The sequence below is a fragment of the Sinomicrobium pectinilyticum genome, from assembly GCF_003725735.1.
Lineage (GTDB): Bacteria > Bacteroidota > Bacteroidia > Flavobacteriales > Flavobacteriaceae > Sinomicrobium > Sinomicrobium pectinilyticum.
Genome location: NZ_RJTM01000109.1, coordinates 1 through 57671, shown reverse-complemented (window position 1 = coordinate 57671; position 57671 = coordinate 1). Strand labels below are relative to the sequence as shown.

The 57671-nt window shown below is 45.1% G+C and carries 51 protein-coding genes and 2 tRNA genes (1 of these 53 running past the window's edge); 38 read left to right on the top strand and 15 right to left on the bottom strand.

The annotated features are described in order from the left end of the window. From ED312_RS16565 to rlmN, 12 genes are all read left to right on the top strand, one after another. Nucleotides 1–89, top strand: the 3' portion of a protein-coding gene (locus ED312_RS16565; protein WP_123217132.1) for a pyridoxal phosphate-dependent aminotransferase. It extends 1057 nt beyond the left edge of the window; the window shows 89 of its 1146 coding nt (coding positions 1058–1146); the start codon falls outside the window, past its left edge; it ends in the stop codon at nucleotides 87–89. Between the two features lie 39 nt (nucleotides 90–128). Further along, on the top strand, nucleotides 129–992 hold the full coding sequence (locus ED312_RS16560) for a prephenate dehydrogenase (protein ID WP_123217131.1): 864 nt from the start codon (nucleotides 129–131) through the stop codon (nucleotides 990–992). Nucleotides 993–1107: 115 nt separating this feature from the next. Further along, a complete protein-coding gene (locus tag ED312_RS16555) occupies nucleotides 1108–2190 on the top strand; it encodes a bifunctional 3-deoxy-7-phosphoheptulonate synthase/chorismate mutase type II (RefSeq protein ID WP_123217130.1) in 1083 nt (360 codons plus the stop codon). A gap of 162 nt (nucleotides 2191–2352) precedes the next feature. Beyond that, nucleotides 2353–3327, top strand: a complete 975-nt coding sequence (gene rsgA / locus ED312_RS16550; RefSeq protein ID WP_123217129.1) for a ribosome small subunit-dependent GTPase A — start codon at nucleotides 2353–2355, stop codon at nucleotides 3325–3327. Between the two features lie 314 nt (nucleotides 3328–3641). Further along, on the top strand, nucleotides 3642–4094 hold the full coding sequence (dtd, locus tag ED312_RS16545) for a D-aminoacyl-tRNA deacylase (protein ID WP_123217128.1): 453 nt from the start codon (nucleotides 3642–3644) through the stop codon (nucleotides 4092–4094). Between the two features lie 184 nt (nucleotides 4095–4278). Then, a complete protein-coding gene (locus tag ED312_RS16540; protein ID WP_123217127.1) occupies nucleotides 4279–6192 on the top strand; it encodes a DUF3857 domain-containing protein in 1914 nt (637 codons plus the stop codon). A 30-nt stretch (nucleotides 6193–6222) separates the two neighbouring features. Beyond that, nucleotides 6223–8247, top strand: coding sequence for a DUF3857 and transglutaminase domain-containing protein (locus ED312_RS16535; protein ID WP_123217126.1), 2025 nt, complete (start codon nucleotides 6223–6225; stop codon nucleotides 8245–8247). Nucleotides 8248–8249: 2 nt separating this feature from the next. Next, nucleotides 8250–8576 (top strand): nucleotide pyrophosphohydrolase, encoded by a 327-nt coding sequence (locus tag ED312_RS16530; protein ID WP_123217175.1) that lies wholly within the window; start codon nucleotides 8250–8252, stop codon nucleotides 8574–8576. A 60-nt stretch (nucleotides 8577–8636) separates the two neighbouring features. After that, complete coding sequence (locus ED312_RS16525; RefSeq protein ID WP_123217125.1) at nucleotides 8637–9863, top strand: 3-phosphoshikimate 1-carboxyvinyltransferase; 1227 nt, start codon at nucleotides 8637–8639, stop codon at nucleotides 9861–9863. A 58-nt stretch (nucleotides 9864–9921) separates the two neighbouring features. Then, nucleotides 9922–10770: a fructosamine kinase family protein gene (locus ED312_RS16520; RefSeq protein WP_123217124.1), complete on the top strand. Its 849-nt coding sequence runs from the start codon at nucleotides 9922–9924 to the stop codon at nucleotides 10768–10770. Between the two features lie 180 nt (nucleotides 10771–10950). After that, nucleotides 10951–12000, top strand: a complete 1050-nt coding sequence (queA, locus tag ED312_RS16515) for a tRNA preQ1(34) S-adenosylmethionine ribosyltransferase-isomerase QueA (protein WP_123217174.1) — start codon at nucleotides 10951–10953, stop codon at nucleotides 11998–12000. Between the two features lie 221 nt (nucleotides 12001–12221). Further along, on the top strand, nucleotides 12222–13262 hold the full coding sequence (gene rlmN, locus ED312_RS16510) for a 23S rRNA (adenine(2503)-C(2))-methyltransferase RlmN (RefSeq protein WP_123217123.1): 1041 nt from the start codon (nucleotides 12222–12224) through the stop codon (nucleotides 13260–13262). 16 nt (nucleotides 13263–13278) lie between these two features. Here rlmN and ED312_RS16505 read toward each other — a convergent pair whose 3' ends face one another. Then, entirely contained in the window at nucleotides 13279–14193 is a 915-nt protein-coding gene (locus ED312_RS16505) for an arginase family protein (RefSeq protein WP_123217173.1), read from the bottom strand. A 225-nt stretch (nucleotides 14194–14418) separates the two neighbouring features. Between ED312_RS16505 and ED312_RS16500 the strand changes: the two genes are divergently transcribed. From ED312_RS16500 to aroQ, 6 genes are all read left to right on the top strand, one after another. Further along, nucleotides 14419–14949, top strand: coding sequence for a porin family protein (locus ED312_RS16500; protein WP_123217122.1), 531 nt, complete (start codon nucleotides 14419–14421; stop codon nucleotides 14947–14949). A 120-nt stretch (nucleotides 14950–15069) separates the two neighbouring features. Further along, nucleotides 15070–15633, top strand: a complete 564-nt coding sequence (locus tag ED312_RS16495) for a porin family protein (RefSeq protein ID WP_123217121.1) — start codon at nucleotides 15070–15072, stop codon at nucleotides 15631–15633. A gap of 396 nt (nucleotides 15634–16029) precedes the next feature. After that, on the top strand, nucleotides 16030–16851 hold the full coding sequence (proC, locus tag ED312_RS16490) for a pyrroline-5-carboxylate reductase (RefSeq protein WP_123217120.1): 822 nt from the start codon (nucleotides 16030–16032) through the stop codon (nucleotides 16849–16851). Then, nucleotides 16844–17614, top strand: a complete 771-nt coding sequence (gene proB, locus ED312_RS16485) for a glutamate 5-kinase (protein WP_123217119.1) — start codon at nucleotides 16844–16846, stop codon at nucleotides 17612–17614. Before proC ends, proB begins: the two co-directional genes overlap by 8 nt. Nucleotides 17615–17717: 103 nt before the next feature. Next, on the top strand, nucleotides 17718–18920 hold the full coding sequence (locus ED312_RS16480; protein ID WP_123217118.1) for a glutamate-5-semialdehyde dehydrogenase: 1203 nt from the start codon (nucleotides 17718–17720) through the stop codon (nucleotides 18918–18920). Between the two features lie 135 nt (nucleotides 18921–19055). Continuing rightward, complete coding sequence (gene aroQ, locus ED312_RS16475) at nucleotides 19056–19472, top strand: type II 3-dehydroquinate dehydratase (protein ID WP_123217172.1); 417 nt, start codon at nucleotides 19056–19058, stop codon at nucleotides 19470–19472. 69 nt (nucleotides 19473–19541) lie between these two features. Here the strand turns inward: aroQ and ED312_RS16470 are convergent, their stop codons facing one another. After that, nucleotides 19542–22628, bottom strand: a complete 3087-nt coding sequence (locus tag ED312_RS16470) for a glycoside hydrolase family 2 TIM barrel-domain containing protein (RefSeq protein ID WP_123217117.1) — start codon at nucleotides 22626–22628, stop codon at nucleotides 19542–19544. 76 nt (nucleotides 22629–22704) lie between these two features. Between ED312_RS16470 and ED312_RS16465 the strand changes: the two genes are divergently transcribed. Both ED312_RS16465 and ED312_RS16460 read left to right on the top strand, forming a co-directional pair. After that, complete coding sequence (locus ED312_RS16465) at nucleotides 22705–23406, top strand: Dph6-related ATP pyrophosphatase (RefSeq protein WP_123217171.1); 702 nt, start codon at nucleotides 22705–22707, stop codon at nucleotides 23404–23406. A gap of 184 nt (nucleotides 23407–23590) precedes the next feature. Further along, a complete protein-coding gene (locus tag ED312_RS16460; RefSeq protein ID WP_123217170.1) occupies nucleotides 23591–24514 on the top strand; it encodes a TIGR01777 family oxidoreductase in 924 nt (307 codons plus the stop codon). A 114-nt stretch (nucleotides 24515–24628) separates the two neighbouring features. Here ED312_RS16460 and typA read toward each other — a convergent pair whose 3' ends face one another. After that, nucleotides 24629–26428, bottom strand: a complete 1800-nt coding sequence (gene typA, locus ED312_RS16455; RefSeq protein ID WP_123217116.1) for a translational GTPase TypA — start codon at nucleotides 26426–26428, stop codon at nucleotides 24629–24631. A gap of 296 nt (nucleotides 26429–26724) precedes the next feature. Here typA and ED312_RS16450 point away from each other — a divergent pair, with 296 nt between their 5' ends. From ED312_RS16450 to rpsT, 16 genes are all read left to right on the top strand, one after another. Beyond that, complete coding sequence (locus ED312_RS16450) at nucleotides 26725–27663, top strand: ABC transporter ATP-binding protein (protein WP_206363273.1); 939 nt, start codon at nucleotides 26725–26727, stop codon at nucleotides 27661–27663. Beyond that, a complete protein-coding gene (locus tag ED312_RS16445) occupies nucleotides 27656–28996 on the top strand; it encodes an ABC transporter permease (RefSeq protein ID WP_123217115.1) in 1341 nt (446 codons plus the stop codon). The genes ED312_RS16450 and ED312_RS16445 overlap by 8 nt, the downstream gene beginning before the upstream one ends. 20 nt (nucleotides 28997–29016) lie before the next feature. Further along, on the top strand, nucleotides 29017–29865 hold the full coding sequence (locus ED312_RS16440; protein ID WP_123217114.1) for a mechanosensitive ion channel family protein: 849 nt from the start codon (nucleotides 29017–29019) through the stop codon (nucleotides 29863–29865). Between the two features lie 198 nt (nucleotides 29866–30063). After that, nucleotides 30064–31227, top strand: coding sequence for a sigma-54-dependent transcriptional regulator (locus ED312_RS16435; protein WP_123217113.1), 1164 nt, complete (start codon nucleotides 30064–30066; stop codon nucleotides 31225–31227). A 381-nt stretch (nucleotides 31228–31608) separates the two neighbouring features. Continuing rightward, nucleotides 31609–32370 (top strand): peroxide stress protein YaaA, encoded by a 762-nt coding sequence (gene yaaA / locus ED312_RS16430; RefSeq protein ID WP_123217112.1) that lies wholly within the window; start codon nucleotides 31609–31611, stop codon nucleotides 32368–32370. A 118-nt stretch (nucleotides 32371–32488) separates the two neighbouring features. Further along, nucleotides 32489–33202 carry a uracil-DNA glycosylase family protein gene (locus tag ED312_RS16425; RefSeq protein ID WP_123217111.1) on the top strand — a complete coding sequence of 238 codons (714 nt, stop codon included), beginning with the start codon at nucleotides 32489–32491 and terminating at the stop codon, nucleotides 33200–33202. Nucleotides 33203–33262: 60 nt separating this feature from the next. Continuing rightward, nucleotides 33263–33949: a response regulator transcription factor gene (locus ED312_RS16420; protein ID WP_123217110.1), complete on the top strand. Its 687-nt coding sequence runs from the start codon at nucleotides 33263–33265 to the stop codon at nucleotides 33947–33949. A gap of 22 nt (nucleotides 33950–33971) precedes the next feature. Beyond that, the gene (locus ED312_RS16415; protein WP_123217109.1) at nucleotides 33972–35336 is read left to right on the top strand and encodes a sensor histidine kinase; all 1365 of its coding nucleotides are present in this window, start codon (nucleotides 33972–33974) and stop codon (nucleotides 35334–35336) included. Between the two features lie 72 nt (nucleotides 35337–35408). After that, nucleotides 35409–36725, top strand: coding sequence for a TolC family protein (locus tag ED312_RS16410; RefSeq protein ID WP_123217108.1), 1317 nt, complete (start codon nucleotides 35409–35411; stop codon nucleotides 36723–36725). A gap of 4 nt (nucleotides 36726–36729) precedes the next feature. Continuing rightward, nucleotides 36730–37878 carry an efflux RND transporter periplasmic adaptor subunit gene (locus ED312_RS16405; RefSeq protein WP_123217107.1) on the top strand — a complete coding sequence of 383 codons (1149 nt, stop codon included), beginning with the start codon at nucleotides 36730–36732 and terminating at the stop codon, nucleotides 37876–37878. Nucleotides 37879–37953: 75 nt separating this feature from the next. Next, nucleotides 37954–41076: an efflux RND transporter permease subunit gene (locus ED312_RS16400; RefSeq protein WP_123217106.1), complete on the top strand. Its 3123-nt coding sequence runs from the start codon at nucleotides 37954–37956 to the stop codon at nucleotides 41074–41076. 71 nt (nucleotides 41077–41147) lie between these two features. Then, the gene (locus ED312_RS16395; protein WP_123217105.1) at nucleotides 41148–41726 is read left to right on the top strand and encodes a chromate transporter; all 579 of its coding nucleotides are present in this window, start codon (nucleotides 41148–41150) and stop codon (nucleotides 41724–41726) included. Nucleotides 41727–41732: 6 nt separating this feature from the next. Further along, the gene (locus tag ED312_RS16390) at nucleotides 41733–42278 is read left to right on the top strand and encodes a chromate transporter (protein ID WP_206363272.1); all 546 of its coding nucleotides are present in this window, start codon (nucleotides 41733–41735) and stop codon (nucleotides 42276–42278) included. A 318-nt stretch (nucleotides 42279–42596) separates the two neighbouring features. Beyond that, nucleotides 42597–42668: transfer RNA gene (locus ED312_RS16385), tRNA-Glu, on the top strand. Nucleotides 42669–42776: 108 nt separating this feature from the next. Then, nucleotides 42777–42848: transfer RNA gene (locus ED312_RS16380), tRNA-Glu, on the top strand. A gap of 117 nt (nucleotides 42849–42965) precedes the next feature. Further along, complete coding sequence (rpsT, locus tag ED312_RS16375; protein WP_123217103.1) at nucleotides 42966–43220, top strand: 30S ribosomal protein S20; 255 nt, start codon at nucleotides 42966–42968, stop codon at nucleotides 43218–43220. A 193-nt stretch (nucleotides 43221–43413) separates the two neighbouring features. On the opposite strand, the gene ED312_RS16370 is transcribed toward rpsT, so the two are convergent. From ED312_RS16370 to rho, 7 genes are all read right to left on the bottom strand, one after another. Further along, the gene (locus ED312_RS16370; protein ID WP_123217102.1) at nucleotides 43414–44181 is read right to left on the bottom strand and encodes a YoaK family protein; all 768 of its coding nucleotides are present in this window, start codon (nucleotides 44179–44181) and stop codon (nucleotides 43414–43416) included. Next, on the bottom strand, nucleotides 44162–44668 hold the full coding sequence (locus ED312_RS16365; RefSeq protein ID WP_206363271.1) for a hypothetical protein: 507 nt from the start codon (nucleotides 44666–44668) through the stop codon (nucleotides 44162–44164). Before ED312_RS16365 ends, ED312_RS16370 begins: the two co-directional genes overlap by 20 nt. Nucleotides 44669–44675: 7 nt before the next feature. Then, nucleotides 44676–45155: a hypothetical protein gene (locus ED312_RS16360; RefSeq protein ID WP_123217101.1), complete on the bottom strand. Its 480-nt coding sequence runs from the start codon at nucleotides 45153–45155 to the stop codon at nucleotides 44676–44678. 78 nt (nucleotides 45156–45233) lie between these two features. Then, nucleotides 45234–46598, bottom strand: coding sequence for a HAMP domain-containing sensor histidine kinase (locus ED312_RS16355; RefSeq protein WP_123217100.1), 1365 nt, complete (start codon nucleotides 46596–46598; stop codon nucleotides 45234–45236). Continuing rightward, complete coding sequence (locus ED312_RS16350; RefSeq protein WP_123217099.1) at nucleotides 46582–47298, bottom strand: response regulator transcription factor; 717 nt, start codon at nucleotides 47296–47298, stop codon at nucleotides 46582–46584. Before ED312_RS16350 ends, ED312_RS16355 begins: the two co-directional genes overlap by 17 nt. Nucleotides 47299–47447: 149 nt before the next feature. Next, nucleotides 47448–48005, bottom strand: coding sequence for a GNAT family N-acetyltransferase (locus ED312_RS16345; RefSeq protein ID WP_123217167.1), 558 nt, complete (start codon nucleotides 48003–48005; stop codon nucleotides 47448–47450). 114 nt (nucleotides 48006–48119) lie between these two features. Further along, nucleotides 48120–49796, bottom strand: a complete 1677-nt coding sequence (rho, locus tag ED312_RS16340; RefSeq protein ID WP_123217098.1) for a transcription termination factor Rho — start codon at nucleotides 49794–49796, stop codon at nucleotides 48120–48122. A 219-nt stretch (nucleotides 49797–50015) separates the two neighbouring features. On the opposite strand from rho, the gene ED312_RS16335 reads away from it, so the two are divergent. After that, nucleotides 50016–50426 carry a DUF4293 domain-containing protein gene (locus ED312_RS16335; RefSeq protein ID WP_123217166.1) on the top strand — a complete coding sequence of 137 codons (411 nt, stop codon included), beginning with the start codon at nucleotides 50016–50018 and terminating at the stop codon, nucleotides 50424–50426. A gap of 219 nt (nucleotides 50427–50645) precedes the next feature. Here ED312_RS16335 and ED312_RS16330 read toward each other — a convergent pair whose 3' ends face one another. The 5 genes from ED312_RS16330 to ED312_RS16305 form a co-directional block, all read right to left on the bottom strand. Then, a complete protein-coding gene (locus ED312_RS16330; RefSeq protein WP_123217097.1) occupies nucleotides 50646–51140 on the bottom strand; it encodes a metallophosphoesterase family protein in 495 nt (164 codons plus the stop codon). Between the two features lie 64 nt (nucleotides 51141–51204). Continuing rightward, nucleotides 51205–52974, bottom strand: coding sequence for an ABC transporter ATP-binding protein (locus tag ED312_RS16325; protein WP_123217096.1), 1770 nt, complete (start codon nucleotides 52972–52974; stop codon nucleotides 51205–51207). A gap of 110 nt (nucleotides 52975–53084) precedes the next feature. Further along, nucleotides 53085–53870 (bottom strand): tRNA pseudouridine(38-40) synthase TruA, encoded by a 786-nt coding sequence (truA, locus tag ED312_RS16320; protein WP_123217095.1) that lies wholly within the window; start codon nucleotides 53868–53870, stop codon nucleotides 53085–53087. 101 nt (nucleotides 53871–53971) lie between these two features. Next, nucleotides 53972–54757 (bottom strand): diadenylate cyclase, encoded by a 786-nt coding sequence (locus ED312_RS16315; protein ID WP_123217094.1) that lies wholly within the window; start codon nucleotides 54755–54757, stop codon nucleotides 53972–53974. A gap of 769 nt (nucleotides 54758–55526) precedes the next feature. Next, nucleotides 55527–56243, bottom strand: a complete 717-nt coding sequence (locus tag ED312_RS16305) for a LexA family transcriptional regulator (protein WP_170164540.1) — start codon at nucleotides 56241–56243, stop codon at nucleotides 55527–55529. Between the two features lie 748 nt (nucleotides 56244–56991). On the opposite strand from ED312_RS16305, the gene ED312_RS16300 reads away from it, so the two are divergent. Then, a partial coding sequence (locus ED312_RS16300) for a hypothetical protein (protein ID WP_148044320.1) occupies nucleotides 56992–57671 on the top strand: 680 nt, incomplete at its 3' end.

Below are 57671 nucleotides of genomic sequence, written 5' to 3'. Positions count from 1 at the left end.
CCATTTTCGGGAAAAATGGCGAAGGCTATATTCGTTTTTCCCTGTGTACCCCAAAAGAGAAAATACAGGAAGCAACAGACCGGATATAGAGAAGGTAAGTGCCTTCGGCAAAGATAAAAAAACGTAAAATGACAAATGTATTTGTAATAGGGCTCGGCCTGATAGGAGGGTCTTTCGCACTCGATATCAGATCGGTATACGAAGAGACGGAGATTTACGGTGTCGATACCAACGATAACCACCTGGCGCAGGCCCTGGAACTGGGACTGATCGATAAGAAAGCCCGGCTGGAAGATGTGGAAAAGGCAGATATCGTTATTGTGGCCGTTCCCGTAAATACCAGTCTCAAACTGCTGCCCGAAGTACTCGACCTCGTCCGGGATGATGCCGTGGTGTTCGATGCCGGATCTACCAAATCGCTGATATGTGAAGCTGTAGCCGGGCATCCCAAACGCCGGAATTTTCTTGCGGCCCACCCCATCGCCGGGACCGAATTTTCAGGGCCTTCCGCAGCCCTGACAGGATTGTACACGAACAAGGTGAATATTATATGCGAAGTGGAAAAAACAGCATTCAAACTACAGGAAAAAGCATTGAAACTGTTTACCGATATAGGGATGCGGATCCGCTATATGGACCCGGCGTCGCATGACAGGCATATAGCCTACGTGTCTCATTTGTCACATATCAGTTCTTTTATGTTGGGAAAGACGGTTATTGAAAAAGAAAAGAATGAACGCGATATTTTTGACATGGCCGGAAGCGGATTTGAGAGTACCGTGCGTCTCGCCAAGAGTTCACCGGCCATGTGGGCACCCATTTTCGAGCAGAACAAAGCGAATGTTGTCGAAACCCTCGAAGAATATATTGCCAATTTACAACAGTTCCTGGACCTGGTGAAAAAAGGGGAATTCGAGGCTATTTACAGCGAAATGGAAAATACCAACAGGATAAAGGAGATCCTGAAAGGGATCAACGTTCCCACCCCGTAACGGGATATCCATATCCCGTAGAGACATACGGCTGTATGTCTCAGTAAAAAAATAAGGAATGTTTATAATAAAAAAATAAAGAACCAAAACTGGAATTTACAAATTAAAAAAGATCATGGAAAATTCGAAAGAGATGAGGGGATGGCTGAACGACCTGCAATTGGACCACCCTCTGGTAATTGCCGGCCCCTGTAGTGCCGAAACAGAAGAACAGGTGTTGAAAATAGCGCATGAGCTGAAAGATACCGATGTTACTTATTTTCGTGCCGGAATATGGAAGCCGCGTACACGTCCCGGCAATTTTGAAGGGGTAGGAGCATTAGGGCTAAAATGGTTACAAAAAGCCAAGGAAGAGACCGGGATGCTCACGGCAACGGAAGTGGCCAATGCAGCCCACGTAAAACTGGCCCTGGAGCACGATATCGACCTGTTGTGGATAGGCGCAAGATCTACCGTAAGTCCTTTTATCGTTCAGGAAATAGCCGACGCCCTTAAAGGGACAGATAAGGTAGTGCTGGTAAAAAACCCCGTAAACCCGGACCTGTCTTTGTGGCTCGGAGGTATAGAGCGCCTGTACTCTTCCGATATTAAGAAACTCGGTGTTATCCACAGGGGGTTCTCTACCTACGAAAAAACCAAGTACAGGAATATTCCCGAGTGGCAGCTGGCTATCGAATTACAAAACAGGTTTCCGGATCTTCCCCTTATCTGCGACCCGTCGCATATCACCGGTAAACGAGACATGATCTTTGATGTGGCACAGACCGCCCTGGACCTGAATTATGACGGGTTGATGATAGAAACCCACAACGATCCGGACAATGCATGGAGTGATGCATCGCAACAGGTTACTCCCCAAAGGCTTGTTCAGATCATGCAGGACCTTAAAATAAGAAAAGAAAGTGATGCGGAAGCCGAGTACAACAACAAACTGGGAATGCTCCGCGCACAAATAGATGTTATAGACAATGGCCTTATCGATACGCTCGGGAAGCGAATGAAAATATCCGATGAGATAGGGGCCCTGAAAAAACAGAAGAACGTTGCCGTTCTGCAAAGCAAACGATGGAACGAAATTCTGGGAAGGATGATACTCGAAGGACAGGAAAGAGGATTGAGCGAGGAATTTATCCTGAAAATGTTCAAGGCTATCCACCAGGAGTCTATTAATCACCAGGAAAAGATATTAAAAGCGTAAATTTGTAAACTGTACAGATTTTTGTGATGTACTAAAACAAATTTTTCGCAATTAATATTCCGGGAGTGTCCGGAAGGGAAAATCCGGTTCGCTGTAACCCGATACGATCGTACGGGCGGCAGAAACGGTAATATTGTTTTTCCGGGCACTTCTTTTTAGCCTATGACAGGAACAGTCTACAAATCTACCGGAAGCTGGTACACGGTCAAGACCGACGACGGACAGGTGTTCGATTGCAGGATCAAAGGGAAATTCCGTATCAAGGGAATAAAAAGTACCAATCCCGTTGCCGTGGGCGATGTGGTGGATTTTGAACCGGAAACAGACGGTTCCGATAGTTATCGGGATGCCGGTACGGGGATCATTGCGCATATTCACGACCGGAGGAATTACATTGTGCGTAAATCTGTCAACCTGTCCAAACAAAAACACATCATAGCCGCAAATATCGACCAGGTATTTTTGCTGGTGACCCTGAAAAACCCACTGACATTAACCACTTTTATCGACCGTTTTCTTGTTACGGCCGAGGCATATGACATCGAAGCCATATTGCTTTTCAATAAAGCCGATCAGTACAATGAGGAAGAACTCCTGGAAGTAAAATATCTTGCGGCCATGTACCGCCAGGTAGGTTACGAATGTATAGGCGTATCTGCCCTGAATGGGAAAAACATAGATAAGGTAAAAGAGCGGATGCAGGGAAAAGTAAGCATGTTTTCCGGGCATTCCGGTGTAGGTAAATCCACCCTGGTCAATGCTATTGAACCAAGGCTGAACCTGAAAACCGCCGAAATTTCCGGACAACATAAGCAAGGACAGCATACCACGACGTTTGCCGAAATGTTCGATCTCGGTTTCGATGCCAGGATTATAGACACCCCGGGAATTAAGGGGTTTGGTATCATAGATATGGAAAAAGAAGAGATAGGCGATTATTTTCCCGAGTTTTTTGCCAGAAAAGGAGAGTGCAGGTTTAACAATTGCCTGCATGTAGACGAGCCGCATTGCGCCGTAAAACAAGCCCTGGAAGACGGTGAAATTCCCTGGAGCAGGTATAAAAGCTACCTTCAGATACTGGAAGGAGAAGATGAAAACTACCGTACCGACATTTACGGAGAAGAGGATAAGACCTAAGCAGTTCCTGATCCGGTACAGAAAGCAGCACATCATGCACAGGATCTGAGAATGTGAGAAAGTGAGAATGCGACCATAGGGTAAAAGAATTTTGGGAATGAGAGGATCGGGATTATAAGGATGACCGGGAGATTTCGTGGCCGGTGGCTTCGATACATTCCGGCGGAGCCGGAACACTCAGCCACCTCCGCTTTATTGCAACCTGTAACCTGTAATTTGAAACTTGTGACCTGCAACCTGTAACTATTTATAATTTTATGACGTGTTTGCCCTGATCCGGCACGTAATGAATAACATTTTTTAAGAATATTAATATGCGTGCAGTAATACAACGTGTAAAAGAAGCAAGCGTTACCATAGAAGACAAAATAAAATCATCGGTAAAAGACGGGCTCCTCATCCTGCTGGGTGTGGAAAATGCGGATACCGCAGAAGATGTTATCTGGTTGTCGCGAAAAATAGCCAACCTTCGCATTTTTAACGATGAAAACGGGGTGATGAACAGGTCTGTTCTGGAAACCGGCGGAGATATCATTGTGGTAAGCCAGTTTACACTTCATGCTTCTACCAGAAAGGGCAACCGTCCTTCCTATATCAAAGCTGCCAGACCTGAGATTTCCATTCCCCTGTACGAGAATTTTATAAAGCAGATGAAAGAAGACACCGGTAAGGACATAGGGACCGGAGAATTTGGTGCTGACATGAAAGTGAGCCTTATCAATGACGGCCCGGTTACCATTATCATAGATACCCGGAACAGGGAATAAATTTTTTCCCTCTTGACCGGAAAATACTGAGCAAGGTTAAGAAAAGCAGATAATTTTTCCGGGTGATGAAGGAGGTTTCTGCTTTTTGCCGGAGAGAACCATGCTTTTACGGAAAAACGTATAAATCTCTCCCCCGATTTTTCTATTTTTAGAAAATATTAACAAAACAGGACACCGGGACAATATGAATATCTCTGCTTTTTTTCTTCTTTGTTTTTTCACTTGTTCACTTACCGTAAAAGCACAGGCCGATAAATACCAGGCCCTGTTACTCGACAAAGGACTTACCGAATATGCAGATGCTGTAGTTCGCCTGGATGAATACCAGGTAGAGATCCGGTCGCAGAAGGATATGGTGATCAGGCAGAAACGGATCGTTACCGTACTCAATAAAAAAGGGAATCGCTATGTACGGGCTTCCGTAGGTTATGACAACGGCAGAAAAGTCAAAAGCCTCGGGGCATTGGTTTTCGATGCTTTTGGTAAAGAAATAGCCAAATTCCGTAAAAAGGACTTCAAAGATGTCAGTGCCGTAATCCGTGGGACGCTCTATTCGGACCATAGGGTCCTTTATCTGGATTATGTGCCCGTCACCTATCCCTATACAATGGAATTTACCTATGAAGTGCAAACGCCTAATACCGGGCTTATCCCTTCCTGGTATTTCCTGGACGGTTATAATGTGAGTACCGAAGAAAGCCGTTATAGCTTGCAGTATGACAAAAACCGGTTCCGTCCCAGGTTTAAAGAAAAACACCTGGAAGAATACGGGATCGAAAGGAAAGAAACACAGCAGGGGATCGAATTTCACGGAAAATCCATAAAGGCGGTAAAAGAGGAAAGCCTGAGTCCTGTTTTCGCGGAACTGGCCCCGAAATTAATGGTTGCCATTGATAAATTTCATCTGAACGGTTATGACGGGGAAGCTGAAAACTGGGAGCAGCTGGGCCGTTGGATGTATGAAGATCTCCTGAAGGGCAGGGACAAAATCCCCGAAACTACGGCAGCAAAAATAAAAGCTCTGGTCGCAGGAGTGGAAGATCCGCTGGAACGGGCTGAGATTGTGTATAAATATGTACAGGACAATACCCGCTATATCAGCGTTCAGGTGGGCATAGGCGGTTTGCAGCCCATTATGGCTGCCGAAGTAGATAAGGTAAAGTACGGCGACTGTAAAGGATTATCCAATTATACTAAAGGGCTTCTGGAAGTTGCCGGGGTGAAATCGTATTACACGCATGTAGAGGCCGGAGATGATAAAATAGGATTTGAACCGGATTTTGCCTCCCTGGCACAGGGAAATCATGCCATCCTGGCCATTCCGGACAATGATAAATTTGTCTGGATCGATTGTACAAGCCAGGTTCACCCTTTTGGTTTTACGGGAGACTTTACCGATGACCGGGAGGTCCTGGTAATGAAGCCCGAAGGAGGTGAAGTCGTGAAGACAGCGGCATATATAAATGAGCAGAATTACCAGCATACCCTTGCCGAATACAGCCTGGATACAGAAGGTATGTTACGCGGAGACCTCAGTATTGTTACCGGGGGCATTCAGTACGACCGGAGGGTATACCTGGACAGGCAAACGGACGAAGACATTATCAAGAGATACAAACAGTACTGGAATACAATAAACAATCTCAAAGTCAATAAGTACGGGTTTAAAAACAATAAGAAGAACGTGGAATTTACCGAGGAGGTACAGGTAGAAGCTTCCGGTTATGCATCCGGAAGCGGAGACAGGCTGCTCTTTGTTATCAATGCATTCAACCGTAATGATTTTGTGCCGGACCGTTACCGGAACAGAAAACTGCCTTTTGAGATCAGCAGGGGGTTTTTGGACGAAGACGAATTTAAGGTGAACCTGCCGGAAGGATATGCGGTAGAAGCCATTCCGGAAAAAGTGTCCCTGCAGAGCCCCTTCGGAGAGTATAGTATGGAAGTAGAACAAACGGGCGATAACGTGCTTATATACAGGAGAAAGTTAATGGTCCGCAAAGGGGTATATCCTAAAGAAGAATACGACGCGTACAGGGATTTCCGGAAGGAAGTGGCACATACGGACCGGTCGAAAGTAGTATTGTTAAAACAGTAACCACCGCACAAACACACAAAACTCACCGATATGAAAAGAATTTTACTCTATCTGATTTTACTGGGGATATTCCCTTTGAACCTTACTTTGGCCCAGAATTATAAGTTTGGGAAAGTATCCGAAGCAGAGCTGGAAGAAAAAGTTTACCCGCAGGATTCATCCGCCAATGCCGCCATATTATATAAAAAAATAAGAGTGTATTACCGTTATGACAGCAATAACGGTTTTGTATTGATTACGGATGTACAGGAACGCATAAAACTCTATAACCAGGAAGGGTTTGACCATGCCACGAAAAAAATCATGTATTACACCCCGGGTGGTGGAAATGAAGAAAAAGTAACTTCGCTGAAAGCCGTTACCTATAACCTGAACAACGGAAAGATAGAAGAAACAAAACTGAAAAAGAGTGACATTTTTGATGAAAAAGAATCCCGCTACTGGAGTAGTACCAAATTCACCATGCCGGATATCCGGCCGGGTTCCGTTGTAGAGTATGATTATACCATAACCTCTCCTTACCTGTCCAATATCGATGAAATAGCCCTGCAATATGAGGTCCCGGTACGGAAAATAGAAGTACAGGTGGAAAGCCCGGAATATTTTGTCTTCAAACCGTTGATGAAAGGATACTATCCCTTTCAGATAGCTTCGGAAACCAAGAGGGGGTCCATTAACTTTACGAATAAAGTACGGTCCGGCGGTGGCGGATTTACCTCGACCCAGACAAAATACGAGAACAATAAAGTGGATTATACCACCAATGTCTCCAAAATAGACCTGGAAAATGTGCCTGCACTCAAAGAAGAGCCCTATGTAAACAATATCAATAATTACAGGTCGGCCATAAAATACGAATTGCAATACGTAAAATTCCCTAATTCCCCCATCGACTATTACTCCACAACCTGGACAGATGTAGCCAAAAGCATTTACGATAACCCCGCCTTCGGAAGTGAAGTGAAGAAGACGGGCTATTTTGAAAATGACATCAATTCGCTTCTTGAAGGAGTTTCCGATCCGTTGCAGAAAACCAGCATTATTTTCCGGTATGTGAAGAACAGGATGAACTGGAACGGCTATTTCGGCTATTATTGCGATGATGGCGTGCGAAAAGCGTACAAGGATAAAACGGGCAATGTGGCGGAAATCAATTTGATGCTTACCGCTATGCTTCGTCATGCCGGGCTGGATGCCAATCCCGTTCTGGTGAGTACCCGGTCGCACGGCATCCCGCTCTTTCCCACCCGCGAAGGGTTTAATTATGTAGTCAGTGCAGTTTCCCTGGACAACGGGACCGTACTGCTCGACGGTACTGCCAAGTTCAGTACCCCCGGTATGCTGCCTCCCAGGGCACATAACTGGATGGGAAGACTGATACAAAAAGACGGCTCCTCCGAAGAGATCGACCTTACCCCGAAAGAGATGTCCAAAGAACTCGTATCCGTAAATTATGATATTACCGAAGATGGCATTGCAGAAGGGAGGATCAGAAAGCAGTTTACCGATCATCACGCATTGTCATTTCGCCAAAAATACTATACTGCAAACGAAGAAGAATATCTCGAGAATCTCGAAAATACGTATAACGGCATGGAAATATCCGGGTACAAACTGGAAAATAAAGACGATATAACCAAACCCATAGTAGAAACTTTTAGCTTTTCCAAAGAAAATGCCTGTGACCGTATAGCAGATAAAGTGTATCTTTCGCCTATGTTATTCTTTGCTACGGAAGAAAATCCGTTTAAGCTGGATAACCGGGAGTACCCCATAGATTTTTCATATCCCTGGGCGGATAAATACATTATCAATATCCGTATCCCTTCCGGGTATAAAACAGAAATACTCCCCGAGCCATCCAGGGTGATGTTACCCGATGATCTCGGTTCCTTTCTGTTTAATATAAACGAGACGGGAGATATCATACAGGTTATGGTACAGACAGAAATGAACTCCGCCATAGTATCGTCGGTATATTACGGAGCCGTCAAAGAATTTTTTAAACAGCTTGTGGAAAAAGAAACAGAAAAAATAGTGTTAACCAAAATATGATCATGGATATAAAGAACGCCCAACAGGAAGTAAATACATGGATAAAAGAGCATGGAGTACGTTATTTTAATGAATTGACCAATATGGCCCAGCTTACCGAAGAAGTGGGAGAAGTGGCCCGCATTATAGCCAGGAGGTACGGAGAGCAGAGCGAGAAAGAAAGCGATAAGGAGAAAGACCTGGGAGAAGAACTCGCCGATGTGGTCTTTGTGGTCCTTTGCCTGGCCAACCAGACCGGTATAGACCTGCAGGCGGCCTTTGACAAAAAGATGGACAAAAAGACCAGACGCGACCACGACCGCCATCACAACAATGAAAAATTAAAATAAATTATAATCCAGGTAAAAACGCACGGCCGTGCGTTTCCGAAAAGATAGTCGAAAAATCTAATGAACATCAAAATTTCCAATCCCCGGACCAGGATCAATGGCGACATACGGATCACCGGGTCCAAAAGCGAATCCAACCGCTTATTACTGTTACAGGCCCTGTATCCGCAGATAAAAATCGAGAACCTTTCCAATTCGGACGACTCCGGTGTCATGCAGAAAGCGCTGGCTTCCGGTGCTGAAGTAGCAGATATACATCATGCCGGTACCGCCATGCGGTTCCTCACCGCTTTTTTTGCAACCCGCGAAGGCCGGGAAGTAACCCTTACCGGGTCTAAGAGAATGACAGAGCGACCGATAAAAATACTCGTAGATGCCCTGAAACAACTCGGTGCGGAAATAACATACGTGGCGGAAGAAGGTTACCCGCCCCTGAAAATAAAGGGAAAGCGGCTGGAAAAAAACAAGGTGTCTTTACAGGCCAATGTGAGCAGCCAGTATATTTCCGCACTTTTACTGATCGCACCTACACTGAAGAACGGACTCGAACTTACCCTGGAAGGAAAAATCACCTCTGTACCTTACATAAAAATGACCCTCGCCCTGCTGGGTGAGATCGGGGTAACATATTCTTTCGAAGGAAACACAATCAGGGTCTTTCCGAAAGAAGAGGTTGCCCCCATTACTCTTACGGTAGAGTCGGACTGGAGTTCGGCATCCTATTTTTACAGTATTGTAGCCATGTGCGAGGAAGGAACGGAAATATCCCTTTCCGCCTACAAGAAAGCCAGTCTCCAGGGCGATAGTGTACTCGCAGAACTCTATAAGAGTTTTGGTGTAGAAACCACCTTTAAGGCAAATACGGTAACCTTGCGGAAAAAGGGGCGCCATACCGCAGGAGATATCCGTTTTGACCTCGCCAATGCCCCCGATATCGCCCAAACCATAGCAGTTACCTGTTTCGGTATGGGACTGGGGTGCCATTTGACAGGGCTGCATACCCTGAAAATCAAAGAAACAGACAGGCTCGAAGCCCTGAAGACCGAGTTGTCCAAACTGGGCGCATCCATAAAAGTAACGGATGCCGAATTGTTCCTTGAACCTTCCGGGGCCATTAACAAAAATGTAGCTATTCCTACATATAACGACCACCGTATGGCTATGGCCTTTGCCCCGCTGGGACTGAAAGTGCCGCTTGTCATTGAAGAGGCTGAAGTGGTGAGTAAATCCTACCCGGACTTCTGGAAAGATCTGGAAAAACTACACTTTCAGGCAGAAACCGTATAAAATTCTGTAAAGGCAGGCTCCCGTCTGCCTTTGCACACATCCTAAAACACCCCGAGTAATGATTACCGATACCGTCAGAAATTCGCTTAACCGGGTTCTTCAGACCGAAATACGCAATACTACCCCGCTTTCCGGGGGAGATATCAATGAAGTATACCTGCTGGATACCGCTTCCGGAAAATTTGTTTTGAAACTCAACAGTGCCTCCCGCTATCCGGGGATGTTCCCTGCCGAGGCGAAAGGACTGGGAACGCTGAGCAGGTCCGGGGCCATGCACACCCCGGCGGTTATAGCACACGGAGAGGAAGGAGATGAAGCCTATCTGATACTCGAACATATGGAAGCCGGGACCCCGGCGCCTGATTTCTGGCATGTGTTCGGGAGACAACTGGCCGCATTGCACGGGAATACCTCAGACAGTTTCGGTTTTGAAAACTCCAATTACATAGGCAGCCTGCCCCAGTATAACGAACGGTGTAAAAACGCCGTGGAGTTCTATATCAGCCAGCGGTTGCAACCCCAGTTCCGTATGGCATACGACCAGGGATACCGTTTTCAGACCGATGCCCTGTATAAAAACATGCAGGAAGTAATTCCGGACGAGCGCCCGGCATTGGTGCACGGAGACCTGTGGAATGGCAATTACCTGGTGTGCAGGGACGGCAATCCCTGCCTGATAGACCCTGCCGTGGCCTACGGTCACCGTGAGACCGATATCGCCATGATGCACCTTTTCGGAGGGTTTCCGCAAACGGTTACGGATGCCTATAACGAGGTTTTTCCGCTCAGTGAAGGATGGGGTGACCGCCTCGATATATGGCAATTGTATTATTTGCTGGTGCATCTCAATCTGTTCGGTTCCGGGTACCAGCTGGGGGTGCGGCGGATCATAGATAAATATTCCTGAAGTTTTCCGGTGTTTTACAGGGGAAGTGCCTGTCTTCCAAATAAATTTGACCATTTCCTTGACAACCCCTGTCCGGGGGTCGTATATTTGCAGCTTCGTAAAAAAATCCAGAACAAACGAATCCCGGGCAAGGCGGGAGGAGAATGCGCCGGCGATACCGGTGTAAAAAAAATCAAGCACATGAAGTTATCTCATTTTAATTTTGATCTTCCGAAAGAATTACTGGCAGAATACCCCTCCGAAAACAGGGACGAAGCCAGGCTGATGGTGGTAAACCGCAAAGACGGCACTATAGAGCACAAGATGTTCAAGGATCTTATCGACTACTTTGATGAAGGCGATGTGATGGTATTGAACAACACCAAGGTGTTCCCGGCCCGTTTGTACGGTAACAAGGAAAAGACCGGGGCCAGGATAGAAGTATTCCTGCTTCGCGAACTCAATGAAGAGCAGCGTTTGTGGGATGTTCTTGTGGACCCCGCAAGGAAGATCCGTATAGGAAATAAACTCTATTTCGGCGATGACGAAAGCCTTGTGGCCGAAGTTATAGATAATACGACATCCCGGGGACGTACACTGCGTTTCCTGTATGACGGTTCATACGAGGATTTCAGGCAGAAACTGAAAGAACTCGGGGAGACCCCGCTTCCGAAATACATCAAAAGAGAAGTAGAGCCCGAGGATGAAGAACGTTACCAGACTATTTATGCCAAGTACGAAGGGGCGGTGGCAGCGCCTACCGCAGGGCTGCATTTTTCCAAGCACCTGTTAAAACGCCTAGAGATCAAAGGAGCCCGGTTTGCCGAAGTTACCCTCCACGTAGGACTCGGAACCTTTAACCCGGTAGAAGTGGAAGACCTTTCCAAGCACAAAATGGACAGTGAGGAATTGCTTATCCCGGAAGAAGCGACCAGAATAGTCAACGAGGCCAAACGGAATAAAAAGAAAGTTTGCGCCATTGGAACAACGGTTATGCGTGCACTGGAAAGTTCCGTGTCTTCCGAAAAACTGCTGAACCCTTACGAAGGGTGGACGAATAAATTTATTTTCCCCCCGTATGATTTCAGTATCGCAGACTGTATGGTAACCAATTTCCACACACCGAAATCCACCTTGCTGATGATGGTTTCTGCCTTTGCAGGTCACGATCTCATCAAGAAGGCCTATGAAGAAGCGGTGAAAGAAAAATATAAATTCTATTCCTACGGGGATGCCATGCTTATACTGTAAGCGTCTTTAGTAGGTACCATATCGGAATCCCGGGTTTCGGAACATATTCAAAATGTACGGAACCCGGGATTTGTGGTTTACAGCCGCCTCCGGTGGCTTCGGTACACTTCGCCGGAAGGGCGAAAGCACTCAGCCACCTCGCCTGCTCAAACCCGCAACCCGCAACCTGTAACCTGCAACCTGTAACCTGTAACCTATAAGTTCACTACCTTTGCACACATATGCAGACAACAAAAAGAGACATACGGGCCCTTAGCAAAGAACAGCTCCGCGATTTTTTTACCAGCCGGGGCGATAAGGCCTTTAGGGGCAACCAGGTCTACGAATGGCTCTGGAACAAGGGCGTACATTCTTTTGAAGGAATGACAAACCTTTCCAAAGACACCAGGCAAATGCTGGAAGACCACTTTGTGATCAATCACATAGAGGTAGACCGTATGCAGCGCAGTAACGACGGGACTATCAAAAATGCCGTACGCCTGCACGACGGCCTCATCGTGGAATCTGTACTGATACCTACGGATACCCGTACTACCGCCTGTGTGTCCAGCCAGGTAGGGTGTAGCCTGGACTGCAAGTTCTGTGCTACGGCACGCCTGAAACGCATGCGTAACCTGAATCCTGATGAGATTTATGACCAGGTGGTGGCCATAGATAACGAAAGCCGTTTGTATTACGGCAGGCCATTGAGCAATATCGTTTTTATGGGGATGGGCGAACCGCTCATGAATTACAATAACGTATTAAAAGCCATTGAAAAGATCACTTCTCCCGAAGGTCTTGGCATGTCCCCGAGACGAATTATCGTTTCCACCTCCGGGGTGCCGAAAATGATCAGGAAACTGGCGGACGATGAGGTGAAATTCAAACTTGCCGTTTCCCTGCACTCGGCCTTAGATGAGGTGCGTACCTCCATCATGCCTTTTAACGAACACTTTCCCTTACAGGAACTCCGGGAAGCCCTGGAATACTGGTATCAGAAAACCAGAAGCAGGATCACCTACGAATACGTGGTATGGAAAGACATTAACGACAAGAGAAAAGATGCCGAAGCACTGGCGCGCTTTTGCCGTTTCGCACCCTCCAAGGTAAATATTATAGAATATAACCCCATTGGTGACGAACATTTCGCCCAGGCAGATCCTGCGGCGCTGGAGCTTTACCGCGAAGTGCTGGAAGAGAACGGTATAACCGTTACCATTCGTCGTTCACGCGGAAAAGATATAGATGCTGCCTGCGGGCAACTGGCCAACAAATCCTGAACGGAATACCCCCGGGTTACATATCCGGATATTTGCGGGCATCCAGGATACACTTCCCCAGGTTAGCGATAAATTCTTTCGTGTACTCTGCAGTAGGATCCAGGTCCGGATCGAGGATAGTAATTTCAATACCGACTGCTTTTTCGCTGGCCAGTAGTTTCTCCAGGATGTGGTTCAGTTCCGCATAAGTGAGGCCGTCCTTGGCCCGGCTGTCTACGGCCGGCATAATAATATCGTCCAGCACATCCGCATCTACATGAATAAAAAAACCGTCAAGATTGTTGTCCTCTACCATTTGTAGGAATTCGTTCGTACACCGTTCCGTTCCCTTGTCCTGTAAATCCTCCAGGTCAAAATAATGTATGTCGGACTCCAGGATTGGGGCTACATAGTCCACCTCGTATTCCCGGTTTCCTACGGACCAGACATTCTCTTCCTTAAAATAAGGCTTCAGTCCGTTTATATCCGTCAGTTTCGGGTGCCCGTGGCCGGTAACCACGGCAAGGTCCATACCGGCAAGCCCGCCGGTCTGAGACAGTTCGGGCAGCATAAAGTCCGTATGCCCGTCCAGGTAAAACAAACCGTAATTCCCTTTTTTCTTCAGTGCCATGGCGCTCCCCATTATAATACTGCAATCCCCGCCCAGGATAACGGGAAAAGGGCCTTCGTCAAAAACCTTATCCAGTAGTTCCGCCTGTTGTTTGGCATAGCCGATAATAGCTTCGCTGTTTCTCACCCCCGCGTCCTCGTCCATTTTCATGGAATACTGCGGAGGTTCCAGTGTATAGATATGCTGAGGTTTTAATAAATCGTAAAAACCGTTTTCCCGAAGCCAGTCCGGTAAGTTCCGTACCCCGGGTTCCACTCCCGGTTCAGGTTCTTTCAATCCCAAATTCGATGGAAATTCTATAATATTGATATTGTGATTCATGGTGAGATAAATATGTTGAATATCGATAAATATACAGAATATATAGAGAACATCCATAGGAAAGCTGTACATATCCCCGTATCCGCTTCCCGGAATTTTGCTATTCCGATGTATGTCAGTTTTTTATCATTTTCGGAAAAACCTGTACTAAAAATAATACACTTTTTGTGGATTTGGAACAAAATATAAGTATCTTTACTTTATAAAACACAAAAACCATTAGTGATGAAAAAGATTGTTTTAGTAATTATGGCCGTTATCGGCGTATCGCTTTACGGTAATGCACAATCCGTTCATTTCGGTGCTAAAGGCGGGGTTAACTTTGCCAATTTAAACGGGGATGATGCCGATGGCTTTGATGGGCGGACTGGTTTCCATATCGGTTTATTAGCAGAATTGGGGCTGACCGATAAATTTTCAATTCAGCCGGAAGTATTGTATTCTGCTCAGGGAGCAAAATTGTCGGATGCCGATCTTAATCTGGATTATGTGAATGTCCCTGTATTAGCAAAATATTATCTTACGGACGGCTTTAGTGTACAAGCGGGACCTCAGTTCGGAATCAATGTAAAGGATGATTTCGAAGGCCTTGAAACGGATGTAAAAAGCTTTGAAATGAGCGGGGCCGTTGGAGTTGAATATAAGATAGGAAGTTTTTTTGCACAAGGAAGGTATAATTTTGGACTTAGCGATGTTTCCGATGAAAATGTAAAAAACTCCGTATTCCAATTGTCGGTAGGATATCTTTTCTTCTAGGGAAGAAACCGAAAAAAGCAGCATAAACGGAAAGCGAAAGTTACACGACTTTCGCTTTTTTTATATCCCGACATTAAAATATCCTTTATATTAGCCCCGTTAATTTTAAAATTCATCAATATGAAAAAATTATTACTCATTGCCGTAATAGCCCTTGGTTTTGTATTCAATGCTGCCGCACAGGATGTTACCTTTGGGGTAAAGGCCGGATTGAACTTCTCGAATATTAAAACAAATATTGATAATTGGGGAAGCAGTTCGCCTGATGGGAGAACTGGGTTTTATATCGGTGGACTTGCGGATTTCGGGATTTCCGAAAAATTTCATATTCAGCCCGAAGCCCTTTTTTCCAGCGAAGGAATTAAGGACGGAGATATTTCTTATATAAACATTCCGGTACTGGCCAAATTCTATGTGGTGGAAGGCTTTAATATACAGGCTGGTCCACAATTAGGAATATTAGTAGATGCGGATGGTGGAACGGAAGGTCTTAAGACAACAAATTTCAGTTTGAGTTTCGGGGCAGGATATGAACTGCCAAGCGGTTTCTTTTTTGACGCCAGATATAATCTGGGGTTAACTGATATATCAGAGATTGATGATTTTTATCTTGGAGATGTAGTTTTCTCGGGTGTAGATATAAAAACAAGAAACTTCCAGGTAGGTTTTGGTTACAGGTTTTAGATAACAACCTTTTTACAAAAAGTAATAACGGGGATCTGAAAGGATTCCCGTTTTTTATTTCCCGGCGGCCACTCTTAAGCAGTCTGCAAATCCTCAATTGTCATAAACCTGACACCTTTACTGTTTGTTAACTAAATGTTAAAAAACAGGTTAAAACCTGCCTTTTTTTCAGGTTTATGCATATATGGCGGTCTTTTTCCACCTGCATTTAAGTCTACAGAAAATTCTTTAAAAATGTTAAAAAAATAAACAAACACAAATAATTGTCTTGTTTTTAGTAACTTATGTGTTTTTGATTTTCCCGTTTTAGAGTGGTTTTCTTTTTTTTGGCAAAATTCAGCACGTTCCTTGCGGGTATAAAAGCAAATATAAATAATAACTATAAAACTTTATCAAATGAAAGTTCTAGTAATTGGCGCCGGAAACATGGGGCTAACGTATGCCCAGGGGATGGCCCAATCAGACTTATTAAAGAAAAAGGACCTATTGATTTTAGACAGTGCACGGGAGAAAACCGATGCACTGCGGAAAAACGACGAGTTTGACGTTTATGAGAAAATTGAGGATTGTCTGCCACAGGCAGACATTGTGTTCATCGCCGTAAAACCCTATAACAGCGATGCACTTTTTGAAGCGATCAGGGAGCACAAAAAGCCGGGGCAGATCTTTATCTCCATTATGGCCGGTGTTACCATTAAAACCATGCAGGAGGCCATGGGTATTAAAAAAGTGGTACGTGCCATGCCTAACCTTGCAGCGAAAGTGGGGCACGGATTTACTTCTTTTACCGCATCAAAACAGGTCTCCAGGCTGGAGTTGCTCACGGTAGAACGTCTTATTGACACTACGGGGAGGTCTATACTTCTGGCCAACGAAATGGAAATAGACAAATCTACAGGGATTTCCGGATCGGGTCCCGCTTACATATTCTATTTCATGCAGTCTATGATGGAGGCTGCCGTAAAAATGGGATTTTCCCAGAAAGATGCCCGTCTTATGGTGGCACAGACTTTCCAGGGAGCTGTGGAACTGTTTAACAGCTCCGACCTCGACCCCACGGCGTGGATGGACAGAGTGGCTTCCAAGGGAGGGACTACCCGTGCAGCCCTGGATTCTATGGAAGAAAACAATGTAAAAGAGCTTATTAAGGACGCGGCACACGCTGCTTTCGAGAGAGCAGTGCAGCTGGGTAAAGAAAACAATAAGGAATATGTATAAGAAAAGGATAGTAGTCAAGGTAGGTACCAATGTAATGATTAACAAAGACAATCGCATTGTACAGCCTATTTTAAAGAAACTGGTAGATCAGGTTGCCGAACTGTACGAACAGGATATTATGACCGTACTGGTCAGTTCCGGTTCGGCCAATGCAGGACGGGAGATACTGGGAGACAGTGAAATTAAGAACAAATCTATTCGGAGACAGGTATATTCCGCTATTGGGCAACCGAGGATGATGCGCTATTACTATAGCCTCTTCCACGATTACGGTATGCGTTGTGCACAGGTGCTGGCCACCAAGAGGGATTTTAATCCCGGAGAGCACCGAAAGAACATGATCAATTGTTACGAAGGACTGATGTCAGAAGGTGTTATACCGATTGCCAATGAGGACGATGCCGTTTCCGTAACACATTCCATGTTCTCAGATAACGATGAACTGGCGAGTCTCATCGCCGAACTTATCCATGCGGATATGCTTATCATTCTTACGGATATAGACGGTTTTTATACCGGTCACCCCGATAAGGATGATTCCGAACTGATCCCCGAAGTCAGGGTAGGTCAGCGAGTGGAGCAGTATATCGAGGAAACGGACAAGGGGGAAACCTCCGGTCGTGGCGGTATGGCGTCTAAACTGAAGATCGCCAAGAATACGGCGGCCAAAAATATTCCTACCTATATTGCCAATGGTAAAAGAAACCGCGTGATAATGGATATAGTAGAAGGAAAAGACGTAGGGACCCGCATCGTGGAATAAAGAACAGTCGGAAGTCCGGAGCCCGAAGTCGGAAGTATTATGTATGCATTAACTCCGCTTCTGACTTCGTACTCCGAGCTTCGGACCCCAAAAAACAAACACAATGAAACTATTAGCAAAAGACATAAAAAACAACGTACTGAAATCCATGGAGCGGATCCTGGATGAAGAACGTGAAGCCATAATAGCGGCGAATAAAAAGGACCTGGATTCCTTTGACAGTTCGGACCGTGCCATGTATGACAGGCTGGTGGTCAACAAGGCCAAAATAGACGGTATGATCCAGGCGGTAAAAGAGGTCAGGGAACAGGACGACCCCGTAGGAAAGCTGAAATCCTCGCGGGAACTGGACAACGGCTTGAAAATACTGAACAAAACAGCGCCGTTCGGTACCATAATGATTATTTATGAATCCCGTCCCGATGTGACCATAGAAGCAGCCGTTCTGGCTTTTAAAGCCAATAATAAGATTTTACTCAAAGGTGGAAAGGAAGCCTGGAACAGTAATAAAAAGCTGGAGGAATGCTGGCACCGCGCATTGAAGGAAAACGGGCTGCAGCCCGCAGCGTGGATTCAGTTGCTGAACATGAACCGCCAGGAAACCCAGGACTTCCTCAAAAATCCGCCCGAAAAGCTGGACCTGATCGTACCCCGCGGGGGAGAAAGGCTTATTAAGTTCGTCAAAGACCATGCGCAATGTGCCGTACTGGTAAGCGGACGGGGAAATAATTTCCTATATATAAACAAAGATGCGGACTGGGATAAAACCCTGCGTGTTATTGTCAATGCCAAGACCCATAAAATATCGGCCTGTAATGCATTGGACAAGATACTGATAGATAAAAATATTCCCGGGTATGAGGATAAGGTAAAAGAACTGGCCGGCGAATTGCACCGGAATTCGGTAGAACTTCTTGCGGATACCGATATAAAGAAGATCCTTCCGGATGCTTCGCCCGTAGAAGAAGAGTCCGTCTGGTATGAAGAGTTCCTGGCCCTTAAAGCGGTAATAGGAGCCGTGGATAATGTAGAAGAAGCCATAGACAGGATCAACAAGTATTCCGGCGGACATTCCGCTTGTGTGCTTACGGAAGATGACGACGTTGCCCTTGCCTTTATGGAACAGGTAGATAGTGCGGCGGTATACCAGAATGCCTCTACCCGTTTTACCGACGGCGGACAGATGGGCGTAGGAGCCGAACTGGCGATAAGTACGGACAAACTACATCACAGGGGACCATTGGGATTAGAACAATTGGTTACAAATAAATATTACGTATACGGCGATGGCCAGGTCCGTATATAGGTGATGTTTTATAGTTGGTGACAGCCCCGGAAGTTTTACAAAAAGCTCCGGGGTTGTTGTTTTAATGGTCCGTATTTTTTTATACTCCCGAAAATGGATATTTTTACGGGGTTCTCATCCAAAGAAATAAAAGACATGAAACTCATTATCATCAACGGGCCTAACCTTAACCTTCTCGGAAAGCGGGAACCCGAAATATACGGCTCCGAAACCTTTGAAGATTTTCTGGGAAAACTTCGCGGCGAATTTCCGGATATTCAACTGGATTATTATCAGTCCAATATAGAAGGGGAGATCATTGATAAACTCCATGAAACAGGGTTTAGTTATGACGGTATTATTCTCAATGCAGGAGCCTATACCCATACTTCCATTGGTATAGGAGATGCCATAAAGGGGATATCCGTCCCTGTCGTGGAAGTACATATATCCAACACCTTCGGCCGGGAATCCTTCCGGCACCAGTCCTATATTTCCCCGAATGCTAAAGGGGTGATACTCGGTTTCGGACTGGAGAGTTATATTCTTGCTATACGCAGTTTTGTCTTGTAACGAAGAGGTAGTTACGAATGATATAAAATAAGAAGCGCCCTTCTTCTGGCGAGGAAAGGCGCTTTTTTCCTATTCGGAAGGTATGATCCAGTAGCCATAGTCATAAGAAGCATATGGCAAACGATATTTTTCTAAAGGCAGGCTGTACCAGCTGTCAATACCGGCCACACCCGATTGCATACCGTCTACATTGACGAATGTCTTTTTCTGCGGAACGAGCTCACCGGAGTGCATCTGCGCTTTCTCCATACCACCGTCCAGGTCTTCCGTACTGTAGTGTAAAGCGGAGAAATACACCGGTGTATCTCCTGCGATGCGTAAAGAAACACCTTGGTTGTTACGGAGTGTAGCATAGCGGACATCTGTTTTGTTCCCGCTGTCCTGCGGACGGACGTACGGGTGGTATTGCCCGGAAACCGTACCTTCATAAAGCCCGATCCTCGCAGCTGTTTTCCGGTCGGCATACGATTCGAAAGGTCCTCTTCCGTACCATTCCACTTCCTCGAAACCTTCCGGAAGTATCATGGTGTTCCCGAATTTGAACATCGGGGGATGTTCGCCTTTTTCGGCTTTAAAGCTATTGCTTACGTGTACCTTACCGTCTCCGTATACCGTATAAGTCTGTATAAATTCCGCATCGCCGTTCAGTAACGGTTTGCTGAAGATTATTTCAAAGGCATTTTCCTTTTTCGATCTGGCTGTTTTATACGTGACCTTTTCTCCTGATTTTCCGGCCTCTTTCCATTCCGCATATTTCCGTTGTGTTCCCGCACCGTAATCGTTGTCTACCGGGGCACGCCAGAAGTTGACCTGTCCGGCTTCTTCCAGTACTATGTCACCGTTGTAGGTGTATCCGGAGATAATTCCTCGTGTCGTATCAAAATCTATAGAAAAAGTGTTTCCTTTTACACGAAGTACACCTTTTCTGTCTTCCGGTACAATGTTTCCTTCGGAGGTTCTCTCTACGGTAAGGCTCCCCGGTTGCAGTATAAACTGGTCATAAGCAATTTCAAACCCGGCAGGTATAAAAGGTTCCTTCTCTTTCAGGTTCACCGAAAAATTCAAAAGATATTCTTTTCCGGCGGCAAAATCGTATGTAACCGGAATGGAGACTTCTTTTTCTTCCTGTGGCTGAAGATTAAAATTATCAAGGCTTCCTTTTTCTACAACAAGCCCGTTTTCCAATAATTCCCAGTCTACCCGGTAATTGGAAATATCCCGGAAGAAATACCAGTTTTTAACCGTAAAAGCCTTTTTTAAAGTGTCCTTAACTGCAAATTTTACATTTTGGTGCACCCTTTTTACTTCGTACATATGTGGGTTGGGTGTCCGGTCGGGCATGACCAGCCCGTTGATGAGAAAGTTTCCGTCACTTGGAGTGCCCTCCGGACCGAAATCGCCCCCGTACGCATAGATTTTTTTACCGTTTTTCTCGGTGAGTATACCCTGGTCTACAAAATCCCAGATAAATCCGCCCTGTAGGATATCATATTTTTCAATGGCGTCCCAGTATTCCTTGAAATTTCCCAGGCTGTTTCCCATGGCATGGGCATATTCGCTCATGATCATGGGGCGGTTATATCCTTTTTCGGCAAAGTCTGCCATAGAGGCCGGAGACGGGTATTGCGGTACAATGAGGTCAGTATTCCACTCTTTCTGGGCGCGTTCGTATTGTACCGGACGGGAGGGGTCCCGCTCTTTGATCCAGTTATAAGCATTGTAAAAATTCCATCCGTTACCCGCTTCGTTGCCTAAAGACCAGGTGATGATACAAGGGTGGTTCTTATCCCGCTCCACCATGCGTTGTATACGTTCCATATGAGCTTTGAGCCACTTCGGGTTATTGCCCAGCGTATGTTCCAGGTTGTAATACATACCGTGTGATTCTATATTGGCCTCGTCAACGACATAAATACCATATAAATCACATAATTCGTAGAAATACGGATCGTTCGGATAGTGCGCCATACGCACGGCATTGATATTGTACTGTTTTAGTATCCGGATATCTTTTTCCATGGTTTCCCCGGAGATCACATGTCCGGTGACAGGATCGTGCTCATGGCGGTTTACCCCTTTGATAAGGATGGGTTTCCCGTTCAGGAAATACTGGTTCCCCTTTATTTCGGTAGTCCGGAAACCTACGCGTTGCGATATGACTTCCCGTTCCTGTCCTTTTTCGGAAAGTGTAATTTCCAGGCGATACAGGTTGGGGAATTCGGCAGACCACTGTTTTACCCCGGGAATCGTTTTAGAAAAGGAAATAACACTGTCTGTGGGTTGCCGGGAATCTTCATATATCGTTTTATCGTCATCGAGGAGCCGGACGGATATGGTGTGTCTGTTTTTTTTGAGGGGCAGGTTGGCCAGAGCAACGCTCAGATTAAAAATACCGTCGGTGTATTTGTTGTCCAGCGAGGCCAGTATATCCACATCTTTAATGTGGGTAACGGGTGTGGTATATAAGTAAACGTCTCTTTCAATACCCGAAATTCTCCAGAAATCCTGACATTCCAGGTAGCTGCCGTCACTCCAGCGATAGACTTCCAGGGCCACCTGGTTTTCACCAGGTTTTATATAAGAGGTGATATCAAATTCGGCAGGAAGTTTGGAGCCCTGGCTGTAACCTACTTTCTGTCCGTTTATCCAGATATAAAAGGCGGATTTCACGGCACCCAGGTGAATGTATACTTTTTGATCCTTCCAGTCTGCCGGAAGTGTAAATGTTCGTTTGTAAGAGCCAACCGGATTATACCCGTCCGGAATATCGGGAGGGGAGGGGTTCTTTACTTTAAACTCATAAGGGTGGTTTACATATATGGGGATACCATATCCTTGTAATTCCCAGTTGCCCGGCACCCGGATGTCATCCCAGCCCGAAATATCGTAATCTTCCTTGTAGAAATTTTCGGGACGGTCCGCAACATCACGTACCCAGTTAAATTTCCACGTACCGTTGAGCGATGCGAACCTTTTGGAGTTTTCTTTTTTGCCTTGTCCTGCAAGAGTGCTATTTTCGTAGGCAAAGAAGGAAGCCCGCGGAGGAAGTTTATCTATTTCCGTGACACTGGGATTTTCCCATACCGGATCTGAAGTTTGTGCTATGGCGGTGACCGAGAGTAAAAAAAGAATAAAGGTAAAAACAGGTGTTTTCATGGAGATTATAGTTGTGTTCGAGCACAAATATATGAAAACGACCGGATTGTAAAGGCATTTTTTGATGACAAATCCTGTGAAAAAAACATATTTTAACTGGAGTAGCGGTAAGGATTCCGCATTGGCACTGTATAAGATACGGGAAGCGGGGATATACGACGTGCAAAGCCTGGTGACTACAGTGAACAAGGACTTCGGCAGGGTGTCCATGCACGGGCTTTCGGAGGAGTTACTGGACCTTCAGGCTGCCAGTATTGGGGTACCGCTACACAAGATCTACTTTCCCGCCGCGGTGGATATGGAAAGCTATAACCTGACGATGAAAGAAGAAACCGGGAAGTTGAGGGAAAGAGGATATCTTTATGCCGGTTTCGGAGATATTTTTCTTGAGGACCTGAGACAGTACCGGGAAACAAAGCTGGCTGAAACCGGGCTAAAAGCAATTTTTCCCTTATGGAAAAAAGATACGCATACACTTCTTGAAGAATTTATTGATCTGGGTTTTAAGGCGGTAACGGTATGTGTAAATGCCAGGTTGCTGGGAAAAGAGTTTTGCGGCAGGGAGATCGACCGCGATTTTATGCGTGATTTACCCGATGGGGTGGATGTTTGCGGGGAGAACGGGGAGTTTCATACTTTTGTGTATGATGGCCCTGTGTTCCGGTATCCCGTAAAGTTCCGGACCGGGGAAAAAGTATTGAAAACATACGGACCGGAAAGTAGTGGTACACCTGCCTGGGACAACGCGTTCTGGTATTGTGACCTGCAGGCAAAATAAGTTGTGTTCTCCAGCTCAGGAACCTGAAACCTGAAACTTGAAACCCTTAAACGCTGCAATTATAATTTTTCTAATGCGTTTGCCCTGTCCGTAAATCAAAGATCACAATACGTTAAACCTTTTCTAAATTGTTATGTCGCTTCTGCAATATGCCGTATCTTTAAGAAGATCAAGAAAGGAGAAAATGCGAGTTTTAATTACCGGGGCGACGGGCCTGATAGGCAGTGAGATCGTTCGTTTATGTGAACGGAGAGGGATTGAGGTATATTATCTCACCACGAACCGTTCGAAAATAAAAAAGACGGATACCTACCGGGGTTATTACTGGAATCCGGATAAGGGAGAAATAGACAGGGAATGCCTGGATGGTGTGGATATTATTATTAACCTGGCGGGCGAAACCATAGCACAACGATGGACCCCGGTAAGAAAAAAACGTATCCTGGAAAGCCGGAGATTATCCCTGCAATTACTGCACCGGACACTGGCATGTGAAGACGGACACCAGGTGAAAATGCTGCTTTCGGCTTCGGCGATCGGTTATTACCCGGATTCTGAAGTTCATTATTATGATGAAGATGAACCGGAAGCAGATGATTCTTTTCCCGGAAAAGTAATCACGGAATGGGAGGCCGCTGCCGATTCTGTAGAGCGTTTGGGAATAAAGGTGGCCAAAATACGTATAGGGCTGGTGCTCTCCGCGAAAGGCGGGGCGTTGCCGCAAATGGCCAGGCCGGTAAAATATTTTGTCGGTGCCCCTCTTGGCGACGGTCAGCAATGGCAGTCATGGATACATATCGAGGACCTGGCAGAGATATTCCTCTTTATAGCGGAAAAAGGTATGCCGGGTATTTTTAATGGTGTTGCACCCAATCCGGTGACTAATGAAAAACTGACCAAAGAAATCGCGCAAGTACTTCATAAACCACTTTTCTTACCCAATATCCCCAGGTTTGCGATGCGGTTCCTGTTGGGGGAAATGTCCTATCTGCTCTTTAGCAGCCAGCGGGTAAGCTCACGAAAAATAACGGATATGGGATTTTTATTTAAGTATTCCAGTATAAAACCCGCATTAGAAGATTTGTTAGGGAAATCCGGGCAGGAGTAATACCTGGAGAGATAACTACCAACTAAAAAACGCCACAACTATACAACCTGCAATAAAAAACGGGAAGCGGCCATGTCGCTTCCCGTTTTTATCAATAGGTATATTGTTATCCCGTTATGCTATTTTATAACGTTTTCTGTCGTTCTCAGTGAGGTATATTTTTCGTAACCGGAGACTTTTCGGCGTTACTTCCACATACTCGTCTTTCTGAATGTATTCCAGTGCTTCTTCCAGCGAGAATTTTATGGCAGGAACAATCCTGGCCTTGTCATCCGCTCCGGAAGAACGGACATTAGAGAGCTTTTTTGTCTTGGTCACATTGACCGTCATATCGTCCCCTCTGGAATTTTCGCCGATAACCTGCCCTTCGTAAATATCCTCGTTCGGATCAACGAAAAACTTGCCCCGGTCCTGTAACTTATCTATGGAATAAGGGATGGCTTTTCCGTTTTCCATGGATATGAGCGAACCGTTGTTCCTTCCGGGGATTTCTCCTTTGTAAGGCTGGTACTCGATAAAACGATGAGACATGATGGCCTCTCCGGCAGTAGCGGTAAGCAACTGGTTACGGAGTCCTATGATACCCCTTGACGGAATGTGGAATACACATATCATGCGCTCTCCCCGCGGCTCCATGCTGAGCATTTCTCCTTTTCGGAGACTGACGAATTCCACGGCCTTTCCGGAAAGGTTTTCCGGCAGGTCGATGGTAAGTTCTTCCACGGGCTCACATTTTACACCGTCTATTTCCTTGATGATCACCTGCGGCTGCCCGATCTGGAGTTCATAACCTTCGCGTCTCATGGTTTCGATCAATACGGAAAGGTGCAGTACCCCACGGCCAAAAACCATGAATTTATCCGCACTGTCCGTTTCATGTACCCTGAGGGCGAGGTTTTTTTCCAATTCCTTGTTCAGGCGGTCCTTAATGTGACGGGAAGTCACATATTTACCCTCCTTGCCGAAAAACGGGGAATCGTTGATTGTAAAGAGCATACTCATAGTAGGCTCGTCTATGGCTATGGAAGCCAGTGCCTCCGGGTTTTCCGCATCGGCAACGGTATCGCCGATCTCAAAACTTTCCAGGCCAACGATGGCACAGATGTCCCCCGCATGTACTTCCGGTACTTTTTTCCGGCCCAGTCCTTCGAAGGTGTGCAGTTCCTTGATCCTGGATTTCAGGACACTTCCATCCCTTTTGACCAGGGCTATCGGCATGTTTTCCGTAAGCGTACCCCTTTGCAGCCTTCCTATGGCGATACGCCCGGTAAAGCTGGAGAAATCGAGAGAGGTAATGAGCATCTGCGGTGTTCCTTCCGAAACCTTAGGCTCGGGGACATGCGCTATGACCATATCCAGGAGAGGCTCGATATTTTCCGTAACGTTCTGCCAGTCTTCGGACATCCAGTTATTCTTGGCCGAACCATATACGGTAGGGAAATCGAGCTGCCATTCTTCCGCACCCAGTTCGAACATCAGGTCGAATACTTTTTCGTGTACCTCTTCCGGTGTACAGTTTTCCTTATCCACCTTGTTGATAACCACACAAGGTTTCAGCTTCAGGTCGATAGCTTTCTGCAATACGAACCGTGTTTGCGGCATAGGTCCTTCAAAAGCATCTACCAGCAGCAGAACCCCGTCCGCCATGTTCAGCACCCGTTCTACCTCACCACCGAAATCGGCGTGCCCGGGCGTGTCGATGATGTTGATCTTGGTACCTTTGTAAATTACCGAAACGTTTTTGGAGGTAATGGTAATTCCCCTTTCCCGTTCCAGGTCGTTATTGTCCAGGATCAGATCGCCCGTATTCTCGTTCTCACGGAATAGCTGACAGTGGTACATTATTTTGTCTACCAGCGTGGTTTTACCGTGGTCTACGTGAGCTATGATCGCTATATTTCTGATGTCCGCCATAAATTTTGACTTGATTTTTAACACTATGTTGTTTTTCCGTGGCCCTTGTGGTATCCGCTACCCGAAACCGACCTCCGAAAATGAGGGCGCAAATATAAATCATATTCTTGGCATATAAACATTAAATTATTGTTTTTTAAGGAGTCCGGCGTCCGGTCCGGGGATTTTCCGGGAATGAAATTATCGTTTTTCGTGCCCAAACGGCCGCCCGGTAAATAAATTTTCCTATTTTTCCCTCTTTAGCAGTGATTTCAATATCTTTGGATGCTACTACGTGAAAAACTAACATATCTAATATGAGTAATCTGCTGGAGGTAAATGATGTCTCCAAGAAATACGGACAGTACACCGCGCTTAACCATGTTTCGCTAAAAGTGCCCGAAGGTAGTATTTTTGGTTTGCTCGGTCCCAACGGGGCGGGAAAGACCACCCTGATACGGATTGTCAACCAGATCACTTACCCGGACACCGGGACCGTTACTTTCGACGGAAAGCCCCTGCAGCCCGGACATGTAGCTCTTATAGGATACTTACCGGAAGAAAGAGGCTTGTACAAAAGCATGAAAGTAGGGGAACAGGCCCTTTACCTGGCCCAGTTAAAAGGATTGTCCAGAAAAGAAGCAAAAGAACGGCTGCACTATTGGTTCGACCGGTTAGGAATAGGGGACTGGTGGAACAAAAAGATACAGGAACTGTCCAAGGGCATGGCCCAGAAAATACAGTTCGTGGTGACGGTACTGCATAACCCCCGGTTGCTTATCTTCGATGAACCTTTCAGTGGTTTTGACCCCATCAATGCCAATATCATCAAAGACGAGATACTGCACCTGAGGGACAAAGGGGCGACCGTTATTTTTTCGACGCACCGTATGGAGTCGGTAGAAGAACTTTGCGATGATATAGCCCTTATTAATAAATCACAAAAAATACTCGACGGAAAACTGGTGGACATAAAACGGCAATACCGAAGTAATACATTTGAAGTAGGGCTGGAAACGGAGAATAAAGAAGCCCTGCGGTCCGAACTGGAAACGCGTTTTACCGTTTCCGGCGCTGTTTTTAAATCCCTGGCGGATGAGCTTAAACTCCGCATACAATTGCAAAACGGGCATTCGCCCAACGATCTTCTGCAATACCTGGTATCGAAATCAACCGTGAGCCATTTTGTCGAGGTCATCCCGAGTGTTAATGATATTTTTATACAAACCGTAAAAGACAGTGACAGTAATGGATAAACTGCCTTTGATTATAAAAAGAGAGTACCTGGCCAAAGTCCGCAACAGGTCCTTTATTGTAATGACCGTTCTCAGTCCGCTACTGGTAGTGGGAATGGCGGCACTGGTCTTTTTCCTGACCAAAGCCAATAACGAAGAGCGCAAAGTCATAGCAGTGCTCGACGAAGGAAACTTTTTCCGGGAACAGTTCAAGGATGACGCTTCCATAGCTTTTGTGCCATTCCGTGATATATCGCTGGAAACCGCCAAAGACTCCGCACAGCACGCCGCATATTACGGACTGCTGTACATTCCGGAAGGCAGGGATATTGAAAATGCAGCAGAAAACATAGAATTCTTCTGTAAGGAATCCCCCGGTCTCGGTACCCTTTCTTCTATGGAAGGAGTGATCCGTAGCCGGGTCCGGGATGTCAAACTCCGGAACTTCGGAGTGCCCGATGAGGTTTTGGGTGAAATGGGCAGGAATTATGAAATCAATGTGGAGAATTTTACCGGCGAGAAAAAACTGAGGGGCATCAATGAAATGAAAGCGGTCATAGGCGGAGCATTCGGCTACCTTATTATGATGTTCATTATTATTTACGGTGCCTTTGTCATGCGGAGCGTTATCGAAGAAAAGACCAGCAGGATCATAGAAGTGATCATTTCCTCGGTAAAACCTTTCCAGCTTATGCTGGGGAAGATCATCGGGACCTCCCTTGCGGGGATCACGCAATTTGTCATATGGATCATTTCCGCAGGTCTGCTGTTGTTTGTGCTTGCCGCTTTTCTGGGGATAAGTATGGGAGAGCTGGGAGGGTCCCGGATTCCCCCCGATGCAGCAGATGCCATGAATAATATGTCCGGGGGTATGCAGGAAAAAATGCAGCTTTATATAGCGGAATTACTCAATATATCCTGGGGTGTATTGTTGTTTTCTTTTGTCGTGTATTTTATCCTGGGATACCTTATTTACAGTTCCATATATGCCGCCATAGGGGCAGCGGTGGATAACGAAACCGATACGCAGCAGTTTATGTTCCCCGTAATATTACCGCTTATGCTGGCCATATACGTCGGTTTCTTTTCCGTATTCAATAACCCGCATGGCCCCATAGCCGTGGCATTTTCACTCTTTCCGTTAACCTCCCCCATTGTAATGCTCATGCGCCTGCCGGGAGGAATAGGTACCGGAGGGGTCCCCGTATGGCAGTTCGTCACGTCCATAGTATTGCTCGTCGTCACCTTTCTGGCTATTGTTTGGCTGGCCGCCAAGATATACCGGGTGGGAATACTGATGTATGGTAAAAAGCCCGGTTATAAAGAATTGTACAAGTGGTTGAAATATAGTTGATATCCCTAAATGAAGGAACCATGAATGAAATAATAGATTCTATAAAAGAGATTCTCGCCGTTAAAATATACTCTCCCAAGGACAGTCCGGTAGATATAACTATCGGTGTGATTGTGGCAGTTGTTATTGCCTTACTGGCTACCAATCTTGTCCTTAAACTGGTCCGTAAGTTAATAACTAGGCGATTCAATAGTGGCGATAAGAATAAGTTTTTCAGTATATTTCAGTTTGTAAAATACATTGCCTATATACTGGTCATTATATTTACGCTCGATACTTCGGGAGTGAATATCACCGTTCTGATTGCGCCTTTTGCCGCTTTAGCCGTAGGTTTGGGATTTGCCTTGCAGCAGTTGTTCCAGGATATCATGTCCGGAATACTCATTATCACCGATAAATCCCTTCATGTCGGGGATATTATCGAGGTAGACGACAAAATAGGCCGGGTGGTAAGCATTAACCTGCGAACAACAAGAGTAGAAACCCGCGGGGGCCGGGTGCTGATCGTGCCTAACCATAAATTTATGTCCGACCCGTTGTTCAACTGGACACAGAACGGAAATACCATAAGAGATGATGTGAAAGTGGGGGTGGCATACGGATCGGACGTGAAACTGGTAGAAAAACTGCTGCTGAAGTGTGTTTATGAACATCCCGGGATACTGGAATTTCCGGAACCTTTTGTACTCTTTGAGAACTTTGGGGATTCTTCGCTGGATTTCGGAGTGTACTTTTATATTCCGGATGGTTTTCCCGCGCCCAGGGTACGAAGTGAGATACGTTTTGAAATAGATAAGAAGTTTCGTGAGAATAATATTTCCATACCGTTCCCGCAGAGAGATGTGCATATTATTCCTCAGGGAGAATAAGCCGTTTGCCGGCATGCCGTGCAGGATGGATATATCGGGCACAGCAAATTCAGGCCGGATGAAAGGTTAAAGAGTTTTAAAGTTGATAAGTTCGGCGTTTTGAAGATGCTCTTTTAATGTTTTCCATGAACCTCAAACTCATCAACTCCGAACTCCATCCCGATATATATCGGGACTAAAAAACAATAAAACAGACCTATGCCCAGAATATTAGTAATAGAAGATGAAGTTGCCATACGAAGAGTACTGGTAAAAATACTTACGGAAGAAAACAAGGAATACGAAGTGGAAGAGGCGGAGGATGGTCTTGCCGGAATAGAAAAGATCAAAAAGGACGATTACGATCTGGTTCTCTGCGATATAAAAATGCCGAAGATGGACGGCGTGGAAGTGCTGGAAGCTTCGGGAAAGGTAAAACCCGATATTCCTTTTGTGATGATCTCCGGACATGGTGATCTGGATACGGCAGTACACACCATGAAACTGGGGGCCTATGATTATATCTCCAAACCTCCCGACCTGAACAGGCTTCTGAATACCGTAAGAAATGCGTTGGACAAAAAGGAACTGGTACGGGAAAACAAACAGCTCAAGAAGAAAGTCAGCAGGAACTTTGAAATGATCGGGGAGAGCGACGCTATTTCCCGGATAAAGGAGATCATAGAAAAAGTTGCCCCCACCGATGCAAGGGTACTGGTCACGGGATCTAACGGTACGGGTAAGGAATTGGTGGCGCACTGGCTCCACGAGAAAAGCGAAAGAGCTGCGGCACCTATGGTAGAGGTCAATTGTGCCGCTATTCCGTCAGAGTTGATAGAAAGCGAACTGTTCGGGCATGTAAAAGGCGCTTTTACTTCAGCGGTTAAAGACAGGGCCGGAAAATTTGAAGCGGCCAATAAAGGAACGATCTTTCTCGATGAGATAGGGGATATGAGCCTTTCCGCACAGGCCAAGGTCCTCCGCGCCTTACAGGAAAACAAAATATCCCGGGTAGGGAGCGATAAAGACATTAAAGTAGATGTACGGGTTATAGCCGCTACGAACAAAGACCTGAAAAAGGAAATAGAAAAAGGGAAATTCCGGGAAGACCTTTACCACAGGCTTGCAGTTATCATCATTCACGTCCCGGCCCTTAACGACCGGAGGGAGGATATCCCGCTGCTCGTTGAGTACTTTGCGGAAAAGGTGGCCGGTGAACAGGGGATGCAACCGAAAAAATTTTCCTCAGACGCGGTAAAACGGTTACAAGAGTACGACTGGACCGGAAACATACGTGAACTTCGCAATGTTGTGGAACGGCTTATTATTCTCGGCGGTAAGGAAGTGAGCGAAAGCGATGTGGAACTTTTTGCCAGTAAGTAAAACGTGGAATCCGGGGCTTCGGTACACCCCGGCGGAGCCGGGGCACTCAGCCACCTCCGTTTAGACCACTGGAAATCTGGAACCTGGAACCTGGAACCTGTAACTTGTAACCTGTAACCTGTAACTTGTAACTTGTACCCCGTAATATAAACAACACCAATACTACTATCAGAAAGAACGTTGAAAATGTCGGAGATACTGTTCGTTTTTCCTTTAAATTTGAAGAAAAATAAGAGAGAATGATTATAAAATGCCCATCGCCGAAAATCCGAATACCTTCTGAAAGTTATTGGGACGGTATGATAATCAGGGCATTCCTCCCGATCCCGATAATTATCGGGACCATCGGGATGACCTTTGAAAAAAACTAAATAAGAACAGATGAAAATCGTTATATCCCCTGCAAAGTCACTGGATTACGAATCCGGTTTGCCTACCAAAAAATATTCCGAACCTTCATTTTTAAAACAGGCAGAACGGCTGAATAAAATACTCAAAAAGAAATCGCCGAGAAGCCTTTCAAAACTGATGGATATATCGGCTAACCTGGCAGAACTCAACTGGAAACGAAATCAGGAGTGGAGCCTGCCGTTTTCTCCCGATAGCGCCCGTCCGGCTATCTATGCGTTTAATGGTGACGTTTATGAAGGGCTGGATTCCTATACCATTCCGGAGGATAAACTGGACGAACTGCAGGATACGCTGCGTATTCTGTCCGGACTTTACGGGGTCTTAAAACCGCTGGACCTTATACAGCCCTATCGCCTGGAAATGGGAACATCTCTTAAGGTAGGCGTTAAGAACAACCTCTATGAATTCTGGAAAGATACGATTACGAAAGCGCTGAATAAAGAACTCAAAAAAGATGAACTTTTTATAAATCTCGCCAGTAACGAATATTTTAAGGCAGTAGATATAAAGGCCCTTAAAGTCCCGGTAGTCACACCACAATTTAAAGACTGGAAAAACGACCAGTTGAAAATGATCAGTTTTTTTGCCAAAAAAGCAAGAGGGCTTATGGTGCGATATATCCTGGATACGGGAGCTGAAACCGTAGAAGACCTGAAAGGATTTAATTATGAAGGGTATTCCTTCAGTGAAGAGCATTCTGTGAAGAAGAATGAACTGGTTTTTGTGCGATAGACAAAATAAAACCGGCACGGTGAGAACAATAGAAATAAACACAGGAGATTTAGGGGAAATCTGAACGAAAACATTCTCTTATCCTTAATGATAAATAAACAGAGGAGAACATCCGGTAATGAATTCTGATATTGTAAACGCGAAAAATAATAAATCGTCCCTGTTTAAACACCGGCATCCTTTTCCGCCTTTTATTCCGGAAGGAGCTACCCGCCTTATCGTAGGTACATTGCCTCCGCCCAGGTTTTCTACCGGAATTTTAAAAGAGGGCGATGTGAATTTTTGTTACGGCAGTATAGACGGCCAGTTATGGACCATACTGGACAGAATATTTGACCTCGGCCTGAAATTCGAAACCACAGCCGAAGCGATAGAACAACGTAAAACCTTTCTGAAAGAACAAAAAATAGGCATCTGTGATATTGTGGAAAGCTGCGAACGCGAAAAAATAGATGCATCCGACCTGGGGATGCAAAATGTCAGGTATCGCGACCTTATAGGGTATCTGCAAAAACATCCTGCGGTGCATACCTTGTTGTTTACCGGGGGAAACAGTAAAAACGGTCCCGAGTATTTCTTCAGGAGGCATCTTAAAGAATACGGGATGAAACTGGAAGTGGTTTCGGATGAAGTTCCGAGAATTCACAACTTTACATTGACAACTGAAGGAAGGTGCCGGGAGATAAGGACCGTTTCCCTCACCGCACCTTCCGGTTCGGCCAACAGGGCTGTGGGGGGCATACCTTTATACAAAGAACGAAAACAACAGAACCCGGCTTTTACCACCGTCGATTTCAGGGTACTACAGTACGCAGAATTCTTTCTGGAATAGCCCGGAGCCGGCACATTTCGTATTTTAGCATAAATTTCATAAAATCCCGGAAACAAGTCATTGAAAAAGATTCTACTCATAGAAGATGATCCCGCTCTCAACAGCAATATCAAGGAGGCTTTAGTTGCAGAAGGACTTGAAGTAGATAGTGTTTTTGACGGTTTACTGGCGGAAAGAATATTGAGAAAGAACACTTTTGACTGCATTGTCCTGGATATCAATCTCCCCGGAAAGAACGGATATGAAGTGTGCAGGAGTTTCCGCGAGTACAATAGCTTTACACCCGTATTAATGCTTACGGCCTTCGGAGAGCTCGAAGATAAGGTACGGGGATACGATTGCGGGGCGGACGATTACCTTACGAAACCCTTCTACATGCGCGAATTGCTTCTCCGGCTGAACGTCTTGATGAAAAGAAGCGAGAACAGCCGGGAGGACCAAAGACAAAAAGAGGTCCTTTCGGCGTCGGACCTGGTGATTCATCCGGCATATAAAAAAGTGACCCGGCAGGGAAAGGAAATTGCCCTTACGCCCCGGGAATACCAGATATTGGTGAAATTGGTAGGGGCAGAAGGAGAAGTCATCTCCAAAAAGGAACTGATAAAAGAAATATGGGGAAGTTCTTTTGACGGTAATACCAACACCATAGAAGTGTATATCAATTTTCTCCGCAATAAGGTAGACAAGCCCTTCGGTAAGGACTCTATTAAGACCAAGGTGGGGTATGGCTATTATTTTGAGGATTAACCGGTAAAAAGATCGGCCGATTTTGACCATTCGAAAAAAAATACTGGTATACTTTACTGCCGCGGTGATCCCGCTTCTGGGGCTGTCCCTTTTTCTTATTTATACGCTCTTCTACGAATACCGGGAGGAAGAATTCCAGCAGAGCCAGAAACAGAAAATCGCGGCGACACTGCAATATCTTGCCGAAGTGCAAAAGGTAGATAACGAAATTCTTCTGTCTTATGACCGGGAGACCATAGATTCCATGTACGACGAAAAGTTGTTTATCTACAACAATAACAAAAAGAGAATATACGCCAGCCTGGACGATACCACCATACCCGATGCGGAAACCATACTGAACAGCCTTTCCCCCAATACCAGGTGGGTTGAAAAAAAGGACGGGGCTTACGATGTGATTGGCATCTATTTTGAGTCCGGCATGAAATCCTATTACGGTATCTGCAAGGCCTACGATGCCGTAGGATATTCGAAACTCGGGTTCCTGAGGAATACCCTGGTACTGATCTTTTTTGTTATTTCCCTGGTCCTTGTGCTCCTGTCCTATTATCTGTCCCGCAAGATTTCCCGGCCCCTTATGGAAATTACCCGGAAGATCACCTGTTACGATCCGGAGAAAGAAGACGATCCAATAGAGGTAAGAGGAAGGGAGAAAGAGATCGTATTGCTTACCAACAGGTTTAACCAGCTTATCCATCGTATACGGGAGGCCTTTGCATTCCAGAAGTATGCAATACACCACATCTCCCATGAACTGAAAACCCCGATCGCCGTACTGGTATCGAATTTTGAAAAGCTGGAAAAGGAAACGGACCCGGAGGTTATGCGGAAACTTATCCTTCGCCAGAAAGAAGATACCAGAAATCTCGGGGAGATCATTAATGTACTGCTGGAAATAGCCAAGACCGAATCTGCCGACAGGAACAGCGGGAAAGAGATTCGTATTGACGAACTTGTTTTTGACCTAGCAGACGAACTTAAACTGCTCTTCCCGGAACACGGGTTCCAGGTGAAGTACACGGAAATTCCGGAAGATGAGAGCCGTCTTATGGTCCTGGGAAACGAGAGATTGCTCCGTGCCGCATTTACCAATCTTATGCTCAACAGCATTCACTACGGCAGTGATAACCTTACCGGGATACATATCACGGTATTTCCCCGTAAATTAAAGCTGGATGTTGTCAACAAGGGAAAAACCATTGCCGAAGAAGAAAGGCAATACCTCTTTCAGCATTTTTTCCGTGGAGATAACAGCAGGGGAAAGCCCGGTTTCGGACTCGGACTGGTCTTTATATACAAAATAATACAACTTCACGAAGGAAGTATATCGTATACTTCCGAAAACGGTGATATGAACATATTTACCGTTACCCTTCCTTTAAGCTGAATTTTATCGGCTTTAAGCTTTTTTTAAGCTGCTTATCGGGTTCTTTACACCTCAAAAAAAGAACAGGACCATATGAGGTGTTTTATACAAGTATTTACTGTGCTGTGTTTCGGGCTTCTGCAAGCGCGGGCACAGGATACACTGGTACTCGGCCGGGAGCAGTGCGAAAGCATATTTCTGGAAAACAATCTGCAACTGCTGGCCGAAAGGTTAAAGATTGACGAGGCCGAAGCCAGGCTCCTTCAGGCCGGATTATGGCCCAATCCCACTTTTTCCGTAGATGAGGTAAACCTTTGGACGACCGGTAAAGGAACCAATAACCTGAATTATTTCGGGGAAGGGTTACCGCCGCTTTCCGGTAGCGACTGGAAAAACCAGCAGATCAACGTGGAACTGGAACAATTGGTCCGTACTGCGGGAAAAAGGAAAAAAATGATGGCATTGGAGCAGGTATCCGTGGATATGGCAGGACAGTACCTGGAGGACCTGCTGCGAAACCTCAAACGTGAGTTCAGGAATAACCTCACGGAACTGCAGTACCTGCAAATGTATAAGGAGGTATATGAAAAGGAAGCATCTTCCGTCAAACAACTTCTGACTGCCTATCAGCGACAGGTGGAGCAGGGAAATATCGGTAAAGGAGAATACATAAGGCTTAAAGCGCTGGACCTGGAGATTTCCGGTGAAATCAACCGCCTGGAACGCGAAACCAATAAAGTTCAGAAAGAGCTGAAAGTACTGATGCGGTTGCCGGTCGGGATAACCCTTGTTCTGGACGAAGAAGGTTTTGTCCCTTCCGTAGAAAAAATAAAAGAAGTGTTGCCGGAATATCTTATCGCCAGGGCATCGGATCATCAGCCCGAATTAAAACTTGCGGAACTGGAGAAAACATATGCCGATAAGTCTTATGCCTATGAAAGAGCCATGAGGGTCCCCGATGTTACTTTTAAGGCGGGGTATGACCGCGGTGGTAATTTTATGCTGGACTTCATAGGCTTCGGATTCTCCCTGGACCTGCCGGTATTTGACCGTAACCAGGGGAATATCAAAGCTGCGAAAATAGAGCAGGAGCAGGCGAGGCTGATGTTCGAGCAAAAGGAACTCGAAGTAAGGTCGGGTATAATGCTGGCCTATAACGACCTGATGGCTTCCGTATCCTTCCTCGAAAGTATTGACCCGTCTTACGGGGACGAACTGGAATCTCTCCTGGACAGCTATACCCGTAATTTCAGGGAAAGGAATATCAGTATGCTCGAATACCTGGATTTCCTGGAAACCTATCTGCAAAACCGGGACATCATCCTGGGATCGGCGAAAAATGCCCGTGAAAAACTCGAAGATCTTCAATTTGAAATAGGAAAAGACATAGACCAAATTAAAGCACAGTAAGCACATGAAACGACTAAGCCACAACGAAAACAATACTTCCGGTAAGAGAAAAATATCCACTTTATTTACCGCAGCCACGGTGTTTGTCATCCTGCCGTTTTTTCTTTCCTGTAAAGAAAAAATGCCGGAAACTTCCAAAGCGGAAAGGTATTGCCTGGATGAATCGTTCCGGGAGGATATCGTACTGGAGCCGGCCCGGCTGCAACCTGTGCAGGAACGTATAGCCCTTACCGGTATTGTACAGAGCAACCCGGACAGGGTAGTACCTTTTACCAGCCTCGTAGGCGGGGTGGTTTCGCGTACTTATTTCTCCCTGGGAGATGTGGTTTCCAAAGGGCAGGTACTGGCGGAAATACAGAGTTCGGAACTGAATAACCTGCAATCCGAAAGGAAAAGCCTGGAGGGGGAAATAGCTGTTGTGGAACGGGAATTGTCTTCTGTTAAATCCATGTATGAAGACGGAATAGCTTCCCATAAAGATTTCCTTACCGCACAGAGCGAACTGAAGACAAAACAGGCCGCCCTTGAAAATGTGACAGCCACATTGGGACTGTATGGGAGTAGTAAAGGAAAAGACGGTTTTCAGGTAAAAGCTCCAATGTCCGGTGTTATTACGGAGAAGAACATTACCTCCGGAATGCAGATATCCGCAGAAGGTAATACACTGTTTACCGTGGCCGACCTGAGCGAAGTATGGGTGATCCTGAATATTTATGCCGGTAATGTCACCAAGCTGCACGTAGGACAGGAAGTGGATATCCGGACGCTATCGTACCAGGATAAGGTCTTTAAAGGGACGATCACGTCCATATCACAGGTATTTGATAACGAAGAAAGGGTACTGAAGGCATGGGTTGTCATCCCCAATGAAAACCAGGAGCTGAAACCCGGCATGTCTGCCGATATTATAGCTCAGAAACAACAGGGGACGGAAGCGGTTACTATCCCTACCGGTTCCCTGATCTTCAATAACAACAGGAACTTCATCGTAGTGTATAAGGACGATTGCGACTTGCAGGTCCGCCAGGCTGAAATCATCAGCAAAAACGGGAATGTCGCTTATATCTCCGGGGGAGTGGAAGCAGGCGAGCAGGTGGTTACCAGGAACCAGTTACTTATTTACGAAAAGATCAAGGATGCCGGAAATAATTAAAAATACTGTTCCTTGTCCGGAACGGCAAGGCAAGCCTGTTTACCTCTGTTTTCCAATTAACAATACCTATCAGAAATGACTAAATTCGTCCAAAGCATCGTAGCATTTTCCCTGAAGAATTCTGTTGTCGTATTTTTTCTTACCACATTATTACTGGTTGCCGGGATTGTGAGTTATATGCATACGCCTATAGAGGCCTTCCCCGATGTAACCAGTACAAGGGCCCGTATTATTACCCAATGGCCCGGCCGGAGTGCCGAAGAAGTAGAAAAGTTTGTCACTCTACCTGTCATGAAGGAAATGAACACGATTCCGGGAAAGACGGAAGTGCGGTCCATATCGCTTTTCGGCCTGTCTGTGGTTACCGTGTTATTTGATGATAAAGCAGATGATTTCTTTGCACAGCAATACGCTTCCAACCGCCTTCAGGGCGTGGAGCTTCCGGATGGGGCCGAAGCCGAGATAGAACCGCCGTCCGGGGCTACCGGAGAGATATTCCGTTATGTGATAAAAAGCGACAGGCCCATAAAGGAAATTACGGCTATCCAGGACTGGGTCATTGAACGCGAACTGGTTGCTGTACCCGGTGTTGCGGACATAGTAAGTTTCGGAGGGGAAGAAAAAATATACGAAATACAGATACACCCTACGGAACTGATAAATTACGACCTGTCGCCCCTGGATGTGTTCGAGGCGGTATCCAAAAGTAACATCAATGTAGGTGGTGATATTATAGAACAGGGAAGCCAGGCTTATGTTGTACGGGGTGTGGGGCTACTGGAGAGTGTGGAAGATATAGAAAATATCCTGATAGAAGTCAAAGGGTCGACCCCAGTAACGGTAAAGCATGTAGCGGAGGTAAAAATAGCCGCAAAACCACGGTTGGGACAGGTGGGGTTGCAGGATGAAGATGACCTGGTAGAAGGGATCGTAATCATGCTCCGGGGAGAGAACCCGGGTGAGGTGATTACCAGTCTCAAGGAGAAAATAAAAGATCTCAATGAAAGAATACTGCCCAAGGATATAAAAATAGAACCTTTTATAGACAGGACCGAACTGGTTGACGTTACAGTGAACACGGTTACCAAAAACCTGATCGAGGGAATTGTACTCGTATCCCTCATTGTCTTTATATTCCTGTACAACTGGCGTATGACCTTTATTGTCGCGTCGGTAATCCCCCTGGCGTTTCTCTTTGCCATTACCATGCTTCGGATCATGGGCATGCCGGCCAACCTTATCTCTATGGGGGCACTCGATTTCGGATTGCTGCTGGAAGGGGCGCTGGTCATTGCAGAACGGGTCTTTGTAGGCCTGGAACACAAGGCAAAGGAACTGGGAATGGAACGGTTCAATAAGATTTCCAAATCGGGTATTATTAAGAAAAGTGCCAGGGAAGTAGCATCCTATATATTTTTCGCCCTGTTTATCCTTATTGTGGCGTTACTGCCTATCTTCTCTTTTCAGAAAGTGGAAGGAAAAATGTTCTCACCCCTGGCTTATACGCTTGGTTTCGCCCTGCTGGGGTCATTGATCCTGAGCCTGACCTATGTGCCGGCGATGTGTAAATTGCTCCTGACCAGGAATATAACGGAGAAAGACAATTTCATTACCAGGTTTTTCAGGGACGGACTGTACAGCTGGTACCTGTGGGCCACGCGGTATAAGAAAGTAACCATAGGTGCTTTCTGCGCATTGTTGCTGGTAACCGTATTCGGTTTTTTCAACCACGGTTCGGAATTTTTGCCGAAGCTGAATGAAGGAGCCGTGTATGTCCGTGCTACTCTGCCAAATAGTGTCAACCTGGAAGAAGCCGTAACACTGACCGGGGAAATGAAGAACAAGATACGGGAATATGAAGAGGTGAAGTTCGTACTGACGCAAACGGGCAGGCCAAACGACGGTACCGATCCTACCGGCTTTTTCAATATTGAGTTCCACATACAGCTATATCCCGAAGACGAATGGAAACGCAATATAGATAAGGCCGGGCTCGTGGAAGAACTGAGGCAGACATTACAGGCTTATCCGGGAATTGTATTCGGTTTTAGCCAGCCTATACAGGATAATGTGGAAGAATATGTGGCAGGGGTAAAAAGTTCACTGGTAGTGAAAATATTCGGGGACGACCTTTTTGAGCTGGAAGACTATGCCGATGAGGTTGCCGGAGCCCTGAAGGGAATAAGGGGTATAGAAGACCTCAATGTATACCGGAACATCGGTTTGCCCGAACTGCGTATACAGCTGCACGATCATAAGATGGCCCGGTATGCCGTAGATATGTCCGATGCACAGGCGGTGGTGGAAATGGCCATTGGAGGACAGGCGGCCACCACGTTTTATGAGAACGAAAGGATGTTTGATGTACGCCTGCGTTTTGCCAAAGATCACAGGAACACGGATGAGAAAATCGGGGAGATTCTTATCCCTACCAAAGACGGTAAGCGTGTTCCTTTAAAAGAGATCGCCACCATAGACTTCCACACCGGTCCTGCTTTTATTTACCGGGAAGGGAGCAGCAGGTATATAGGTGTAGGGTTCAGTATTGAGAACAGGGACCTCGGAAGTACCATTGCCGAAGCCCGGGAGGCGGTAAATAACAAGGTAAAGTTCCCGGAACATATAAAAACGGAGTGGGCCGGGGAGTTCGAATCCAAAGAAAGGGCTACCAAGAGATTGTATACCATAGTCCCGGTCTGTCTTGTACTCATAATCTTTCTGTTGTGGATGAACTTTGAAGGGAACCTCAAAGACACACTTATCTCATGTATCGTTATTCCGTTTGCCTTTATCGGGGGCTATCTGTCCCTTTGGGTAACCGGTACCACTTTTGGTATTTCCGCAGGGATAGGCTTTATAATTCTTTTCGGGGTGGCAACGATTGACGGTATTGTGCTGATAGGGAACATCCGGCAGCAGATGAAAATGCGAAAACCATTGAAAAAAGCAATATCCGACGCCGTATACGGCCGTATACGCCCCGTATTGATGATTGCCATGATGGGGTCCATGGGACTTTTACCAGCGGCCCTTTCCACCGGTATGGGATCGGAAATACAGAAACCGCTTGCCATAATGATCGTGGGAGGGCTCCTTGTTTGCATGATCCTTTCCATTACGGTATTACCGCAGGTATTTTATTTTGCTTACAGGGGAAAAAAGGAGGATGAAAATGAGACAGGGAGATCAGAAGGATAACTCGGGTGAGACTTGTATTGAAAGACAGTGCTTTTCAACAGGAATTTGCAGTATAATAATTTAATCGGATAATGACAGGTTTGGTTTTGTTGAACAGGGTCAGGGAAAATATTCATGTTCAGTTATTTACTTCCTTTCTGAAAATAGGTTTCTTTATGTTCGGGGGAGGTTATGCCATGATCCCTTTGCTGGAACAGGAACTGATCCGTAAAAAGGAATGGATCACGAATGATGAACTGCTGGAGATCATATCCTTTTCCCAGATGACACCCGGCACCATAGCTATTAATGCGGCAACGCATATAGGTAATATCAAGGGAAAAACCCTGGGGGGCGTAGTGGCCTCTCTGGGGATTATCGTTCCTTCCCTTCTCATCATTACTGTTTTGTACCACATCGCGGGGGGATATTTCGAAAGTGAAATCGTTCAAAAGGCTTTTACAGGTATAAGGGCCTGCCTGGTGGTCATGATATGCAGGTCTGTGTATATTCTCATCCGGTCCGGGATAAAGGGTGGTGTGCCCTTTGTGGTCTTTTTACTAGTGTTACTGGGGTTGTTTTGTGGTGTACACCCTATTCTGATCATCGTCGCCGGAGGATTCTCGGGTTTCCTGGTGTGGAAATGGTCTCGTTTAATACATAAAATTTAAAGATCTGTGGTCAGGGATTTATTATTGTTAATAGGCGTGTTTTTTAAGATCGGGTTGTTCAGCTTCGGGGGAGGTCTGACAATGGTCCCGTTATTTATTACGGAGTTTGAAAAACAGGGCTGGATGAGCAGCGACCGGTTCATGGACGTATTGTCACTCGCGCAGATGACACCCGGGGCCATAGCAATGAATTCCGCCACCTATGTCGGAAACAGTGTAGCGGGGATACCGGGAGGTATTGCAGCCACAGGCGCCCTTGCAGCTCCTTCTGTGATTATTATGCTGTTTCTCTCCAGGTTTCTGATGAGGGTGAAGCAACACCCTGTTAAAGATGCCGTTTTCAGAACCCTGAAGCCGGTGACCATTGCCCTTATTTTATTTGCCGGGTTGCAGATTTCGGAAAAAACGTTCTTCGCGGAAAGTTTTACTTCCATTCAGTGGAGAGCTATAGCCATAGGGCTTTTAATAGCCGTTATCCAATACAGGTTTAAAAAGATGAATCCTGTTTTTCTTATTGTGTTATCCTGCATAACGGGGATAATTATCTTGTAGGAAGGGTGTGAAGTTGTAAATGGCTCCTGCCGGGCATTATTAAGAGGTTCTTTCGAATGGCAGGCTGAATATTGTCCCGTTTGTTTCGGGAAGATCAGGGTAAAGGAAGTACATTTGTCGTAATTTTTTTATGGCGATAAGAAGAGTCTGGGATTTTTATTGTTTTTATGGTAAATTTACGGCGGTGAAAATCTATGTTCGAAGGCTGAAGAAGGGACCGGAGGATTTTTTTTGAAAATTAAAACAAAAAAAATGAGTCAGGTATTGCATCGTATAAAAATAGTTGTATTTTTGCATCCGCAATTTGAAATAAAAAATGGTCCGTTCGTCTAGGGGTTAGGACGCCAGGTTTTCATCCTGGTAACAGGGGTTCGATTCCCCTACGGACTACAAGTTCTTTGAAGAGTGAATAATTACAGCGGGAAGCATGGGTGCGGATAGTAGCATTTTATTATCTTTGCGGATGTTTCACTGTTGTGAGCATTCATTTTTTAACTCGGTCCGTTCGTCTAGGGGTTAGGACGCCAGGTTTTCATCCTGGTAACAGGGGTTCGAATCCCCTACGGACTACGAAATTGAAGATGTGCGGTTTCGGGTCGCAATCATTAAACCGGGAGAAGATGTGAAGGTCCGTCCCGTAACAGAAGATTTTAATTATTTTAGATTTAACAGCTAAGGAAAGACAAAATGGCAAATCATAAGTCGGCATTAAAGAGAATAAGAAGGAATGAAGCAGTTCGCCTGAGAAACAGGTATCAGCATAAGACTACGCGTAATGCTATCAAAAAGCTGCGTGGTACCGAAGATAAAAAGGAAGCTGAAACTCTGTTCCCTTCTGTAGTGTCTATGATTGATAAATTGGCCAAGAAGAATATTATTCATGCCAATAAGGCGGCTAATTTAAAATCCAGACTGGCAAAGCATATAGCTACTTTGGCATAAGCTGAAAAGCAAGATATATAAGAATAAGAGGCTGTCTGAAAAGGCGGCCTTTTTTTGTGCTTCCGCGGAGGTAAGTATAACCGGGAAGCCTGTTACATACCCCGGTTATGATTATTACCCAAAAACTCACAAACTAAAAAAGGCCGCCTTAAATAACTTTAAGACGGCCCTGCGTTTGTAGATTTAGCGGTATCTACGGCCTGGACATGACAGGTGTCTTGTACTTCAGGCTTTTCTTTTTCTTATTCCATACCATCTTCCTGATTTTTATCTTGTAATATTCATAACAGATAATGATACCGATAACCAGGGAAGCAATATAAAAAACCATAAAGCCTATTTGCTGGTATACGATACCGGCAAAAATACCTCCGGAAAGATATGAAGTTGCAATAGCGAAAAGGACGCTGGCCCTGGCCCGGAGGCTTTTGTTTTCGCGATACTCTTTTTTGGTGAACATGGAAGTCAGTAATCCCAGGTCGGTGGTAAGGCCGGTAAGGTGTGTTGTTTTGACGGAAAAATTCGAGATACTTGCCGTAAGTCCGTTCTGTATACCCATGGCAAAGAGCATGAGCGCCACAAGGATCTCGGTCTCGTTGAGGGTCTCTTTATAGAAGAACTGTCCGTACGTGCCCACGACCAGTAAACATATGATCTCTATGGTCAGAGGTGCGGCGTGTGCGGCATAAGTGTTTATCCGGTTAAAGTTGATAATAATAAGGTTAGAGCAGAAGTTACCCGCAAAGAACATGAATATCCATGCAAAGACCACAGCTGCCTGGTACCAGTTGCCTTTCGATACTTCTTCGGCCAGTATGGCGTAGTGCCCGGTTACGTTTGAAGTAAACGCAAAAAATATGATAACCGAGGTTACGTTTACCATGCCGGCCGAAAAGGCGGTCAATGAACCTAGTTGAATATTCTCTTTTATGGTCCTGCTGTTATTGAATTTTCTGAGCATAGTCTTTGTGATGGATTTTTTTGAATTTCATCTTTGCAATCCCTTTTGCCTGTAAATCGGTGTTGAAATACAGGATCATTTCATCTTCATTCAATACCTGGAGGTTGTAGTGCTCTGGGGAGGTCTTCTCGTGGTCCAGCTTCAGGATGTTCCCCCTGGACTTCAGTGTCCAGTGCAATGGTGTGGACTTCTCTTCAAGGTGAAGAAGAAGTTTGCCGCCAGGGAGGAATTCCCAGGTTTCTGCCCGGTGGATGACGAGGTCGCGTGTAATCTCATTTTTTACCGTATTACTGATGGCTTTGCTTAGTGAAGCCTCTTTGGCGTCCGGAAGTTTCTCGTATTCCCAGGATACTTCCTGCCATTTGCCCAGGATAACAGTGTCCGGCGCCGGCGACAGTGCTGACATGAGGACGAAAAGGGTCAGGCATCCCCCGAAGGCGAGAAAATAGATAAGCCTTATTTTCGGATTGTATTTTTTCTTCTTCATAGCAATTTTACGGGATTAACAATTTGGCCAGGGTCTCTTCTACGGTGACAGGGGTCCGGTTGCTGTAGGTGACCTCTGTTAATTCCAGGCCGGACTTTTTCAGGTAGGGAAGGAGGTCGAATCCCTTTTTCAGGTAGGGATGCAAAGACTCGGGATCATCCGGAACATAGGCTTTGTCAATACCGTTTCCTTCAAGGAAGTTATCAAAGGCACTTTGGTTCCTTCCGTAAAAAATGTCCGTGCGTAAAGTATTTATTCTGGAGAAATACCGGTTCTTTAAAATCCCTTTCGCCTCTACGAAACTCTTGCTTTCCAGGGAAGTAATGAGTTTGCCTTTGGAGAAAAATACCAGTTCGGATATGGAATTCGGAAGGGATTTTCCGTAAACAAGGATGAGGTTCAGCTTTCCTTCTTCATTTTCAATGGCCTTTTTTAAAAGGATAAGGGAGTCCACGGTGAAGTCGGTAGGTACCAGAATGTTTTTCATAGCAATGCTTTTTTTTCGTTACTGAGCAAAGCTATGTCTGCCGTTTTAGAACGGTCTTAGAACCAAATTAAAATCAGATTAGAATTTGTGTACCGGAAGTTTTATCTCTACGGTTGTTCCCCGGTTTTCGGTAGAGAAGACCGTAAGGACGCCATTGTGCATTTCAACAACATTTCTGGCCAGCGGAAGGCCTATGCCGTAACCGTGATAGTGGCCGGTATTTGAAGCCCTGAAAAACGGGTCGTAGATATATTGCATTTCCTGCTCGGGAATACCTATTCCCTGATCTTTGATAATGATAATAACATGGTCGTTGGAGACGCCGAGGGCGACCTTAACGTCTTTGTTGTCCGAATATTTGCACGCATTCATCAGCACGTTGGAAACGGCCAGGTGCAGTAATTGTTTATTCCCTTTTATATTGAGTTTTTCCGAAGTTTCCGGCAGGAGGTCGAAGTCTATATGGATCTGGCAGTTGGGGTATATTTTATGGATGGTCTGTTCGGCGTCCATAATGAGCTGGTCAATACGCATAAGTTCGAACTTTTGCACTTTGCCGTTATAACCGGTCTGGGCGAGGAGCAGTAACGCCTCGGTCTTTTTACTTAATTTTTCGGCATCTTCCAGGATATTGCCGAGAGCATGGCGGTATTCTTCCGTACTGCGCTCTTTTGCAAGGGTAACATCTGCCTCTCCTATAATAGAGGTCAGCGGCGTGTTTAATTCGTGAGAGGCATTGCTGATAAAATTCTTTTGGGTTTCAAAAGAAGTTTCGAGCCGGTTGAGCATATCGTTAAAGGTAAGGGTGAGGCTTTTGAGCTCTTCGTTGTTGTTAGGGACCTCCAGTCGCAGGTGCATGTTTTCCGTACTTATTTCCCGCATTTTTTCAATAATGTTCTGTACGGGGCGGAATATGAGTTTGGAGAACAGGTAAGCGAAAGACGCAATGATAATTATGGAAATAAGCAAGGCAATGATCAGCAGGTTTTTCAGGTAGGCATTATGGTGGGTGCTGTAGTAGTTTTGTGCGGAGACTATCACCAGGTAATCCTTGCCTCGTGTCTGGTACCGTATACCGGAAAAGTAGGTGTTATTGCGATTGTAAAAGCCTTTGCCGTTACGCAGCACCTCTTCTATGAAATGTAAAGGGACACCGAGCTTTCTGGCTTTGGCCCGGGGCTCAACGCCCGAAATATCCGCTATATTGATTTTTTCATTGGGTAACTTCTCCAGGAACTCCTGGCGTATTTCCCGGAGTACATCACTGTCCTGCTGGTGTTCCAGTTCAATTTTTGCAGCAGTAATAGCCCGTATTTCCAGTCTTTTATAAAAATCGATATAAGAATAATTCTCTATGGAAAAATAGATGAAGCCACTGAAGATCAAGATGTAGCCCAGTGTCAGGACAGTAAGGGACAATATAATTTTATTTCGTGTGTTCATCGTTCTCTTTTAATACATATCCCATGCCTATGATGGTATGAATAACACGTGGTTTGCTGTTTTTTTCCAGTTTTTTCCTCAGGTAATTTACATATACGTCTACCACATTGGTACCGATGTCGAAATTAACGCCCCATACATGTTCCAGGATATCCGTGCGCGACAGGACGCGAAAAGGATTTTTAAGGAACATGAGGAGCAGGCGGTATTCCGTAGAGGTCAGGTTGATGTCTTCTTTATTCCGGGTAACGGTTTTGGTGGTATCGTTTACCAGAATGTCGGCAAACCTGTATATGGCTTCTTCTTTTACAAACCTGCTCTCGTAATTTTCGGAGCGCCTCAGCAAACTCTTTATCCGGGCTATCAACTCGATGAATTTGAAGGGTTTTACGAGGTAGTCATCTGCTCCGCTGTCAAGTCCGAGGGCTATGTTTTCGGCGCTGCCCAGTGCCGTTAAAAACAATATGGGGATGTGCTGGTTGTTCTGTCGCACTTTTTTGCAGATATCAAGACCGTTGAGGTCCGGGAGCATGATATCCAGGATCAACAGGTCGAATGTGGCAGATTGTGCCCATTCCAGTCCCTGTTTACCGGTCATGGCAACGGTCATTTCACACCCTTCTTCGGTCAACCCGCGATTGATGAAGGAGCAGACCTTGCTGTCGTCTTCTACAAGCAATATTTTTTTTCCACGTGGCATTATCTTCTTTTTATATGAGAATGTGTAGGGTGCAGGAGTTTTTGACCTGTACGGGAGCACATACCAAAATGTTTTCCGCCTATAAAAATAGGGGATTCCCGCTTAAATTAAAATCTGTAATGCAATCCTTTGCCCGGAAAGTGGGTTTTTTAGCTGTTCCAGTCCCAGATAACAATGTCCCATTCCGTATTGTCGGGGGCGGAATACCTGTGAAGCCGGTGAAAACCTATTCGTTGATGCGCTTTTATCGATCTCTGGTTCACGGCCAGTATTTCTGTGAGGATATAAGGGTGGACATCTTTGTAGGCATCACGGTATTGTCGATAGAGATTATCAAATATTCCCTGTCCGCGATATGCTTTGTCAACACATACCTGCCCGGAAACGATATAATCCGTTTCTTTGAGGGAGGTATCGTTGTACGACAATTTATCGATAGTGTTGAACATGGGGATGAGCACGGGGATATCTTTCTTGAATTTTTTTGTCATGGCCAAGCAGTAACCGATTACCTTGTTCCCGTCCCGGGCTATTATACTGGGAGCTTCCGTATTCATGCGCCTCAACAGGTCCCGGTCATGGCGTACCGTAACAAAACCCTGGCTTGCAGCTTCTTCAGAAGAAAGAGCTTCTATAAAGTTCTTTTTTTGCAGTTCAAGGATCCCTTCCAGGTCCGCTTCGGATTTTGCAAGGTCAAATTGTATCATGCGAAGATATTTAAAAACGGATGTAAAGATATTTGAAAAATAAAATCCCAAAGGGTAAACAAGTAGATTTTAACCTTTGGGATTTATGTATTTTCCGGCGGAACGGAATTCCTGTTACTGGTTCATCGTGAGCAGGAACTCTTCGTTGTTCGCAGTCCGTTTTATACGGCTGTCCATGAATTCCATGGCTTCTACCGGGTTCATGTCTGCCAGGTATTTTCGCATGATCCACATACGCTGTATGGTGTTTTCGTCCAGTAACAGGTCGTCTCTCCTGGTGCTGGAAGAAATAAGGTCAATAGCAGGGAATATCCTTCTGTTGGCGATGCGCCTGTCGAGCTGGAGTTCCATGTTACCGGTCCCTTTGAATTCTTCGAATATTACCTCGTCCATTTTAGAGCCTGTTTCCGTAAGTGCGGTGGCAATGATGGAAAGAGATCCGCCGCCTTCGATGTTTCGTGCGGCTCCGAAGAAACGCTTGGGCTTGTGCAGGGCATTGGCATCCACACCACCGCTCAGTACTTTTCCGCTGGCAGGTTGTACGGTGTTGTATGCCCTGGCCAGACGGGTGATGGAATCGAGAAGGATGACTACATCATGGCCGCATTCTACCAGTCTTTTGGCTTTTTCGAGGACAATGTTCGCTACTTTTACGTGCCTGTCTGCGGGTTCGTCAAAGGTAGAGGCGACAACTTCACCGTGTACACTTCGCTGCATGTCGGTAACTTCTTCCGGACGTTCGTCAATGAGCAACACCAGCAGGTATACCTCCGGGTGGTTGGCAGCTATGGCATTGGCAATATCTTTAAGCAGCATGGTCTTACCTGTTTTCGGTTGGGAAACGATCATACCCCGTTGTCCTTTTCCTATAGGAGAAAAGAGGTCGACGATCCGGGTGGAAACGGTACTTTGCTTTTCTGCGAGTTTGAATTTCTCATCCGGGAAAAGCGGGGTCAGGTGCTCAAATGATACGCGGTCCCTCACTACCTGGGGCGCCAGACCATTGATTTTGGTCACCCGTATAAGCGGGAAATATTTTTCTCCTTCTTTCGGGGGACGAATGGTACCGAGCACAGTGTCGCCGGTTTTTAACCCGAACAATCGTATTTGAGACTGTGAAACATAAATATCATCCGGAGAAGAAAGGTAGTTGTAATCAGATGAGCGGAGAAAGCCGTAACCGTCCTGCATGATGTCCAGGACACCTTCGCTTTCCACGATACCGTCAAATTCGAAATCGGGATCCTTGTACCGGTTCTTTTTCTCCTTGTCAAAATTCTCTTTGTTATACGAAGGATGACTGGCGGTATTTCCTTTTTTCTGGTGCTGTTGTCCCTTGGGATTGTATTCCTTTTTCTTGTCTTTGGTCTGGATGTTGTCCGGCTCTTCCTGTTTCTCGTCCCGCTGTTTCTCGTCCCGCTGTTTTTCGTCCCGCGGGCTTTTTGTCACGGCCTGGGGCGGATTGTTTTTCTGGGGTGCAGGTTCGGGAGAGGGTTTTTCTTTGCTGTCCGTTTTTTCCTGTATCGCTTTAGCCTTGGGAGTTTCCTGAGAAGTCTTTTTTATTCTTGCTCTGCGTGTTTTTCTCTCTTTGGGGGCGGTTTCCCCGTTATTTGAAGAAGGGGAAGAAGTTTTTTGTTCTGTAACAGTCTTGGGGTTTGCAGCCTGTACATCCAGAATCTGATAGATCAGGTCCATCTTTTTAAGTGTTCTGAATTTAGGAACATTTAAATCTTTAGCAATTTCCTGTAATTCAGTTAATTTCTTTCCTTTTAAATCTGAAATGTCAAACATTGAAATGTTAAATAAGTTAATTAATTCTTTTGAAGTGCTCTGTTAAGTCCGATTTGTATGTTTTGGGATGAGCATCAAAGTGAAAAAAAAATCGAAGTCAAACGAACCTTGTTTTGAGTGGGTTACGAATGGATACCGCAATATTACAAATTTATTTTTATAAACGGAACGTATTTTTTAAAAAGAACTCTTATTTTTGCCCATATTTCAGGTAGAAAGATGTTACAGAGAATACAGAGCATATATTTATTAATTGTGTTTTTGGTGAGTGCGGTTCTGCCTTTTGTAGTATCTTTGTGGAAAGACGGAGAAGGTAATGCCGTATATGCTGCGGGAGAATTGTGGGTGCTGATGGGTTTTATGGTCATAGCATCATTGGCTCTTATATCCGTTTTGATGTTCAGGAACAGAAAAAATCAATTTGTGCTTAACAGATTGAACATGATATTAAACTTAATTTTACTAGGAGTATTTGCGTATCGGTCGCTAAATCTATCCGGAGAAAGTAATATTTCAGAGAAGGGTATTGGGATATTTATTCCTGTAGTTTCTATCGTTTTTTTAGTGTTGGCCAATAAGGCTATAAAAAAGGATGAAGATCTCGTAAAATCAGTAGACCGGTTGCGATAAACCTGAAATCTTAGTAGTATTAGTGCGTAAAAGACCCGTCTGTATATTTGCAGGCGGGTTTTTTTGTGAGTACCTGCGAAGGGTAAAAAAGGATCATTCCCATTTGTTGTGGACTACGCAAAAATCAGGGATTTCCATATCTGTTTATACACGTTTGGCCGTTTTAGTATATAAACCCGCCTGTAACCGGAAAACTCCGCACCTTTTGTGCCTGATGTATTATTTCTTTCCCAGTTCTACAATTTCCAGTTCTTTGATCTGGTCCTTGTCTATTTGAAAGCGGAGCATGGTACGCACCTGGTGGAAACCGTATTTCCCTGCGGCACCCGGATTCATGTGCAGTAGGTCCAGTTTCTTGTCGTAAATAACCTTGAGGATATGAGAATGCCCGCAGATAAACAGTTTAGGCGGATTTTTACGTATTTCTTCGCGGATCCTCTGGTCGTACTTCCCGGGATATCCCCCGATATGGGTAATCCACACATCCACATCTTCACACATAAAACGGTTGTTTTCGGGGAATTCCTTTCTGGCTTCGGCATCGTCAATATTGCCATAGACGGCACGGAGCGGAGCTGTTTTTTTCAGCGTATCGGTAACCGCGAGATTTCCGATGTCGCCGGCATGCCATACCTCGTCAGCTTCCCTGGCGTATTTCAGGATTGTGTTGTCTATATGGCTGTGGCTGTCCGATAAAAGCAGTATCCTGGTCATCTGGTGTATATTAAGAACTAAAAAAACAGGCGTAAGCCTAACTTCATGCTTCCGGCTTCGTACTTCATATCGTTTCTTCCTCGGCCATAAACTGCACTTCGTATAGGTTTTTGTAGTAACCGTCATCTTTTTTGAGAAGTTCACGGTGAGTGCCGGACTCTACCACTTTCCCGGTATCCATGACAAGTATTTTGTCTGCTTTTTTAATCGTGGCCAAACGATGTGCAATTACGATGGATGTCCTTTTTTCAGTAATTTTTTCGGTAGCGTTCTGGATGAGCTTTTCCGAATGGGAATCTACGGATGACGTGGCTTCGTCCAATACGAGGATATCCGGATTGCTCACATAGGCACGCAGAAAGGCAATAAGCTGGCGCTGACCGCTGGATAGCATGGTACCCCTTTCCTTTACGTTGTAGTGATACCCGCCGGGAAGGCTCATGATAAAATCGTGAATCCCTATTTCTTTTGCGGCATTATGTACCTGTTCTTCGGTTATTTCCGGGTTTTTCAGGGTAATGTTGTGCAATATGGTATCGGCAAAGAGGAATACATCCTGCAGGACCACGGCTATACGTCCCCTGAGGGAGTTTAGGGTATAGTCCTTTATGTTGACATCGTCAATGCGGATTTCGCCGGAATTTATTTCGTAGAAACGGTTTAATAAATTTATGATGGTGGATTTTCCTGCCCCGGTAGCGCCCACGATGGCTATGGTCTGGCCGGCGGTTACATCGAATGATATGCCATGGAGGACTTCTTCATCCTGCAGATAACCGAAATGTACATCCCGGAAACGGATATTTCCCCGGAGATTTTCCGCTGTGATATTGCCTTTGTCTTCTATGGAACTATCCGTGTCCAGTATGCCGTATACGCGATTCGCGGCAACCATTCCCATTTGAAGGGTGTTGAATTTGTCCGCTATTTGCCGTAAGGGACGGAAGAGCATTTGTGACATTTCGATAAACATAAAAATGCTTCCGAGTTCCAGGTCATCGCCTGCAATAGTACGCAGGCCGCCGTACCATACGACAAGTCCTATGGTGACCGATGAGGCGAGTTCCGCAACTGGAAAAAAGATGGAGTTGTACCATACGGTCTTAAGCCATGCTTTTTTATGCTTTTGGTTGATCTCCGTAAATTTTTCGTATTCCGTATCTTCACGGGTGTACAACTGTACGATCTTCATTCCTGAAATGCGTTCCTGAACAAAAGAATTGAGGTTCGCCACCTGGGCTCTTACATCGGTAAATGCTACTTTCATGGCCTTCTGGAACAGGCGGGTAGCGTAGAGTATAACGGGCAAAACGGAAAATACAATCAGAGAGAGTTTCCAGCTGGTAAACAGCATAACGGTGGCTACCACAAACATTTGGAGCAGGTCGCTGACGATCATGAAAAGGCCCTGGCTGAAAATTTCCCCTATACGTTGCATGTCACTTACGGCACGTGTGACGAGTATCCCTATGGAGGAGTTGTCGTAATACTTCATTTTAAATTGAAGCATGTGCCGGAAAAGCTGTATCCGGATGTCTTTTATGATAGACTGTCCCAGCCAGTTGGCATAATAAATAAAGGCCAGCTGGCTGATAACCCCGCACAGGAGAACTACCAGCATGAGGATGGTGAACTGCAGGAGTCCCCCGTAATCCTTATGTGTTATGTAGTCGTCTACCGTTATTTTAAGCAGGTAAGGCCTGGCAACGGCAAACAAAGATACCAGGATGGCGGCAAAAGCCACACCGTAAAAGGTGATTTTGTATTGACGGGCATGTTCCATAAGTCTTTTGAAAAGACTTAAGTCGAAAGCTGATCCTTTATTGTTGCTCATTGCTGTTTCACGTTAAGGCAGAAAAAAAGTAACGTTTTTCTATTGCCTGTTTTCACCTGTCCCCGTATATACTGCCGCATACTTCATTTCCGTACGTAATGATATCGGGGTCAGGGAGTTTTAGACTTTGATGTATTGTATGGTTTTTGGTTTTCCCTGTCCGTTATGTAAGGGTATTGAATTTTTGTTAAATATAAACCATGTGCCGGAACTGACACACCGGCTTCACTTCTATTTTTGCTTTCTAAGATTTTTTTAACGTTTTCCTCCTGTAATTTCCCCTGGCCTACTTCGAGCAGGGTGCCTACAACGGCCCTTACCATATTGCGAAGGAACCGGTCTGCTGTTATTGTGAACAGCAGGTTATCTCCCATTCGTTTCCACTCGGCGTTTTCAATGGTACAGAAATAGGTCCTGACATCGGTTTTTGATTTGGAAAAACATTGAAAATCTTTATGGCCGAGTAAGATTTTTGCAGCACTGTTCATCTTTTTTACATCCAGCGGATACCTGTAATAGAAGGATAATCCTGTGAGAAAAGGGTCTTTAAAAGAATTGATCCGGTATTCGTAAGAACGTGAAGTGGCATCAAAACGTGCATGGGCGTTCTCTTCAACCGGAAAAATACGGTATATGGCAATATCCCCCGGCAAAAGAGAATTGAGTTTATGCACCAGTATACCGGCAGAAATTTCCGTTTGCGTATCGAAGTGAGCAAACATTTGCCTGGCATGTACGCCGGTATCTGTTCTGCCCGCCCCGGTAATGCTAACCTGTTCCTGCAATAGTAAGGAAAGAGCCTTTTCTATTGTTTCCTGCACCGTGCCCGCATTGGGTTGCTTCTGCCAGCCGTGATAAGCCTTTCCGTAATATGATAGTTCTATAAAGTAACGCAAAGGAAGTTCTTTTTTGAAGATACAAAGATAGGAAGTTATTCCGTTACGGGCTTAGCGGTTCGTTTCTGAACTGTTTTTATGGGATAAAAAGCATATTTTGTTTAGCTGAGATCCTCTTTGATAATGTTGATAAGCTCTTCCGTATTGTTGTAAAGGGTAAACTGGCCGTCTTTGATATATGAGATCTGCCCGGTTTCTTCGCTGATAACAAGAACAACAGCATCCGTTTTGTCGGTGATTCCGATGGCTGCCCGGTGGCGGAGCCCGAAACGGAGCGGGATGCTTCTTTCGTTGGAGACCGGGAGCACGACGCGGGTGGCCACAATATAATTGCCTTCTATGATCGCTGCCCCGTCGTGGAGAGGGCTGTTTTTGTAAAAGATACTTTCTATGATAGGCCCCGTTATTTTTATGTACATATTGTCCCCCGTGTTCTTAACAAAATCCAGGGGAGTATTGCGTTCAATAACGAGAAGTCCGCCGGTCCTGGTACTTCCGAGTTTTTCGCAGGCAGCGACAAGTACCTCTACATTGGTCTTGACATCAAAATTGTCGTCCCGGAAAAATTTGAAATATTTTTTGAGATTTTTCCGATTGGCGAGATTTGTGGAGCCAATGGTGAGAAGGAACTTTCGTATTTCCTGTTGAAAAAGGACAATAAGAGCAAAAAAACCGACACTCATGAAACTGCCGAAAATATTGCTCATCATATGCATCTGCAGTTCTTTGGTAATCCGCCATATCAGGTAGATAATACCGAAACCGATGAATATATTCACAGCGACGGTGCCTCTTACCAGTTTGTATATGTAGTATAACAAAAAGGCAAAGAGTACAATATCTATGATATCTATGATTTTAAAGTCGAGAAAATCGAATATTTTCAAGGTCCTGCTTTTAGTGTAAATTTAGCAAAAAAATATGCGAAGGAACAAGAGAAAGACGAAAAGAAGTCTCTGCGGATGGGATATCGGGCCGAAAAGCTGTAAACGAGGTAAGGTGCCGGGTCTGTTTGCATAAGAAGAAACGGAATTTGCTACGCTCTGTTTTGGAGATGGTGAGATGATGGTGGGGTATTCTGAGTAAATGCAGACCTTTCAAAAGTTATCCGATGCCGCTCTGGACTGCCGGTTTTAAAACAGGGTTGTCAAAAAAAACTAATATAATTGTATTTAATGTGTTATTTTGAAGGGGATGGTATTGCTTATGGTGGGAAAAGAGAAGTGGTCTTATTTCCGTTGTATTGAAGAGGGGAATTGGAAGTGTATAATGTATATTTATTTAAATATGGTTTTTTATAAATATTAGTTATTTCATTAAATCCCCAGCTTTTAAATCTGTATTTTGTGTTACAAAATTTTCCGGGGTATTTTTGGATGGAGGTATTAGGGCTCATTTCAGCCGGTATTTTTATTTTAATGATATCAGAGGTCTGAAATTCACAAAACGCGCTTATTTCTCATTTAGTGAGTCTGTTTTTTAAGCATGAATAAGTTTTTGTTATAAACGACAAACCTTTTATACTTTTTTTCTATAGACTGAACTGTGAAAAAGTACAGGTTTGCACTTTTTCACAGCAAAATCATATTAAGGAATATGATGACTCCCTGTGGAAAAAACACCGGTCTTTTCAGGTTACGGGAGACTATATTTTTGTTATTGGATAACCGGTTCTTCTATAAAGGAATAACTCAGTTTGGCTTTTACCTCCCAGATTTCCGCAATTTCATCCGTATGGATTTTTATTTCCTGGGGTATCATTTTGTTGTCGTTAATTAGGAGCAACTCGTCGGGAGAATCATAAAGTGTCCGGACCCTGTTTATAAAAATACCTCTTATTTTGCTGATAATCACATAGTTTTTATTGTCTGCTATGGTTTCGGAAGGGTTCAGTTGCTTTGCTATTACAATGGAATTATCCTCAAGGGTAGGATACATCATATTTCCTGTCACCTGAAAGGCTCTCATGTTTTCCCCGCTGATAAAAGGAAAGTTGTATTTAGGGATACTGTTAATGAAAGAATCTTCCCCCAGGTGGTGTACGTACTGATATTGGTACTCTCTTGTTACAACACTTATATTCTTGTTGTAATTGTTTTTTTCTACTTCCATGACCGTATTACCATCGTAAAAAACCTCGTTGAGATCAATGCCGTAAGCTTCACAAACTGAAACTATAAGCTCGTAATCCATGCTGTTTCTTTTCTTCCAGGTGGATATGGTGTTGGGTTTTACATCAAGGATATTCGCAAGATCAATATTTGTCTTAATTTGTAAGTGTTTTTTTAACTTATCTAAAATAAAAGTCGCATTAGGAGATTTTTTTTCTTGCGTATTCGCGTAATGATACCTATATTTGGGAGTGTTTAACATTTGTTTATGATTTTTTGTACTCATATTGAGAAACATCGGCTATACGCTTCTCAATGAGTGGGTTCTACAAAAAAATTAAATACAGGTTGGTTGATATAGTTGTTTGTAGCGGTAAGGTTAAGACAGTTGTTTGGGTGTTCGGGGCATTTTTTATTAAAAAATTCTCTTTTTGTAATAACTATAACTGTTTTTAGGGGGAATTATTGTTCAAACTGGCTGCAAATAACATGTTAAAACAGGAGTGTAAGAAAAAAACTCGTTGAAAGCGACGAAAAAATCGTTCTTCTGTTTCTAAGTGGTTAGTAAAAAGGTGTTTATATGTATTGGTGAATTGAAGTGCTGACGATTTCGTGTTATTTATGGAATCGAATGCAGACAGAACTAAATAATAGCTATGGTGGAAAATTACTTTCGTTATAATTGTCGGTCAATAAATAATAAAGAGGTGCATTCTCCGAATGTGAATGGCTCGGACCTCTTTTATCCCTGTTTGGTTCTTTCCTCAGATTGCAATCTACCCCCGCTTTTAATTAAAAAATATACGAACCGAAACGTTTTGTCCGGTCTGGGACCGGAAGATGTTTTTGCGTCTGACGTGTGGTCGGATACTGCGAATAAAGAAAGCGGTTGTCCTGTTGCACGCTGCGATTTTCGCAAACGTGTGAACGCGTTAGAGAATAGTATTGTTTAACAGTTATTGTGTTCTCGATAGAGGTATTTATTCTAGTTTAACTTGAAACCCTGTTCTATGTACAAGAAAACTACTCAGAAGAGTAAGGTCAATGTGTTGTTTTTTCTTTTTGCCTTCTCTTTGATTGTGTTAAAATCTACCCTTGGTTTTGCGCAGCAAAGTCCTTTCCATGCCGATAATCAGGAATGGAATAAGGATGTTTCGTGTCTTGCATGTCAAGTGGCTAACCCGGAATTTTCCGTGGATACCGACCCTGATAATTATGCGGCGCTTAATGCGTCCTTTGGTATCGCGGGAGGTATCTGGCAGGACCTGGCTTTTCCCTTTGGGGGATTGGAAGGTGATGCTGTGGAAGTAGAGATCGGTATTGGCGGAGGCCTTGCGGATTTCTCCGTACTTGGCGGGCTCACCCTGGAAAGTTTTAACGGTACTGCTGCCAATGGAGATGGGGTATCCCTGTCGGATCTTGTCAATATTAAGTTAGTTCCCGGTACTACGGACCGTTATATGGTGACATTTGTTGCTGGTGCGGATTTTGACCGCGTTCGTGTGAAATTTGCGGCAATAGCTTCTGCACTTACCAACGTCCGTGTTTACGGTGCCAGGCTTCGTTACGGAGCACCGGCGGTATCCGGAAATATTGCAGAACCCGGGGCTTCGGCTAATCTCCAACTGTCACCTGTAGGTGCCGGCGACAGCATTGAGTGGTTTGCAAATAAGGAAGGTGGGACTCCCAT

What these genes read in the sequence shown, in the direction of transcription:
- ED312_RS16560 (WP_123217131.1), top strand. Translation starts at nt 129, where the DNA reads ATGACAAATGTATTTGTAATAGGGCTCGGCCTGATAGGAGGGTCTTTC.
- ED312_RS16555 (WP_123217130.1), top strand. Translation starts at nt 1,108, where the DNA reads ATGGAAAATTCGAAAGAGATGAGGGGATGGCTGAACGACCTGCAATTG.
- rsgA (WP_123217129.1), top strand. Translation starts at nt 2,353, where the DNA reads ATGACAGGAACAGTCTACAAATCTACCGGAAGCTGGTACACGGTCAAG.
- dtd (WP_123217128.1), top strand. Translation starts at nt 3,642, where the DNA reads ATGCGTGCAGTAATACAACGTGTAAAAGAAGCAAGCGTTACCATAGAA.
- ED312_RS16540 (WP_123217127.1), top strand. Translation starts at nt 4,279, where the DNA reads ATGAATATCTCTGCTTTTTTTCTTCTTTGTTTTTTCACTTGTTCACTT.
- ED312_RS16535 (WP_123217126.1), top strand. Translation starts at nt 6,223, where the DNA reads ATGAAAAGAATTTTACTCTATCTGATTTTACTGGGGATATTCCCTTTG.
- ED312_RS16530 (WP_123217175.1), top strand. Translation starts at nt 8,250, where the DNA reads ATGGATATAAAGAACGCCCAACAGGAAGTAAATACATGGATAAAAGAG.
- ED312_RS16525 (WP_123217125.1), top strand. Translation starts at nt 8,637, where the DNA reads ATGAACATCAAAATTTCCAATCCCCGGACCAGGATCAATGGCGACATA.
- ED312_RS16520 (WP_123217124.1), top strand. Translation starts at nt 9,922, where the DNA reads ATGATTACCGATACCGTCAGAAATTCGCTTAACCGGGTTCTTCAGACC.
- queA (WP_123217174.1), top strand. Translation starts at nt 10,951, where the DNA reads ATGAAGTTATCTCATTTTAATTTTGATCTTCCGAAAGAATTACTGGCA.
- rlmN (WP_123217123.1), top strand. Translation starts at nt 12,222, where the DNA reads ATGCAGACAACAAAAAGAGACATACGGGCCCTTAGCAAAGAACAGCTC.
- ED312_RS16505 (WP_123217173.1), bottom strand. Translation starts at nt 14,193, where the DNA reads ATGAATCACAATATCAATATTATAGAATTTCCATCGAATTTGGGATTG.
- ED312_RS16500 (WP_123217122.1), top strand. Translation starts at nt 14,419, where the DNA reads ATGAAAAAGATTGTTTTAGTAATTATGGCCGTTATCGGCGTATCGCTT.
- ED312_RS16495 (WP_123217121.1), top strand. Translation starts at nt 15,070, where the DNA reads ATGAAAAAATTATTACTCATTGCCGTAATAGCCCTTGGTTTTGTATTC.
- proC (WP_123217120.1), top strand. Translation starts at nt 16,030, where the DNA reads ATGAAAGTTCTAGTAATTGGCGCCGGAAACATGGGGCTAACGTATGCC.
- proB (WP_123217119.1), top strand. Translation starts at nt 16,844, where the DNA reads ATGTATAAGAAAAGGATAGTAGTCAAGGTAGGTACCAATGTAATGATT.
- ED312_RS16480 (WP_123217118.1), top strand. Translation starts at nt 17,718, where the DNA reads ATGAAACTATTAGCAAAAGACATAAAAAACAACGTACTGAAATCCATG.
- aroQ (WP_123217172.1), top strand. Translation starts at nt 19,056, where the DNA reads ATGAAACTCATTATCATCAACGGGCCTAACCTTAACCTTCTCGGAAAG.
- ED312_RS16470 (WP_123217117.1), bottom strand. Translation starts at nt 22,628, where the DNA reads ATGAAAACACCTGTTTTTACCTTTATTCTTTTTTTACTCTCGGTCACC.
- ED312_RS16460 (WP_123217170.1), top strand. Translation starts at nt 23,591, where the DNA reads ATGCGAGTTTTAATTACCGGGGCGACGGGCCTGATAGGCAGTGAGATC.
- typA (WP_123217116.1), bottom strand. Translation starts at nt 26,428, where the DNA reads ATGGCGGACATCAGAAATATAGCGATCATAGCTCACGTAGACCACGGT.
- ED312_RS16450 (WP_206363273.1), top strand. Translation starts at nt 26,725, where the DNA reads ATGAGTAATCTGCTGGAGGTAAATGATGTCTCCAAGAAATACGGACAG.
- ED312_RS16445 (WP_123217115.1), top strand. Translation starts at nt 27,656, where the DNA reads ATGGATAAACTGCCTTTGATTATAAAAAGAGAGTACCTGGCCAAAGTC.
- ED312_RS16440 (WP_123217114.1), top strand. Translation starts at nt 29,017, where the DNA reads ATGAATGAAATAATAGATTCTATAAAAGAGATTCTCGCCGTTAAAATA.
- ED312_RS16435 (WP_123217113.1), top strand. Translation starts at nt 30,064, where the DNA reads ATGCCCAGAATATTAGTAATAGAAGATGAAGTTGCCATACGAAGAGTA.
- yaaA (WP_123217112.1), top strand. Translation starts at nt 31,609, where the DNA reads ATGAAAATCGTTATATCCCCTGCAAAGTCACTGGATTACGAATCCGGT.
- ED312_RS16425 (WP_123217111.1), top strand. Translation starts at nt 32,489, where the DNA reads ATGAATTCTGATATTGTAAACGCGAAAAATAATAAATCGTCCCTGTTT.
- ED312_RS16410 (WP_123217108.1), top strand. Translation starts at nt 35,409, where the DNA reads ATGAGGTGTTTTATACAAGTATTTACTGTGCTGTGTTTCGGGCTTCTG.
- ED312_RS16405 (WP_123217107.1), top strand. Translation starts at nt 36,730, where the DNA reads ATGAAACGACTAAGCCACAACGAAAACAATACTTCCGGTAAGAGAAAA.
- ED312_RS16400 (WP_123217106.1), top strand. Translation starts at nt 37,954, where the DNA reads ATGACTAAATTCGTCCAAAGCATCGTAGCATTTTCCCTGAAGAATTCT.
- ED312_RS16395 (WP_123217105.1), top strand. Translation starts at nt 41,148, where the DNA reads ATGACAGGTTTGGTTTTGTTGAACAGGGTCAGGGAAAATATTCATGTT.
- rpsT (WP_123217103.1), top strand. Translation starts at nt 42,966, where the DNA reads ATGGCAAATCATAAGTCGGCATTAAAGAGAATAAGAAGGAATGAAGCA.
- ED312_RS16370 (WP_123217102.1), bottom strand. Translation starts at nt 44,181, where the DNA reads ATGCTCAGAAAATTCAATAACAGCAGGACCATAAAAGAGAATATTCAA.
- ED312_RS16365 (WP_206363271.1), bottom strand. Translation starts at nt 44,668, where the DNA reads ATGAAGAAGAAAAAATACAATCCGAAAATAAGGCTTATCTATTTTCTC.
- ED312_RS16360 (WP_123217101.1), bottom strand. Translation starts at nt 45,155, where the DNA reads ATGAAAAACATTCTGGTACCTACCGACTTCACCGTGGACTCCCTTATC.
- ED312_RS16355 (WP_123217100.1), bottom strand. Translation starts at nt 46,598, where the DNA reads ATGAACACACGAAATAAAATTATATTGTCCCTTACTGTCCTGACACTG.
- ED312_RS16350 (WP_123217099.1), bottom strand. Translation starts at nt 47,298, where the DNA reads ATGCCACGTGGAAAAAAAATATTGCTTGTAGAAGACGACAGCAAGGTC.
- ED312_RS16345 (WP_123217167.1), bottom strand. Translation starts at nt 48,005, where the DNA reads ATGATACAATTTGACCTTGCAAAATCCGAAGCGGACCTGGAAGGGATC.
- rho (WP_123217098.1), bottom strand. Translation starts at nt 49,796, where the DNA reads ATGTTTGACATTTCAGATTTAAAAGGAAAGAAATTAACTGAATTACAG.
- ED312_RS16335 (WP_123217166.1), top strand. Translation starts at nt 50,016, where the DNA reads ATGTTACAGAGAATACAGAGCATATATTTATTAATTGTGTTTTTGGTG.
- ED312_RS16330 (WP_123217097.1), bottom strand. Translation starts at nt 51,140, where the DNA reads ATGACCAGGATACTGCTTTTATCGGACAGCCACAGCCATATAGACAAC.
- ED312_RS16325 (WP_123217096.1), bottom strand. Translation starts at nt 52,974, where the DNA reads ATGAGCAACAATAAAGGATCAGCTTTCGACTTAAGTCTTTTCAAAAGA.
- ED312_RS16305 (WP_170164540.1), bottom strand. Translation starts at nt 56,243, where the DNA reads ATGTTAAACACTCCCAAATATAGGTATCATTACGCGAATACGCAAGAA.